A 51211-nucleotide genomic window follows, 5' to 3' on the forward strand; every position below is an offset into this window, starting at 1 on the left:
ATAGGGATAGCGGATCAGGCCGGGATAGCCCTGCAGCATGCCTTCGCGCACGATCGCATCATGGGTGCGCCCGACCGTGTGCAACTGCACACCCAACTCGCGGATGGTGGACGAGCACGCACGCAGCCAAGTGAACAAGGCAGCGTCGGGGGTTTCGTGGTGCAGACGATTGGCGGCCAGGCCAAAACGCAATTGGGCAGCGGGCATCGGTAGACTCGGCTGGAAAGGTCAAACAAACGGATCCCCGATGATACCGTGGCCCACGAGACGACGGCGTGTCAGACGCAGGACCGCGCTCGAGCCTGTCCGCAGCATGGCGGCAGCGCCCAAAAAAAACGCTCCCAACAGGGAGCGCCTTGCGCAGCCGCAATCAGTCGGCTTCTTCGATCCAGGCCATCTGAATGGCCTCCAGGATCTTCTCGCCGCAATGGGCGGGATCGTCGCTGAAGCCCGGCAGAGCCATGACCCAGTCGCGCAGCTGCGTGAAGCGCAGCTCCTTCGGGTCGACGTCAGGATGCGCGTCGTACAGCGCGGCCGCAATCTCGTAGGTGTCGGTCCACTTCATCAATGGCCCTCTTTGGCGTGATTGATCGTGTACTTGGGAATCTCGACTGTCAGGTCAGCGTCGGTCACCAGCGCCTGGCACGACAGGCGCGACGTCGGGGTCAGGCCCCAGGCCTTGTCCAGCAGGTCTTCCTCGTCGTCCGTCGCGTCTTCCAGCGACGAATAACCCTGCTTGACCACCACATGACAGGTCGTGCAGGCACACGACAGTTCGCAGGCGTGCTCGATATCGATGTGGTTGTCCAGCAGCACGCGGCAGATCGACACGCCCTTGGGCGCATCTTCGATCACCGCGCCTTCGGGACAGTAGTCGGGATGAGGCAATACAGTCAGTTTCGGCATAACTTCTTATTAGGCGATTTCGTCTAGTTTGCGGCCGGCCAACGCGGCGCGGATGCTGCGGTCCATGCGGCGCGCGGCAAAGTCGTCGGTGGCGGAGGACAGCGCTTGCACGGCTTGCGTCACCGTGTCCACGTCCTGGGCCTGCTGCGCCGCGATCGCGGCTTCCAGGCACTCGTCCACCCGCTTGCGTTCTTCCGGCTCAAGCAGGTCGCCATCAACGGCCAGCGCCGCCTGCACCGATTCCACCAGCTGGCGCGCGTCGACTTGCTGCTCGCGCAACATGCGCGCCTTGGCGTCGGTATCAGCCTGCGCCACGCTGTCGGCCAGCATCTGCGCGATCTCGTCATCGGACAGACCGTAAGACGGCTTGACCGACACCATCGCCTCTACGCCCTGGCTCTGCTCGCGCGCGGTGACGCTGAGCAAGCCGTCCGCATCCACCTGGAAGGTCACGCGGATACGCGCGGCGCCGGCCACCATGGGCGGAATGCCGCGCAGTTCGAAGCGCGCCAGCGAACGGGAATCCGCCACCAGGTCGCGCTCGCCCTGCACCACGTGAATGCTCATGGCCGTCTGGCCATCCTTGAACGTCGTGAATTCCTGGGCGCGCGCCACTGGAATGGTGCTGTTGCGCGGAATGATGCGTTCGACCAGCCCACCCATCGTTTCCAGGCCCAGCGACAGCGGAATCACGTCCAGCAACAGCCAGTCTTCGCCCGGCGCCCGGTTGCCCGCCAACAGATTGGCCTGCAGCGCGGCGCCCAGCGCCACGACCTGATCCGGATCCAGATCGGTCAGCGGTTCCGTGCCGAACACCTTGGCCACCGCGGCGCGCACGACAGGCATACGCGTCGCGCCACCCACCATCACCACGCCGCGCACGTCGGCCGCCTTCAGCGACGCATCGCGCAGCGCGCGGCGCGCCGTGTCCAGCGTGCGCTCGATCAGCGGCTGGGCCAGCGATTCAAACTCGTCACGGGTAAGCGTCAGCGCGACGTCGCGCCCGCCCGACAGCGCCAGGTTCAGGCTCGTCACGTCGGCGTCCGACAGCGTTTCACGCGCGGTGCGCGCGGCCATCAGCAAGCCGCGGCGCTCGGCGGGCGACAGTTCGCCCAAGCCCAGCTTCGCCACGGCGTGATCCGCGATCAAGACATCGAAATCGTCGCCGCCAAGCGCCGTATCGCCGCCTGTGGAGATCACTTCGAACACCCCCTGCGTCAGGCGCAGGATGGAAATATCAAACGTGCCGCCGCCCAGGTCGTACACCGCGTAGACACCCTCGGCGGCATTATCCAGCCCATAGGCAATGGCGGCCGCGGTCGGTTCATTCAAAAGGCGCAGCACGTTCAGGCCCGCCAAGCGCGCGGCGTCTCGCGTGGCTTGGCGCTGTGCGTCATCAAAATACGCAGGCACGGTGATGACCGCGCCCACTAGGTCGTCGCCCAATACGTCTTCGGCGCGCTGACGCAGCACCGCCAGGATCTGCGCGGACACTTCCACGGGGCTCAGGTCGCCCTGCGCCGTGCGAATCCGCACCATGCCGGGCGCATCGACAAACTCATAAGGCGCGCGCGTTGCCTGCGCCTCTTCCAGCGAGCGACCCATGAAACGCTTCACGGACACAACCGTGTTCAGCGGATCCTCGGCCTGCTGAGCCAGCGGCTCACGGCCCGTCGTGACCTTGCCGCCAGGGAAATATCGCACCGCCGAGGGCAGCAAGGCATGGCCTTGCGCATCGGGCAGCACTTCAGCCACGCTGCTGCGCACGGCAGCGACGAGCGAATTGGTGGTGCCCAGGTCAATCCCGACCGCCAGCTTGCGCTGGTGCGGCGCGGGCGACTCGCCGGGCTCGGATATCTGCAATAAGGCCATGATTCTGTTTTTCTGGTCAGTAGGCCGCGCCGGACAGGCGCCCATGACGGGAACGCCCCAGCGCGCCGTTGGCTATCCTGCGGGCTGCACGTGGGCCAGCTCCTGCGCCAGCTTTTCCACGAACATCCATTCCCGCACCTTGCGCCCGGCCGCCGCGTAATCGCGTTCGTCATCCAGAAGGCGCGTCAGCGTGGCGCGCATCTCTGCACGCGCATCGTCCAGTTCGGCTTGCAACGCTTCCAGGACGCTGGCGTCATCGCGCCCATCATCCAGCATCTCGCGCCAAGTCATCTGCTGCATCAGGAAAGCCGCGTCCATCGACGTGTTGCTTTCGGTCTGCAGGTCCACGCCCGCCTGCTCGCACAGGTAGCGCGCCCGCAACAGCGGATCCTTCAACTCGCGATAAGCCTCGTTGGCACGAGCCGCCCATTGCATCGCCACGCGGCGTTCCGCCGGGCTGGCCGTGGCAAAGCGGTCGGGGTGCACCTTCGCGGCGACGGAGCGCCAGGCGTGTTCAAGCGCCTGGCCGTCCAGGTCGAATCGTGCCGGCAAGCCAAACAGGCTGAAGTGATCGTCACCAGCCAAGACTTACACCGTGAACGACTCGCCGCAGCCGCAGGTCGCCTTCTCGTTGGGGTTGCGGAACTTGAAGCCTTCGTTCAGGCCCTCGCGGGCGTAGTCCAGCTCCGTGCCATCGAGGTACGACAGGCTCTTGGGGTCAATGAAGACCTTCACGCCAAAGCTCTCGAAGACGACATCTTCCGACTCGACCGCGTCGACATATTCCAACTTGTAGGCCATGCCGGAGCAGCCCGTCGTCCTAACGCCGAGCCGCAAGCCGATACCCTTTCCGCGCTTTTGCAAGTAGCGGCCGATATGGGTGGCAGCCTGTTGGGTCAGGGTAACGGACATGATCAGCCCGCCACAGCTTCGGCGGTGACCGAATGCTTTTCTTTGTAGTTCTGCACCGCGGCCTTGATCGCGTCTTCGGCCAGGATGGAACAGTGCACCTTCACCGGCGGCAGGGCCAGTTCTTCGGCGATCTGCGTGTTGCGGATGTTCATCGCTTGATCCAGCGTCTTGCCCTTGACCCATTCGGTCACGAGCGAGCTGGAGGCGATGGCCGAGCCACAGCCGTAGGTCTTGAAGCGCGCGTCTTCAATCACGCCGGCTTCGTTCACCTTGATCTGCAGCTTCATGACGTCGCCACAGGCCGGCGCGCCCACCATGCCGGTGCCCACCGAGTCGTCCGACTTGTCGAATGAACCGACGTTGCGGGGGTTTTCGTAGTGATCCAGAACTTTGGTGCTGTAAGACATGTTAATTCTCCACGTATATCAAGGCGCGGGCGCTTAGTGCGCGGCCCACTGCACGGTGTTCAAGTCGATGCCTTCCTTGGCCATTTCCCAAAGCGGCGACATATCGCGCAGCTTGCCAACCCGGCTCTTGATCAGTTCGACCGCAAAGTCCACTTCCTTCTCGGTCGTGAAACGACCCAGCGTGAAGCGGATCGAGCTGTGCGCCAGTTCATCGTTGCGGCCCAGGGCGCGCAGCACGTACGAAGGCTCCAGGCTGGCCGAGGTGCAAGCCGAACCGCTGGAAACCGCAAGCTCCTTGATCGCCATGATCAGGGACTCGCCTTCGACGTAGTTGAAGCTCACGTTCAGGTTATGCGGCACGCGCTGGTCCATGTCGCCGTTGAGGTAGACCTCTTCGATTTCCGACAGGCCGTTCCAAAGGCGATCACGCAGCATGCGAATGCGCTCGTTTTCGGTGCCCATTTCTTCGCGCGCCAGGCGGAAGGCTTCGCCCATGCCGACGATCTGGTGCGTGGCCAGCGTGCCCGAGCGGAAACCGCGCTCATGACCGCCGCCGTGCATTTGCGCTTCGATGCGGATACGCGGCTTGCGGCGCACATACAGCGCGCCGATGCCCTTGGGGCCGTAAGTCTTGTGCGCCGAGAACGACATCAGGTCGACCTTCAGCTTTTGCAAGTCGATTTCCACCTTGCCGGTCGCCTGAGCGGCGTCGACGTGGAAAATGATGCCCTTTTCGCGGCAGATCTCGCCCAGCGATTCCACGTCCTGGATCACGCCGATTTCGTTGTTCACCATCATCACGGACACCAGCACGGTATCGGGACGCAGCGCAGCCTTGAAGACATCCAGGTCGATCAGGCCGTTGTCCTTGACGTTCAGGTAGGTGACTTCGAAGCCCTGGCGCTCCAACTCACGACAGGTGTCCAGAACCGCCTTGTGTTCCGTCTTGACCGTGATGATGTGCTTGCCGCGCTCGGCATAGAAGTTGGCCGCGCCCTTGATGGCTAGGTTGTTGGATTCGGTGGCGCCGGAGGTCCAGACGATTTCGCGCGGGTCGGCATTGACCAGCTTGGCGACTTCTTCGCGGGCGCGTTCGACGGCTTCTTCGGACTCCCAGCCAAACGCATGGCTGCGCGACGCCGGGTTGCCAAAGTTCTCATAGAGCCAGGGCACCATCGCGTCGACGACGCGGGGGTCAACGGGCGTCGTGGCCGAATAATCCAGATAGATAGGACGGGTGGTCATTTCTACAACTCCTGATACTTCTTATACGGTGGCGTTGGCAGCAACAGTGGTGGTCGGAGCGTTGGCGGCGGTAGCGCCTCCCACCCGGTTCACACGCACTGCGCAGGCCTGCGCTTGATTCGTGGCTTCCTGCAACTGGCGCACGCGCTGCTGATCGACGAGATCCTGCAGGGACACCGAATCCAGGTAATCCACCATCTTGCGATTCAACGTAGCCCAGAGTTCATGCGTCATGCACTTGCCCGGCTTGCCGTCGTTGCCGCTCGTACAGTCCCGCTTGCCGCCACAGCTCGTGGCGTCCAGCGGTTCGTCGACGGCGAAGATGATGTCTGCAACAGTCACATTGCGCGCCAGACGCGCAAGCGAATAACCGCCGCCCGGGCCGCGGACGCTGTCCACGAGCTCGTGACGACGGAGTTTTCCGAAGAGCTGTTCCAGATACGAAAGCGAAATGTTCTGACGCTGGCTGATGGCCGCAAGAGTGACCGGGCCGCTATGCTGCCGCATAGCCAAGTCGATCATGGCAGTCACGGCGAAACGCCCTTTGGTAGTTAGCCGCATGGTGAATTCCCTGTGATTCCGGCAATGGCCGCCAGCGAATCCAGCGGTCAATACCCGAGTAATTGGCTCAAGTATAGCCTATTCCCGACTAATTTGGTATGGCTCCCAGCTACAAAAAACCGCGCATCTGCGCGGTTATTTACTGCCTTGTGCCTTGAGAGCCGCCCTGCGAGCGGCTCTGCAACCGGCCGATCAGGCAGCCTGGTACTGGGTAGCGCGCTTGCGGACCAATTCGAGGACGCCCTGACAGGCATCTTCCAGGTAGTCCAGGACCTTGCCGAAGCCGTCGGCGCCGCCGTAGTACGGGTCGGGCACGGTGGCTTCTTCGAACTCATTGGCAAAGCGCATCAGGAGCATCAGCTTGTGCTGGTACGCCTTGGGGCATTGCTGCTGCATGGCGGACAGATTGTCCCAATCCATGGCGAGGATAAGATCGAAGTCACGGAAGTCTTCCGCGGTGACCTGACGCGCCTCGCAGTGAGTGATCTCGTAGCCGCGCTTACGTGCCGCAGCCTGCGCCCGGGCATCAGGCGCCTCGCCGATATGAAACGCGTGCGTGCCCGCGGAGTCGATGCGAACAACATCGCCCAAACCCGCGTCATTCACCAAATGGCGAAACACGCCCTCTGCGCTCGGCGAGCGACAGATATTGCCCATGCAAACGAAAAGTACCTTGGTCATCATGGGAGCAAGTGTGCGGGAAAACCCGAGATAAGGCAAGCTTTTTTTGCACTCGCGCAATTGATGCAGCGCAAATTCAAGGCCCACATAACAACAACAAAATCATGGACTTGCAAGCTTATATTCAGGTACCCCATGAGACTCAAGCAGCGCAAAATTCCGGAATGGTTACACCATGATGGCAACGCACCACTTTTTGCACAATTTCAGCCTGCAGTAAGCAACGAGACATGACTTGAAACGTACGATCCGACCCTAAACTGCCCCGTCGAGCAACACCCGTTGCTTGAGCGCATTGAGCGAATCTCGCGCGGCCGCGGCCTGTTCAAATTCGAGGTTGCGGGCGTGGTCCATCATCAGTTTCTCCAGGCGCTTGATCTCGCGCGCCAGGGCCTTCTCGTCCTTCAACAATTCCGCAGGCACCGCCGCTTCCAGCGTGTCGTGCTGTGCAGGCGCCACGATACCGTCGATCAGTTCGCGTACTGCCTTATGCACACCGCGCGCCGTGATGCCGTTGTCGACGTTGAATTGCAACTGCTTCGTGCGCCGGCGCGCGGTTTCGTCCATGGCGCGCTTCATGGAATCCGTGATTCGGTCGGCATACAGAATGGCGTGACCGTTCAGGTTGCGCGCCGCGCGCCCAATGGTCTGAATGAGGCTGCGCTCTGAACGCAGGAAACCTTCCTTGTCCGCGTCCAGGATGGCCACCAGCGACACTTCCGGAATGTCCAACCCTTCGCGCAGCAGGTTGATGCCCACCAGCACATCGAAGGTGCCCAAGCGCAAGTCGCGCAGGATTTCGACGCGCTCGACCGTATCGATGTCCGAGTGCAGGTAGCGCACCTTCACGCCATGCTCGCTCAGGAAGTCGGTCAGGTCTTCGGCCATCCGCTTGGTCAGCGTCGTGACCAGCACGCGGTCGCCTTGCGAAACGCGAGTCTTGATCTGGCCCAGCAGATCATCCACCTGCGTGCGGGCAGGCAGCACCTGCACGATCGGGTCGACAAGCCCCGTGGGACGCACCACCTGCTCCACTACGTTGTCCGCGTGCTCCTGCTCGTACGCGGCCGGCGTTGCCGATACGAACACGCATTGGCGCATCCGGGTTTCGAACTCCTCGAGCTTGAGTGGACGGTTGTCCAGCGCCGAGGGCAGCCGGAAGCCGTACTGCACCAGCGTTTCCTTGCGCGAGCGGTCGCCGCGGTACATGGCGCTGAGCTGGCCGATCGTGACGTGGCTTTCGTCAATGAACATCAGCGCGTCGGACGGCAGGTAATCAATCAGGGTCGGTGGCGGGTCGCCCGGCGCGGCGCCCGACAAATGACGCGAGTAGTTCTCGATGCCTTTGCAGAAACCCAGTTCCTGCAGCATTTCCAGGTCGAAGCGGGTTCGCTGTTCAAGACGCTGGGCCTCCACCAGGTGACCATCATCGACGAAGCGCTTGACGCGTTCGCGCAGCTCTTCCTTGATGGTTTCGATGGCGCGCAGCACGGTATCGCGCGGCGTCACGTAGTGCGAGCCAGGATAGACGGTGAATCGCGGCAACTTCTGGCGGATGCGGCCCGTCAGCGGGTCGAACAGTTCCAGGGTTTCGATTTCGTCATCGAACAACGTGACACGCAAGGCGAGCTCGGCACTTTCCGCCGGGAAGATGTCGATGGTCTCGCCGCGCACGCGGAAAACCCCACGCGTGAATTCGGCATCGTTGCGCGTGTACTGCATGGCAACCAGGCGCGCGAGAATCTCGCGCCGGGCGATCTGGTCACCGGCGCGCAGGATCAGCACCATCGCGTGATAGTCGCCGGGGTTACCGATACCGTAGATGCACGACACCGTGCCCACGATGATCGTGTCGCGCCGCTCGAGCAGGCTCTTGGTGGCCGACAGCCGCATCTGCTCGATGTGTTCGTTGATGGACGAGTCCTTCTCAATGAACAGGTCGCGCGTCGGCACGTAGGCCTCGGGCTGGTAATAATCGTAGTAAGAAACGAAATACTCCACCGCGTTCTTCGGGAAGAACTCGCGCATTTCGGCGTAGAGCTGCGCGGCCAATGTCTTATTGGGTGCAAGGACCAGCGCCGGGCGGCCCATGCGCGCGATGACATTGGCCATGGTGTAAGTTTTGCCTGACCCGGTCACGCCCAGAAGCGTCTGGTACATGAGACCGTCTTCGACACCCTGGGTCAGCCCTGCGATGGCCGTGGGCTGGTCCCCCGCCGGCGGATAGGGTTGATAGAGATGAAACGGGCTGTCAGGGAAATCGACGAATCCCGGACCTGCGGCGGGAGCCCCCGCGCTTGGGTCTATTGCGCTCTTAGGCATGCTAGACTGTTCCAGGGTAAACCCCCCATTATCCACAGCACTTCGTACTGCGTCCACCCACCTCATCAGAGTCTCATGAGCACCCTATTCGATTCCGTCGAGCTCGCGCCGCGCGACCCCATTCTTGGCCTGAACGAACAATACAACGCGGACACCCGCCCCGGTAAAGTGAACCTGGGTGTGGGCGTGTATTACGATGATCAGGGACGGATCCCGCTCCTGGGCGCAGTGCGCAAGGCTGAAACCGCCCGCATCGAGGCCGCTGCTGCTCGCGGCTACCTGCCGATCGAAGGCATCGCCGGCTACAACGCCGGTGCGCAAGCGCTGCTGCTGGGCAAGGATTCCGCGCTGGCCGCCGCCGGCCGTGTGCTGACCACGCAGGCACTGGGCGGCACCGGCGCCCTGAAGATTGGCGCCGATTTCCTGCGCCAGTTGCTGCCGGGCTCCAAGGTTCTGATCAGCAACCCCAGCTGGGAAAACCACCGCGCCCTGTTCGAGCGCGCCGGTTTTGAAGTCGGCACCTATGCCTATTACGACGCCACCACCCGCGGGCTGAACTTCGAAGCCATGCTGGCCGACCTCAAGGCCGCGCCCGCCAAGACCGTCGTTGTGCTGCACGCTTGCTGCCACAACCCCACCGGCGCCGATCCCACCCCCGATCAGTGGAAGCAAATTGCCGCTGTCGTAAAGGACAACAACCTGGTCCCGTTCCTGGACATCGCCTACCAAGGGTTTGGCGACGGCTTGACGGAAGACGCCTCGGTCGTGCGCCTGTTCGCCGACCTGGACATGACCATGTTCATCAGCTCGTCGTTCTCGAAGTCGTTCTCGTTGTATGGCGAGCGCGTTGGCGCACTGACTGTCGTGGCCGGCAGCAAGGACGAAGCCACCCGCGTGCTGAGCCAGCTCAAGCGCGTCATCCGCACCAATTACTCCAACCCGCCGACGCACGGCGGCACGGTCGTCTCCACGGTGCTGAACACGCCCGAGCTGTTCGCCCTCTGGGAAGAAGAACTGGCCGGCATGCGCGATCGCATCCGCCTGATGCGCGCGCAACTGGTCGACAAAATCAAAGAGCACGGCGGCAAGCAGGACTTCAGCTTCGTGCTGAAGCAGCGCGGCATGTTCTCGTATTCGGGTCTGTCCGCCGCTCAGGTGGACCGGCTGCGCGAAGAACATGGCGTCTACGCCGTGTCCAGCGGCCGCATCTGCGTGGCCGCGCTGAACAGCGGCAACATCGACAAGGTCGCAGCCGGCATCGCGGCCGTGCTGTAAATCGCCAGGCGGCGCCGCGCCGTCTTCAACCAAAAACGGGACCTGCGGGTCCCGTTTTTGTTGGCCTCGCGACCGGCTTGCTTTTTTGCGCTGCGTCCCCCAGAATGGCGCTGTATATATGTACAGTCCGCTCGCAACGGATCATCGCCATGGCCAGCAAACTCACGGATCGCCAACAACAAATCCTGGACCTCATCAGGCAAACGGTCACGCGCACCGGCTTTCCGCCGACGCGTGCCGAAATCGCCCAGGCCCTGGGTTTCCGCTCCCCCAACGCCGCCGAAGACCATCTCAAGGCGTTGGCTCGCAAGGGCGCCATCGAACTCACGGCCGGCGCCTCGCGCGGCATCCGCTTGAAGGACGCCACCACACCGGTCCAGTCCTCGCTTCCCATCCCCGCCCTCGCCCAGCTCCTATTGCCGCTCGTCGGCCGCGTTGCGGCAGGCAGCCCGATTCTTGCAGCCGAGCACGTTGAACGCGAAGTCGGCGTAGACCCTAGCCTCTTTGCACAGGCGCCCGATTATCTGCTCAAGGTGCGCGGCATGAGCATGCGCGACGCAGGCATCCTCGAAGGCGACCTGCTGGCTGTCAAAAAGGCATCTGAAGCCCGCAATGGCCAGATCGTGGTGGCTCGTATTGGCGACGATGTCACGGTCAAGCGCCTTCAGCGCCAGAACGGCCACATCGAGCTGCTGCCCGAAAATCCCGACTTCGAAACCATCGTGGTCAAGGCCGATCAGGAATTTGCGCTCGAAGGCATTGCAGTGGGCCTCATCCGCACCCAGGCGCTGCACTAGGCCGGGCTCGGCCTATGTAAAGTCGGGCCGCCATCATGCGGCCTGCGCCCCGCCCCTTGCAGGGGGGCCCAAGCTCAAAAAACAAAACCCCGCTCATGTGAGCGGGGTTTTTTGCTTTCGGGGCGTTCGCTACACTTGCGCCACCCCTGGGCTTCGGACGCCCTCTTTCGAGAGCGTCCTGCGTTCAAGACGCCATTAGTGCTTCATGACCGGGTCGGTCGAGCCGGGTTCAGCCGGCTTGGCAACCAGGGCATCCTTGACGGCTTCTTCCTCGGCCAACGGCTCCGGCAGACGTTCCAGGGCCAGTTCAAGCACCTTGTCGATCCAACGCACCGGCACGATCTCAAGGTGGTTCTTGACGTTGTCCGGAATCTCCGCCAAATCCTTGACGTTTTCTTCCGGGATCAGAACCGTCTTGATACCACCGCGGTGAGCCGCGAGCAGCTTTTCCTTCAGGCCGCCGATGGGCAGCACTTCGCCGCGCAGCGTGATCTCGCCCGTCATGGCGACATCTGCGCGCACCGGGATGCGCGACAGCGCCGACACCATGGCCGTGGTGATCGCGATACCCGCGGACGGACCGTCCTTGGGCGTCGCGCCTTCCGGCACGTGCACGTGCATGTCGTGCTTTTCAAACACGCTGTCGGCAAAGCCCAGGCGGCGAGCCCGCGAACGCACGACGGTGCGCGCTGCCTCGACCGATTCCTTCATCACGTCGCCGAGCGAACCCGTGCGCTGGATGACACCCTTGCCGGGCATGTCCGCGACTTCAATCGTCAGCAGGTCGCCGCCGACTTCCGTCCACGCCAGGCCGGTCACCTGACCAGTCTGGTTTTCCTTCTCGGCCATGCCAAAGGCGTAGCGGCGCACACCCAGGAAATCGCTGAGGTTGTCGGCCGTGACGTTGACCGCCTTGACCTCGAGCGTCTTGCCCTCGGCCTTGGCGCGATCGCTTTGGGTCAGCAACTGCTTGATGACCTTGCGGCAGATCTTGCCCACTTCGCGCTCGAGCGCACGGACACCGGCTTCGCGGGTGTAGTAGCGCACGATATCGCGCAGCGCGCTGTCGTCGACCGTCAGCTCGGTCTCCTTCACGCCGTTGTTCTTCATCAGCTTGGGCAGCAGATGGTCGCGGGCGATGTGGATCTTTTCTTCCTCGGTGTAACCCGACAGGCGGATCACTTCCATACGGTCCAGCAGGGCCGGCGGGATGTTCAGCGTGTTGCTGGTGGCCACGAACATGACGTCGGACAGATCGAAGTCGACCTCGATGTAGTGGTCCTGGAACGTGTGGTTCTGTTCCGGATCCAGCACTTCGAGCAGGGCCGACGAGGGATCGCCGCGGAAATCCATGCCCAGCTTGTCGATTTCATCAAGCAGGAACAGCGGATTGCGCACGCCGACCTTCGACATGTTCTGCACGATCTTGCCGGGCATCGAGCCGATGTACGTGCGACGGTGGCCGCGGATCTCGGCTTCGTCACGCACGCCGCCCAGGGCCATGCGCACGAACTTGCGGTTCGTTGCCTTGGCGATCGACTGGCCAAGCGAGGTCTTGCCGACGCCCGGAGGGCCAACCAGGCACAGGATCGGCGCCTTCACCTTGTCCACGCGCTGTTGCACGGCAAGATATTCGAGGATCCGTTCCTTGACCTTTTCCAGACCGTAGTGGTCGTTGTCCAGCACCGTTTCGGCGTTGCTGATCGAGTTGTTGATCTTGCTCTTCTTTCTCCAGGGGAGATTGATGAGCGTGTCGATGTAGTTGCGCACCACGGTGGCTTCGGCCGACATGGGCGACATGAGCTTGAGCTTCTTGAGCTCGGCATCGGCCTTCTTGCGTGCCTCTTTGGGCATGTGGGCAGCGATGATCTTCTTTTCAAGCTCTTCGATGTCCGCACCCTCTTCGCCTTCGCCCAACTCTTTCTGAATGGCCTTGACCTGCTCATTCAGGTAGTAGTCGCGCTGGCTCTTTTCCATCTGCTTCTTCACGCGGCCGCGAATCCGCTTCTCGACCTGGAGGATGTCGATTTCGGTTTCGAGTTGCGTGAGCAGGCCTTCGAGGCGTTCGGAAGTGCCGGTGATCTCGAGCATCTTTTGCTTCTGCTCGAGCTTCAGGGGAAGATGCGCGGCAATCGTGTCAGCCAGGCGACCGGCATCGTCGATGCCAGCCAGCGAGGTCAGGATCTCCGGGGGGATCTTCTTGTTGAGCTTAACGTACTGCTCGAACTGCGCGACGATGGCGCGGCGCAGGGCTTCGGTTTCGGAGCCTTGCATGGCGTCCGGTTCGATGGGCGACACCTGGCAGGTGAAGTGCGAATCGGCGTCTTCAATGGTGTTGATGCGCGCACGCTGCGTGCCTTCAACCAGCACCTTCACGGTGCCGTCAGGCAGCTTGAGCATCTGCAGGATGCCGGCGACGCAGCCAATTTCGTAAACGTCTTCAGGCGTGGGGTCATCTTTGCCGGCGGACTTTTGAGCCACCAGCATGATGCTTTTGCCCGCTTCCATCGCGACCTCGAGCGCGCGGATGGAGCGCGGACGGCCGACGAACAGCGGGATGACCATGTGCGGGAACACTACGACATCGCGCAGCGGCAGCAGGGGAAGGTCGATCGGGTCGGAAGGCAGGGTCTGGCTGGCAGACATATGAGGTTCCTCGGTATGACTCGGCGTATGGGGACGGGACACCCGGGTAATACCCGAGCAAACTCGTCAATTACGTCTGTTATGGGAACAATAGCCGAAAATTCAAGATCTCGGCCGCCTGGATCACCAAAAGGCCCCAAAAAGGCCCTGGAACCGCCTTCAGTATGCGGCCATGGCGGACGGCTGAAAAGCGCGATCGGGGGTGTAGAAGCGCCCTAGGCAAAAAAACCCGTTACGAGAACGGGCTTTTTTGAAATATCAGGCGGCGGCATCGCGGACTTCACCGCGCTCCGGCTTCTCTGGCGCGGCGTTTTCATCCGCGTAGATCAGCAAGGGCTTGCCCTCGCCTTCGATGGCGTTTTCGTCGAGCACCACACGCTTGACGTTGCCCTGCGAGGGCAGGTCGTACATGGTGTCGAGCAGCGCCTGTTCGATGATGGAACGCAGGCCACGAGCGCCCGTCTTGCGGCGCAGCGCCTTGCGGGCGATGGCCTTGAGCGCGGCGGGCCGCACATCGAGCTCGGCGCCTTCCATGGCGAACAGCTTCTGGAATTGCTTGAGCAAGGCGTTCTTGGGCTCGGTCAGAATCTGGACCAGCGCGGCTTCGTCCAGCTCGTCCAGCGTTGCGACAACGGGCAGACGGCCGACCAGTTCGGGGATGAGGCCGAACTTGATGAGGTCTTCGGGCTCGACTTCGGAGAACAGTTCACCGACGCCACGCTCGGACTTGGCGCGCACCGACGCCGAAAAACCGATGCCGGACTTTTCAGTGCGGTCACGGATGACCTTTTCGAGTCCGTCGAAGGCGCCGCCCACGATGAACAGGATGTTAGTCGTATCAACCTGGACAAAGTCCTGGTTGGGGTGCTTGCGGCCGCCCTGCGGGGGCACCGACGCCACCGTGCCTTCGATCAGCTTCAGCAAGGCCTGCTGCACACCCTCACCCGACACGTCGCGGGTGATGGAGGGGTTGTCGGACTTGCGCGAGATCTTGTCGATCTCGTCGATGTAGATGATGGCGCGCTGGGCCTTTTCGACTTCATAGTTGCAGTTCTGCAGCAACTTCTGAATGATGTTTTCGACGTCTTCACCCACGTAACCGGCTTCGGTCAGCGTGGTCGCGTCGGCCATGACGAAGGGCACGTTCAGCATGCGAGCCAGCGTCTGGGCCAGGAGCGTCTTGCCGGAGCCAGTGGGCCCGATCAGCATGATGTTGCTCTTGGAGAGCTCGACTTCGTCGCCCTTGATTTCGCCGTGGCGAATGCGCTTGTAGTGGTTGTAGACGGCCACGGCCAGCATGCGCTTGGGCGACGATTGCCCAATGACGTACTGGTCGAGGAAGGTCTTGATTTCAGCCGGAGTGGGCAGCTCGGAACGAATCGCCGCGCGCGCGGTAGCCTGCGCCTCTTCGCGGATGATGTCGTTGCACAGATCTATACATTCATCGCAGATGAATACCGACGGACCCGCGATCAGCTTGCGGACTTCGTGCTGGCTTTTATTGCAAAACGAGCAATGCAGCACCTTAGCGTCTGCCGATCCCTTTTTTTCAGGCATATTTCTTTCGTATCTCAGGTAAAGATGCGCCAGGCCGGATAAATGGCCTAGCGCATGCGCTTACTCAAACATGATGGCAGCGGGTCTGGATCAACCGGGAAGTCAGCCTTCGGACCGGGAGGCCATGACCTTGTCCACCAGTCCATACGATACCGCATCTTCGGCCGACATGAAGTTGTCACGTTCCGTGTCCAACTCGATGCGCTCCATGCTCTGTCCGGTGTTGGTGGACAGGATGCGGTTCAGGCGCTCGCGCAGATCCAGGATTTCGCGGGCCTGGATCTGGATGTCGGAAGCCTGCCCCTGGGCGCCGCCCGAGGGCTGGTGGATCATGATGCGCGAGTTGGGCAGCGTGAAACGCTTGCCCTTCTTGCCAGCCGCCAGCAGGAACGCGCCCATGCTGGCCGCAAGGCCGGTGCACAGGGTGGACACGTCCGGCTTGACGAACTGCATGGTGTCAAAAATGGCCATTCCCGCGTACACCGACCCGCCGGGCGAGTTGATGTACAGGGAAATGTCCTTGTCAGGATTCTCCGATTCCAGGAACAGCAACTGAGCCACGACCAGGTTGGCCGTGGCGTCGTTCACCGGACCCACCAGGAAAATGAGCCGTTCGCGGAGCAGACGCGAATAGATGTCGTAGGCGCGCTCGCCGCGCCCCGACTGCTCGATCACCATGGGAATGTAGCCCAGGCCGGTGGGGGTCACCGAAGACCCGCCATTCATTGCCGCATAGAAATCGGTGAATCTCTGCATAGTGTTACGCCATCCCCATCAACTGATCGAAAGCCACCTTTTCGTCGGTGACCTTGGCCTTTTCCAGAACATGCGCGACGACGTTGTCTTCGAGCACGATAGCCTCGATTTCAGCACGACGCTGGCGGTCTGCCAGGTAATAGCTGACAACCTGGGCGGGTTGTTCGTAGTTCTGGGCGAATTCTTCGATGCGCGCGCGAACCTGTTCCGGCTTGGCTTGCAGCTGAGCTTGCTTGACCAGTTCGGACACCAGCAGGCCCAGGCGGACACGGCGCTCGGATTCGTTCGAGAAGGCCTCGGCCGGGATCGGCACGGATTCGGCGTTCGGCACGCCGCGCTGCTTCAGTTCTTCGCGGGCAGCGGCGATACGGCCTTGCACGTCGTTGTCGATCAGGGCCTTCGGCACGTCGAACTTACCGGCTTCGACCAGGGCGTCCATGACGCTGGACTTGGTGCGGCCTTGCGAACGAACTTTGACTTCGCGCTCGATGTTGCTGCGGATGTCGGCCTTCAGCTTTTCGACGTCGCCTTCGGCTTGGCCGAGCGACTTGGCGAATTCGCCGTTCAGTTCGGGCAGGACGCCTTCAGCCACTTCCTTGATGGTGATGGTGAATTCGGCAGTCTTGCCGGCGACTTCCACGCCTTGGTAGTCATCCGGGAACTTGAGCTGGAAAACCTTGGTTTCGCCAGCCTTCAGGCCGCGGGCGGCTTCTTCGAATTCCGGCAGCATGCGGCCTTGGCCGAGCACGAACGGGAAGTCTTCGGCCTTGCCGCCTTCGAACGGCACGCCGTCGATGGTGCCGGCGAAGTCGAGGGTGACGCGGTCGCCGTCGGCGCTGGCGCGGCCTTCACGGGCTTCGAACGTGGCGCGTTGCTTGCGCAGCACATCCAGCGTCTGCTGGACTTCTGCGTCGGTGACGGCGGTTTCGTAGCGGGTGACGGCCAGGTCGGACAGGTCCGGCACGGCGACTTCAGGATAGACCTCGAACGTGGCGGTGAACGCCAGCGTGTCGTCGGAAACGCCTTCCGTCTTGGGCTCGAGGTTCGGGGCGCCAGCGACGCGCAGCTTGGCGCCGTCGATGGCTTGTTCAAAGGCACGGCCAACTTGGCTATTGATCACGTCGTAGCGGATGCTGGGACCATGGCTGCGCTCGAGCATGGCGAGCGGCGCCTTGCCCGGACGGAAGCCGGGGACCTTGGCGGTCCGAGCCACGCGCTTCAATTGCGCCTGGACTTCCTTTTCGACGTCGGCCACCGAGACGGCCAGATCAACACGGCGCTCCAGGCCGGAGAGGGTTTCAACCACAGGCTGCATTAAAAGACCTATTTTCCGAGAGATGAGATTACGGGCGGATAAACGCGGCATTTTACCGGAAACTTCCGGAACCCTGACGCAAAGGGGCGCGAGCCCCGGAATTGCCCGGATGCTCGCGCCCCGTTTATCGCCCAAAAAGCGAGGACGGACGCCTGGCCGCGAGGTTACTTGGCCTTGGCGATGCGGTCTTCGATGTGCTGCGCACGCTTGGTCGAGGACGGGTGGGAGCTCATCATATCGCTCTTGCCGCCGTTCAGCTCGGCCAGCTTCTGGAACGCGGTCACGAGACCACGGGTGTTCTGCTTCTTGGACTGCAGCAGATCAAACGAATAATCGTCCGCCGCGCTTTCCTGCGACTGCGAGAACTGCGCATTGATGAACTTCTCGGACAGGTCGCCCAGTTGCGAGGCGCTCAGCTTGGCAACAGTCGCGCCGCCCGCCGCGCCAGCCGCGTCACGCGCCGCCGACACCGTGTAGGCCGTCTGCATCGCCTTCTTGGTGTGACCCAGCGCCACGTGGCCGATTTCGTGACCCACCACGCCCATCACCTCATCGTCGGTCATCAGGTCCATGAGACCGCTATAGACGCGGATGCAGCCGTTGGCCATGGCCCACGCATTGACATCCTTGGTCATGTAGACCTTGTAGCTTGCCTTCTGGCCATTGACCGAGCTGCCCAACGACTTGGCGATCTTTTGCAGCCGGGCGTCATATTTGCTGCCCGGCGCGGCGATCTTTTCTTGCGAGTCGAGTTGCGCGCACGCTTGGTCAGACACGGACTTGATCTCGGCGTCGCTCAGCGTAGCCGCCTGGACAACCTTGCTGCCCGCGCCAACGAGCCCACCGATATCGAACGCATGTGCGGCCGAGTACGGTGCGAGCACAAAGGCCAACGCGGCGACGGTGTAGCGGATCTTCATGGGAACAAACTCCTATTGACTTGTTCTATGCAAACGAGGCGGCAATTCTATATACGCCAATAGCTCTCGAAGCATTCCGGCACAGAGTTTCGCAAATGCGATTTTCACTTACCAAAAAGCCGAGCAATTCGAGGGCTGCCATGCTAAGCACCGCCAGGCCTCTTGAAGCCAGCCAAAAGAGATGTCCGCTGTCCCATGGCGTTGTTAGAATTGCCGCCGCGCTTTTTTTCGCAAACCCCAACGGCTCGCACCCAACATGATCCCGAATCCCCCTCCCCGCCTTGGCCTGCTTCCCAGTCTCATCTTCAGTTCGCGCTGGTTGCAGCTACCGCTGTACCTGGGCCTGATCGTCGCGCAGGGCGTCTATGTCATGCTGTTCCTCAAGGAGCTCTGGCACCTGGTCACGCACGCCACCAGCTTCGGCGAAATGGAGATCATGCTGATCGTGCTGGGACTGATCGACGTGGTCATGATCTCCAACCTGCTGGTGATGGTCATCGTGGGCGGATACGAGACCTTCGTGTCCCGCCTGCGCCTGCAGAACCACCCCGACCAGCCTGAATGGCTCAGCCACGTGAATGCCAGCGTGCTTAAGGTGAAGCTTGCGATGGCCATCATCGGTATCTCGTCGATCCACCTGCTGCGCACCTTCATCGAAGCCGGCACCATCGGCACGCCGAACGCGCGCTTTACCGAAGCCGGCGTGATGTGGCAGACCATCATCCACGCCATCTTCATCCTGTCGGCGCTGGGAATCGCCCTGGTCGACAAGCTGTCGTCCAGCGGCAACGGCAAGCACTGAAGAAAGCCAGGACAAAAAAAGCCCCCACGCAGCAAGCCGTGGGGGCTTTTTTATGGATAGAACGCCGGGCGGACCCGGAACGCTACCCGAGAGATCTCAGGCCGCGACCTTGATGTTCTTGGCGCTGGGACCCTTGGGTCCGGTTCCAACGTCGAAAGTGACCCGCTGGTTTTCTTGTAGCGACTTATAGCCTTCGCTACGGATTTCAGAGTAGTGAGCGAAAAGATCCTTGCTGCCGTCGTCGGGCATGATGAAGCCATAACCCTTCTCGGCGTTGAACCACTTGACGATGCCGGTTGCCATGGGATGTCCTTGACCTAAAAAGCGATTGCTCGCGGGACGCCAGATCTTCAAGGATGGGAGAGGATAGCAACCGCGGCACCACTGACGGCGACCAAGGAGAACGCAGACCGCGTCGCTTGAGAATCTCGCTGAAATCAGTTTATTGGCGAACCCGGAAAAACGTCAAATGTCCGAAAGGGCGGGATTGACCCCGGAAAACGCCTGCTACACCCGCTAAAGAGCGCAAGCCGGCCCCGTGCGGGCGCCCAACATTTTCAACTTGCCACGTACCGATACACGTGGACACCGCGTCGCTTCGCGCCGCCTGCGCGCAGCGGCGCCCTACCCTGCAAAACCGCCCGACTCCAGAAACTCGCGTTCAGCCTGGGTGGTCTGGCGTCCCAGCGCCGCATTCCGATGCGGGAAGCGTCCGAATCGCTTGATGATGTCGCGATGCAGGACGGCCCAGCGCACGGCGTCGGCGCCCAGCGGCTCCATCAACGCGATAGCCCGATTCTGCGCGGCCAGGTTCTCGGCGTGTTCGAACGGCATATAGAAAAACTGGCGCAGCGAGGCATCGACTTGCAGGTCGTGGCCTGCCGCGATGGCGCGTTCGGCAAAATGCAGCGCCAGCGCATCGGTGGCGAACATATGTCCAGTATCGCGGTAGGCATTGCGGGGGAACTGGTCCAACAGAATCATCAGCGCGATCGCGCCCGCGGGTTCGTCCAGCCAGGCATCGAGTTGGCGGGCAGCAGCCGCCATGTGCGCGGCTTCGAAACGCGCGCAAAAGTCGGCATCGAACTGTGCGCTCTTACTGAACCATTGCGCGGGCCCGGCATCGAGCCAGAAATCGACCACTTCGTGGGGTTGCGTGACGAACGGCGTGGCAATCGGCGTGGGCAAGGTAGCGGTCATGGCGGCGATGGATCCGTAGGATTGATAACGCGCAGAAAACAAAAAAGGCCCCACTAGGGGGCCTTCTTGAGAAAACTCAGATCCTTACAGGACTTGAATCTTCGTGGCTTGCGGGCCCTTGGGGCCATTGGCCGTCACAAAGCTGACGCGCTGGTTCTCTTCCAGAGACTTGAAGCCCGAGCCCTGAATTTCGGAGAAGTGAGCGAAGAGGTCCTTGCCGCCCGCTTCCGGGGTGATGAAGCCATAACCCTTTTCCGAATTGAACCACTTAACGACGCCGGTTTCCATACTGTATTTCCTAGAGATAATGGGCAAATGCCCGGAGGTCACGAATCAATCAAGGAGGGGACAGTAGAACAATAACGCTGAGCCGGAAAAGGCACGGCACTGATCGAAAATCGCAACGCTTGTGATCGTGTGCCGACACTATCGTTATGTTCCCCTCACAAGTCAACATAATCCTAAAAAATACGTGCCAATAATGCAACAAAGAGAAACTGCGCAGTTAATTCGCACGTTTTTAAAGGCAAAACGGGTCCCTGCATAGGTGTAAACACCCATACATCATAAAAAAACAAACAAGGCTTATATAAATGCCATCTAAAGTCAGCGCGACCTGCAATACGCCGTTTGGATGACACTATGGTTTGCCGTCAGGCTTACTCGTCGATAGGTAAACCCAACAAGTCGAGCGCCGCGCCGAAAGCATCGGGGCCCGAGCAAAGGAAAACCGCCACGTCGCCGGGATTCATATTTTCCAGCACTTGGTCGATCTGTTCTTGCGCATTATCAACATTGTCGACATTGGCGGCGTGTATGTCCGCTCCTGCTTCGACTTTTTCGCGCGGCACGATGTCTGCGATCGCATTGAGATCATCCACGCCCATGACGGCGTAGACGCTGATGCTTTCGCCATCCAGCGTGGTGTGCAGCTCGACGCCGCCCGCTACGTCGGCAACGTGCCGACTGAGTATTTCCATTTCCATCTTCCTTGATTTGCGGGCCGAGCCCGCCAGGGCGCGCACCGTGCAGGTGCTCACGCACGCCCAGGCGCGACTATAACAGCCTTGGGCTAACGTTTCTTGGTCAGGGGGCCGAGTGACTGGCGAGCGGCCCCGGAAGTGGCGGCCACACTGCGGCTGCGCACCCCGGCTTCGGCCAGCACACGGGCCAGCGGCTTCTGCGCGGCCAGGAACGCGGTCTTCTCGTCACCAGCCAGCTTGCAGAGGAACATCTGAGCTTGGAGCTGGGTGCGGCGGGCCTTGCGGTTGTCGGCCTCTTTGGCGAGCCATTCGCCCACCCAGACGGCGGCGGACTCGGCATCGCCCTGCTGCTTGACGTGGCCGAGCAGGTCGTAGACGGTCACGCCGTCGATACGCTCATCCTCGCCGCGCGAGAGATACAGCTTGGCGGACTGGCCCGTGTAGCCGGGGACGACCGCCAGGCAATCCCGTTCTGCGGGTTTTTTCATGGTGTTTTCGAGTGTGGTTTAGCAAGAACCCCGGACTGTAACGCAGGCGCGCGCGCTGTCCTATTGCTGCAGCCGAAGTCTGCTATCGTCGTCGTGTTCTTTTATCCCTACATGGTGGACATCATGCAACGCGATTTCGATCTGGTCGTCACGATTCTGGGCGCCCTGCGCGACGCCCCCGGCCCCAACCTGAGCACGCACGACATCAAGAACGCCGCGCTGGCGCCCCACCCCGAAGAGCAAGGCCTGCAGGTCATCGCGCATCACCTGGACTTGCTGGAAGACGCCGGCCTGGTCAAGCAGGTCAGCGAGACTGCGGCGAATGCGGGCGCAACGCGCTGGCGCATCACCTGGAAGGGGTACGACGCCCTCGAGCAGGATGAGGACGACGAAGACGATGAGGACGAGGACTACGACGCGGAAGAATGAAGCCGCTGCTGCCGGATGCGACGCGTCAGCAGCGCCGCTGCCGCGCCAATCACCAGGCTGAACATGAAGGCGGCGATCGACAGCATCGCCGCCAGTTCGTCGAATCCCCCCTGGCGCGCAAGCAATAGCACCGCCGTGAAGATCGCCGCCGCCAATCCCAGCAGGCCGATCACCAGATGCTTGATCGACTGCAGCCGGCCGCACAAGGCGCCGCCGGCAAGCGCGGCGGCCACCATGGCAGCCATGGACCAGAACAGATACTCGTAGTGCATGTGGACGGTCTCCGCCAAGGGCATTGAGGCGCAGGCATTATAGGCGGCGCCTGTCCCTCGGCCTTTGGGGCCACACCCTCCCCCCCGGGCAGAATGCGAACCGCGTTCAGGTCACCGCTACCACACTGATTTCCACCAATGCGCCGTAGTGGAGTTCACGCGTGGGCACGATGGCGCGCGCCGGGCGATGGCTGCCAAAGCAGGCTTCGTAGACCGCGTTGACCTCATCCCACAGGCTGACGTCCGGGATGTACACAGTGACGTTGACCACCGACGACAGCGACGAGCCCGCGGCCTCCAGAATGGCCCGCACGCTGCGTAGCGCCTCACGTGTCTGGCCGGCCGCGTCCGCCGCCAGAACGGGACGCGCGCCAGGTTCGGCCGGCGGCAAAAAGCCCAGTTGGCCCGAGACGAAGACGAAGCCGTTGGCGCGAACCGCCTGGGAGTAATGCCCGGCGGGCGGCGTGGCCTCGGACGTTTGAATGAAGTCCATGGCGGATTCCTTGTTGCGGTGCGGCCTACCAGCCACGGAAGCGTTCCCAACGTGCAACGACGCCCGGCTCGCCGGGACGCACGACCTCGTAGGCATCGTGCTGCGCGCAGGTCGCGCAAGCGTGATTCGGGACGATGCGCAACTTGGCGCCGATGGGCAGGTCGGGCAGGACCGCGTTGCTGCCGGGGCGCACCTTGATGATGCCCTGCTCCTGGTTGGTTTCGGCCAGCAGCACGTCCGGGTAGACCTTGCCCTGCGCATCGCACACCAGGCCGTATAGCTGGTCTACCGGCTGCTTTGCCGTGCCGCGGTCCCGCGACATGGCCATCCATCCCGCGTCGACCAGAATCCAGCCCTTCTCGGGCTGATGGCCGATGACGGTGGTGAGCACCGTGGCGGCGATGTCGTCCACGCTGCACACGCCCAGCCCGGCCATGACCAGATCAAAAAAGACATACACCCCGGCGCGGACTTCCGTCACGCCATCCAGCTTGCGCGCAAAGTGCGCGGTGGGCGTTGAACCGACGCTGACCACCGGGCACGGCAGGCCTGCGCCGCGAATCGCTTCTGCGCAACTGACGGCGGCCCAGCGCTCCTGTTCGGCCATGTCTGCAATCGCCTCGACGCTGCGGCACCCATAGGATTCGCCCGCGTGCGTCATGACGCCGCGCAGGCAGGCGCCGTCTTCGTGCAGCACGCGTGCGATCGCCAGCAGTCGATCCGTGTCCTTGGGCTGCACGCCGGCGCGGTGGCCATCGCAATCGATCTCGATGAGCGCCGGAATGGGGTCGCCAGCGGCCTTCGCACGCGCCGACACCGCACGCGCGGCTTCCAGGCTGTCGACCACCACTGTCAGGTCCACGCCGCGCTGACGCAAGGCCAGCACGCGGTCGAGTTTCGACGGCGACACGCCGACTGCATACAGCAGATCCGTGACGCCAGCGGCGGCAAACTGTTCGGCCTCCTGCAGGGTCGAGACGGCGGCCGGTCCTTGCGGCGTTGCCATGAGACGACGGGCTACCTCGATGGATTTGGGGGTTTTCAGATGGGGACGCAACCGGACGCCGTGACCGGCCATCAAGCCGTTCAGCCGTTCGATATTGCCCGTCATGCGCGCTTCGTCGAGCAGCAGGCAGGGCGTTTCCAGAGCATCCAGCGTGGACGCGGCGGTTTGCAGGGTCATGGCAATCTCTTCGGCGAGGGAGCGCGGGCACGACGGCCCCGCGGGAATCAGCGTGCAGTATGGCGCGGATGCCGCTTCCCAGGTTTAATAGAAACTTAATATCCCATTAAGTCTTGACTGAATGATCGCGACCGATGATCTGCGTTTTTTTCTAAGCCTGTCCTCTGCCGGCTCGCTTGCGCAGGCGGCCCGCGCGCTGGATGTGACGCCGCCCGCGGTGACGCAGCGTCTGAATGCGCTGGAGAAGCGGCTGGGCGTCAGATTGGTCAACCGGTCGGCCCGCGGCATTGCGCTGACCGAAGAAGGCCATCTCCTGACCATGCGCGCCGCACAGATCTGCAATGACCTGACCGAGCTGGCGGACGAGCTGGCGGGCCGGCGCGGCGTCGTGGCGGGGCATCTTCGTGTGGTGGCGCCGCTGGGATTCGGCCAACGCTACATCGCCGGCTTGGTGGCGGATTTCCGATCGCGCAGTGAAGACGTGACGGCCAGCCTGACGTTGTCGGACGGCCCTCCCCGCCTGGCGTCGGACAACTGGGACGTGATGGTCCACATCGGTGAGCTGCGCGATTCAACGCTGGTTGCCTACCCGCTGGCGCCCAACCGCCGCATTCTGTGCGCGTCGCGCGATTACCTGGCGCGCCGCGGTGCGCCCGCGACGCCGGAAGACCTGCGCAACCACGACTGCATCGCCTTACGCGAGAACGACGAGGACGTGACGCTGTGGCGGTTCCGGCGTCTCCGCGGCACGGCTGTCGGCGTGCGCATCGCGCCCGTCATGTCCTGCAATGCGGGCGCGACAGCGCTGGACTGGGCGCGTGCTGGACACGGCATCATTGCGCGATCGGAATGGGACGTGGCCGAGCACGTGCGCACGGGCGAGCTCGTGCCGCTGCTGTCGGGCTGGAACTTGCCCGACGCGAATGTGGTGGCGCTGGTGAAATCGCGGCAGGAACTGTCCGCGCGCACGGCGGGATTTCTGGCGTCCCTGCGCGCCGCCTTCGCCGTGCCGCCGTGGCGCGAGGCGCCGGCATGACGGGCCCGCAGGCATCGCGCCCGCCGGCCTGCAATCTACTCAATCCAGCATCGCTTCCGCTTCAATCTCGATCAGCCATTCCGGCAGCGACAGCCCGCTGACGATGATCCATGAAGACGGCGGCGGATCCACCTTGAAGCGGTCCCGCAGCGCCTGCGCCACGACTTCCTGTTCGGTACTTACCGAGTCGCAGATGTAGATGCGAAGCATGATGACCTGCGACAGATTGCCGCCGCCCGCCGCCAGTACCCGTTCGATATTGTCCAGCGCGGCCTCGGTCTGCACCTGCAGCCCCGGGCCGACTGTCTTTTCGTTGGCGTCCACGCCAACCTGGCCGGACAGCAGCATGCGGCGCTGGCCGGTCACGATGACCGCCTGGCTGAAACCGTACTGCACAGAATTGAATACCGTATCGGGATTGACGACGATTCGGGACATGAACTTCTCCTGTGCAAGCCGGCGCTGAGGGGCCGGCCATTCTAGCAATACGGGCGGCACGCGCCAGAAAACGGGCGCTGCGCAGGATCGACCAAACGCGGTATGGATGGGCGGCACGGCGTTTGCTACGCTGGTTCATCTGTTCAGCCAGGGTGATGGCCATGAGCGACAAGATCCGAGTCCTGTGCATTCAGCCCGCCTCCACGTCCGCGCGTTTCGCGTTTTTGCTGATCGCCTTGAAGTGGTCGCTGGGCGCCACGCCCCGGCCGTCGCGGCTACAGATAGGGCCCCATGATCTGGCGCCCGAAGGTTCGGAAGCCGCGTTCTGGCAGTTTGCGCTGCGCCACGCCTTTTCCAGTCAATCCATTCTTGTGACGCGCGGCGACCATTGGGATGTGTCGGCGTCGGTGGACGGCGACGAGGTCCGCGCGTTTGGCCGGACCTTCGCGCTGAGGCAATGCCTGTTTTGATCCGCAGCGTGGTTGGGTCCGCAATGTGACGCGCCTCAGGCGTCGGCGGGGGCCTTGCGGTGAAAGGCAGCTAATTCCTCGGCGGTCCAGCGCTGACGCGCCTCATCCTGACAGCAGGTGCGGTACACCAGCGCGCCCACATCCAGGAAGCGCTTCACATCGGTTTCCGTGAGCTTTCCCTGTACCTGCATGAGACAGTCCGCAAGGGTGGACAGTACGCCATCCCACCCGTCGAACCTGCCCGGCGACACTGGCAATGTGATCATGCGAGCCATCATTTCACTATGGTCCATGCTGAATCTCCGCTAAGACTCGGCGCCGCTCGGTCCGCATAGGCGAGGCGCCCCTGGATTCCTGCAGCAAGTGGCGTTCCTGATGGGAACCGGTGTCTGACACCTGCGTATCCGCACGGAAGGGTCGCTCATCGGGCGGGCGCTCGCCCTGTCACCGGATCCGGCGCGCGGCCCCGCAGCAACGATCCCGGATGGGTTTGCAGGTAGTCGGCCAGTTCCCGCAAGGACCGCGCCGTGCGCGCCAGTTCTTGCAGCAGCGCGCTCGTGTTGACGGGCAAACCGGAATCGGGACTGAGCAGCCCACCGACGGCGGCCAGTGACCGGCTTGCCTGACGCAACGTCGCGGTCGCCTCGGGCGCAAGCTGCGTGTCCAGGCGCTTTATCAGCTTGGACGTCCCCTGCAGCAGGTTGTTGAGTTCGCTGCCCAGGCCTTCAAAGGGGATCCTGTCGAGCTTGGTCAGGATGCTGTTCAGTTGAAGCTGCAACTGGTCCAGATTGTTCGGCACCGTTGGGATGAAAGGCGCTTCTTCCATCTTGAACGTCACGGGCTCGGCGTCGGGAAACACCGCCATGGCGACATACAACTGGCCCGTCAGCAAATTGCCGATGCGCAACTGCGCCCGCAATCCCTGGTCGATCATGGCGGCCATCAGCTTGCCGCTGGGATGCGTGTCGGTCGAGCCGGAAAACTCCTTGATTTCCTCGAACGTCTTCGCGCCCAGCCGCTCGGGATAGAGGGTGGCGTCCACCAGCGCATAGAACTGCTGCGTGGTGCGATCCAGTTCCAGTCCGATGGCATCCACCTGCCCGACCGACGCGCCGAACGCGTCGATCGGCGCGCCGACGGACAGTCCTCGCACCGACTGATCGAACCGCATACGGATGCGCAGCGGCGCGCCGTCCGGCTGCGCGCGCGCCGCGGTTTCGGAAGGGAAGATGACGAACGCGGCGTCCGGCTTGGCCGCAGTGTGCAGCCGGGTCTCGACGGAGTCGAAAGCGACGCCGCCAACGATCACCGAGACCAGCGACGGAGACCGCACTTGCAGCCCGCCCGCGTCCACCGAGAAATCCACCCCGCTGGCGTTCCAGAAACGCGTGCCTTCGTTGACGAAGGCGTCGTTGGGGGCATCGACGAACACCTGGATGTCGACGCCCTTGCCGGCGGCATCCAGGCGATAGCTCACCACCTGTCCCACCGCGATGCGCTTGTAATAGACAGGCGACCCGATGTCCAGCGAACCGAGGTCGTGGCCCTTTAGGGTGAAGCGCTTGCCCGGCCTGTCCTGCGTCACCTCGGGCGGTACCTCCAGGCCGGCGAAAGCGAATTTGGTCGCCTTGTCAGGATCGCTGCCGCCCTTCAGGCCGGCGGGATCCAGCCCGATGTAGGCGCCGGACAGCAACGTGCTCAGACCGGAAACGCCGCTGAGTGTCAGGCGGGGCCGCACCACCCAGAACACGGTGCCTTCTTGCAGGAGCCCTGCCGCGTCCTTGTTCAGCCGCACCGTCGCGATCACGCCGGTCCGGTCCGCGTTGAGCGCCACGCGTTGGACCGTGCCGACGTTCACTTCCTTGTAGCGGACCTGTGTCTTGCCGGCCTCCAGCCCTTCGGCCGTCTGGAAGCTGATCGTGGCCTCGGGCCCGGCGTCCATCCACACCTTCAACACAAGCAGCAGGCCACCCAGCGCCGCGACGATCGGCACCAGCCAGATCCAGGAAAACCGCCGGCCACGGCCAGCAGGCGGCGGCTTGTGGGCCGCGGCAGTCGAAGTCTCGGGCATTGAGGGCATCCTTCGTGAGCACGCGTCCGGACTCTGGGTGCAATCCCGATCAAGCGTCGCGCCGGGCGGTCCGCCGCGCAACAAGGGTATTCCCGACGTCGCCACCTGCCCCCTGCGCCAATAGCGAGTAGGATAGCCATCCCAATAAACAGGAAAACTCCGTGAACATCGAAATCCGTCCCGCCGCGCCGTCGGACGCGGCCCAGATCCATGCCTTCATCACCGAACTGGCCGTCTATGAGCGCGCCGCCCATGAGGTGATCGCCAGCGCCGCCGACGTCGAGCGCACCTTGTTCGCCGAAGGCGCCCCCGCCCGTGCATTGATGTGCCTGCTGGACGGCAAGGCCATCGGCTACGCCGTCTATTTCTACAGCTATTCCACTTGGCTCGGAAAGAACGGCATTTACCTGGAAGACCTATACGTCACACCCGAGCACCGTGGCATCGGCGCCGGCCGCGACCTGCTGCGCCATCTGGCGCGCGAGGCCGTGGCCAACGGCTGCGGACGGCTGGAATGGAGCGTGCTGGACTGGAACCAGCCCGCCATCGACTTCTATCAATCCATCGGCGCCCTGCCCCAGGACGAATGGGTGCGCTATCGGATGGCGGGCGACGCATTGGTCAACTTCGCCGAGGGCCGCCGCTAGGGCAGCCCGGGCCTGTCAGAACTCCGGCAGGTCGAACAGCGTGTGCAAGGTCGAACTGGGTACCGGCACGGATGCGAGGTGTTCTCGCCCGCCGGCATCCACCAGCACGCGCACCGCGCGCGATGCGACGGTCAGGCCGTCGACGCTGATCGCGGTTTCGACGTCGGCGCCGTCCTTGATGAGTTCGATCACTTCGGAGGCTGCGGCCGTCGTGGGCTCCGAGATCCACCCGGGAACGCCGCGCACGGCCTGCCCCCAGCGCACGTAGGCGATATGGCCGCTCCCGGCCTCTTTGCGCACGGCGACGATCACATACAAAGACATCCAGGCCTCCCTAAAGTGTGGCCTGGATCGTATAACAGCTTGGCGGCCGTGTGATGACCGCGCGCGCGTCAGGGTTCGATGTTGATCGGCGCAAAGGACTTCACCAGGTCGTCCAGCTGCTTGAGCTGCGTCAGGAACGGTTCAAGCTTGTCCAGCGGCAAGGCGCTGGGGCCGTCGCATTTCGCGTTCTTGGGATCGGGGTGGGCTTCCAGAAAGAGGCCCGCCAGCCCGACCGCCATGCCGGCGCGCGCCAGGTCCGCCACCTGTTCACGACGGCCACCGGATGCCGCGTCCAGCGACGAACGCTGCTGCAGCGCGTGGGTCACGTCGAAGATCAGCGGGCGGTTGCCGGACACCTTTTTCATGACGCCGAAGCCCAGCATGTCGACGACCAGGTTGTCGTAGCCAAAGCTTGTGCCGCGATCGCAGAGAATCAGCTTGTCGTTGCCGGCTTCGGTGAACTTCTCGACGATGTTCAGCATCTGCGCGGGGCTGAGAAACTGCGGCTTCTTGATGTTGACCACCCGCTGCGTCTTGGCCAGGGCGACCACCAGATCGGTCTGGCGCGCCAAAAAGGCCGGCAGTTGCAGGATGTCTGCGACTTCGGCCACCGGCGCCGCCTGCCAGGGCTCGTGCACGTCGGTAATGACCGGAACGCCGAACTCCATTTTTACGGCTTCGAAGATCTTCATGCCTTCTTCGAGGCCCGGTCCGCGATACGAGTGGATCGACGAGCGGTTGGCTTTGTCGAACGAGGCCTTGAACACGTAGGGGATGCCCAGCTTGGCGGTGACGCGCTGGTATTCCTCGCAGGCGCGCAGCGCCAGATCCTTGGATTCCAGCACATTGATGCCGCCGAACAGCACGAAGGGCCGGTCGTTCGCGCAGGCGATCGAGGGGGAAATTACGACTTCTGGGGCGGTCATGATGGGCGATCCTGTAAAGGTGAAGCAGGTGATAGTGCGTAATGTACAACCTGCCTCGTTGCCCCTCGCCCTGACCGCCCCCGTTTTCCCGCTGGCGGCGCCAAAAAAATTGATCCGCGACGCCGCGCTTCGGGCTTATCAGGCGCGCTCGATCGCCGGGTCGCTGACCAACCGGTAGGCCACCGCCCCGATGATCGCGCCAACGATCGGCGCCACCCAGAACAGCCACAACTGTTCCAGCGCCCAGCCGCCCACGAACAGCGCCGGTCCGGTCGATCGCGCCGGGTTCACCGACGTGTTGGTGACCGGAATGCTGATGAGGTGGATGAGGGTCAGCGCAAAGCCGATGGGGATGGCCGCAAACCCGGCCGGCGCCCGCCTGCTGGTGGCGCCGAGAATCACGAAGATGAACCCGGCCGTCAGCACCACTTCGGTCACCAGCGCTGACAGCAGCGTGTATTTGCCCGGGGAATAGGCGCCATAGCCATTGGCGGCAAAGTGGCTAGCCTTCAGGTCGAAACCCAGTTTGCCGTTTGCAATGCACGCGAGAACCGCCGCAGCCGCGATGGCGCCCAGGACCTGGACGATGACGTACGGCACGATTTCGCGGGCGGGGAATCGGCCGCCAGCCACCAGCCCCACCGTGACGGCCGGGTTGAAGTGCCCGCCGGATATGTGGCCAACGGCAAAGACCATCGTCAGGACAGTCAGGCCGAATGCCAGCGCAACGCCCGCGAATCCGATGCCCAATTGGGGAAATCCGGCGGCCAGCACCGCCGCGCCGCAACCGCCCAGCACCAGCCAGAAAGTGCCGAAAAACTCCGCGCCACAACGCTTGGGTAGTGAGTACATGTCCAATCCTTAAAAACGAAAGCCCTAAGGTATCGGCAAGCGCACGAGGCAATATTCAAGAATCGACAATCTTGACGATTCTTGAATGCCCGGCGTGCCGGGCGCACAGGTGCTGGACAAAATAGCCGGAGCGCCGGCCGCGTGAAATCGTGCGGATGGGCGATGGCGCCGCCGTGTTCGGGCGCGATCAAGGGACGAATTTCGTTGGCGAAAACAAACGGCGAGTGCTAATTTCAGCGGCACGCCTTCGCCGAAGGAACATCCGTGAAACTACTGCTCGCCTTTGTTCCCTTCATCACCTTTGCGCTACTGGAGCACCGAGTCGGCACCCACGCCGCGCTCGTGGCGGCCACGGCCGTTTCTGCCCTTCTGGTAATCCGGGACCGGTTCATCCTTCATGCTTCGCCCAAGACACTGGAAGTGGGATCGCTGATCCTCTTTGGGGCGCTGGCCTTCGCGACGCGCTTCGCGGAATTCAGCCCGTCGCTCTTGAGCGTTCGGCTGCTGGTGGACGCGGGCCTGCTGGCCATCGTGCTGGGTTCGATCTTTGCCGGCCGGCCTTTCACGCTTCAGTACGCGATAGAACGCGTGAGCCCCGAAGTGGCCGCCCGTCCCGCGTTCCGGCGCACTGCGGAACGGATCGCGTGGGCGTGGGCTGGCGCTTTCATGGTCATCGTGCTCGCGGATCTGGCGATGATGTACGTGCCGGCTTTCACGCCCACCGTCGGCACGGCGGTCATCCTGGCGGCGCTGGCAGCGGCGGCCTGGTTTACCGCGTGGTTGCCGAAGGCGGCAAGGCGGTAAATTCGCGCGGTGACGGCCGTGGCGGATCAGTCCCGCCGGACGCGCTCCGGCCACCGCACGGCAGGCACCCCATTGAGCGCTGGTCTGGCAAACAGATAGCCTTGGAACCGTTCGAATCCGGCGGCTTGCAGCCAGCACCATTCCTCGACCCGCTCCACGCCTTCGGCGACGGGCGTGATGCCCATGGCGCTGCACGCGCGGGCAATGGCGCAGACGATCGCCTGGCGGGGTCCATCCAGATGAATGTTCTGAATGATTTGACGGTCAATCTTGAGCTTGTCCGGCTGAAATTCGGCCAGCAGCGACAAGCCCGCAAACCCCGCGCCGAAATCGTCGATCGCGACGCCAATGCCTGCCCGGCGCAGGCGCTCGATCGCGTCCCTGAAGGCATGCGGCCGTTCGATGGCTTCCTGTTCGGTGATTTCAACGATTACGTTCTGCGGCAATAGCTCGCACGCAGCGACCTGATCCACTAGGCGGTCGACGGCGGACGAGTCCTCGATCAGCGACATGGGCAACAGATTGACCGACAGCTTCACGTCGGTCAGGCCCAGCCGTTGCGCCAGCGCGAATGCCGAGGCTTTGGACTCAAGGTCCACGCGGTAACGATCCGCGGGATCGAGGCTGGCGAACAACTGTTCCGGCGAGCCGCCGGATTGCCCGCGGATCAGGAATTCAAAGGAGGTTATCTCGCGCCGCAGGGGATCGACGATGGGTTGCAGCGCAAAAGGATACGGCCGCGCAGGCGCCGCGGGGTCTTCATGGGCCAAGGGGGCATTGCTGGTCTCAAACCGCCAGTTGACCGCGTCCTCGCCTTCGACGATATGGTCCGTGCCATGCGCATCGGCATACCAGCCAAGGATCTTCACCACCCGGTCATCACTGCCCGCCCACCGCGCCGGCTTTTTCATCTTTGCGAGGATGCGCGCGGAAACCTGTTGCGGGTCGAGCGCTCGCAGGTCAAGCAGGGCCATCGCGTCCCCGCCAAACCGGCGGGCGGGACCATGATCCCGCATGAGAAGCACAACGTTCTTGTGGGTCTCGTCGCGCTGGATGGCATCGAATATCCGGCTGACCGCCGCATCAGGGCCTTCCAGCAGTTGCACGAAATGAACGCCGTCAAAGAGCAAAAGGCCGGTGACCTGCATCGCAGCGTTGCGTGCGCGGGCGGGCGTCAGGAGGTCGTCCAGAGCCTGCGCGTTCATCGGTTCGACAGCTCGGCTGCGGTATATCAGTGTCGAAAGCATGTCGTGCTCTTTGCAAACGGGTCTGAAGGGTAATGGCTCGCGGCCAGACAGTTCAACCAGGCAGGCGACCGCTGCGGGCAATCTGTGCGCATGCGCCGTAACTGCGGCTACGTTGATTGATCGGCCAGTGGGCGCCAAGCATGCGGCGCTGCAGATGAACCGTGTGGACGGTGCAACGGCTGATTGGCGCGAAATGGCGGCCGATGCCGTCTGGAGACTTCTAGACCGCAGGCATGCGGCCTGAAAGGATCGCTCTGGCGGGTTCGGGCTGGATGATTCGGAAAAACCGGAGGTAAACCGGAAACCTTCCAAGAACCGAAGCCGTCGCGGCCTGATCGGTCCCAATTATTCCGAAAATGACAGGTTCAGGACCTAAATCATTGAAATCATGGGGGGTTTGGTGGTGCGAAGGAGGGGACTCGAACCCCTACACCTGTTACGGCGTCAGGACCTAAACCTGGTGCGTCTACCAATTTCGCCACCTTCGCAATAGGCCAAGCCCGCTATTGTAGCTTGCTTGTTAAAATCTTGCGTCATGAATCCGCGCCTCGATGCCCTACACCCCTACCCGTTCGAAAAACTGCGGGCTTTGCTGGCCTCTGCCAGTTCGCAGCCGGACGGCATTGCGCCCATCAACCTGTCGATCGGCGAGCCCAAGCACGCCGCGCCGGAGCGCGTGGCGCAAGCCATCCGCGATAGCATGGCCGGGCTGTCCGTCTACCCGTCCACGAAGGGCGATCCTGCGTTGCGCCGGGCGATTTCGGAGTGGCTGGCGCGCCGGTACAGCATTCCCGCGCCCGACGCCGACACGCAGGTGCTGCCGGCGCTGGGATCGCGCGAGGCGCTGTTTGCGTTCACCCAAACCGTGATCGATCCCTCGGCCGGCTCGGTGGTGATCTGCCCCAATCCGTTCTATCAGATCTACGAAGGCGCCACACTGCTGGCGGGCGCGACGCCCTACTTCGTCAACGCCGATCCGGTGCGCAATTTTGGCAGCGACTGGAACCAGGTGCCGGACGACATCTGGAAGAAGACGCGCCTGGTGTTCGTGTGCTCGCCGGGCAATCCCGCCGGCAACGTCATGTCGCTGGAAGAATGGGAAACCCTGTTCAAGCTGTCCGACCGTCATGGCTTCGTGATCGCGTCGGACGAGTGTTATTCCGAGATCTACCTGGACGAAGGCGATCCCCCGCTGGGCGGTTTGCAGGCGGCGCGCCGTCTGGGCCGGGACGACTACCGCAATCTGGTGGCGTTCTCCAGCCTGTCCAAGCGGTCCAACGTGCCGGGCCTGCGGTCTGGCTTCGTGGCGGGCGACGCGGCGCTGGTCTCCCGGTTTCTGCTGTATCGCACGTATCATGGCAGTGCGATGAGCCCGATCGTGTCCGCGGCCAGCGTTGCCGCGTGGACGGACGAGTCGCACGTGAAGGAAAACCGGCGCCAGTACCGCGAGAAATTCGATGCGGTCGTGCCCATCCTGCAAAAAGTGCTGGATGTGTCACGGCCGCAAGCCTCGTTTTATCTGTGGGCGGCAACGCCCGGTTCGGATACCGCGTTCGTGCGCGACCTCTATGGCCGCACCGGTGTTACCGTGCTGCCGGGCAGTTTCCTGGCGCGCGAAGCGCATGGCTTCAATCCCGGCCAGGGACGCATCCGCATCGCCCTGGTGGCGCCTTTGGCCGACTGCGTGCAGGCGGCCGAACGCATCGCCCATTTTGTACATACCTCTGTTTGACCAACCTTTAAAAGCTGAGCCGATATGACTCTCGACCTGCAGACCACCATTGAACAAGCCTGGGAAAACCGGACCAACCTGTCGCCCACCGACGCCAGCGCGGAAGTGCGCGAAGCCGTTGAGCACACCATCGACGGGCTGGATCTGGGCCGCCTGCGTGTGGCCGAGAAGATCAATGACGACTGGGTCGTGCACCAGTGGATCAAGAAGGCCGTGCTGCTGTCGTTCCGTCTGAACGAGAACGCCATCATGGGCCAGGCGCCCCTGCAGTTCTACGACAAGGTGCCGCTCAAGTTTTCGGAGTTCGGCGACAACGCGTTCAAGCAAGGCGGCTACCGCGTGGTGCCGCCGGCCGTGGCCCGCCGCGGCTCGTTCATCGCCCGCAACGTCGTGTTGATGCCGTCGTACGTGAACATCGGCGCCTACGTCGATGAAGGCACCATGGTCGACACGTGGGCCACCGTCGGTTCGTGCGCCCAGATCGGCAAGAACGTCCACCTGTCGGGTGGCGTCGGCATCGGCGGCGTGCTCGAGCCCTTGCAGGCCAACCCCACCATCATCGAAGACAACTGCTTCATCGGCGCGCGCTCCGAAGTCGTGGAAGGCGTGGTGGTCGAAGAAAACTCGGTGCTGGCAATGGGCGTGTTCCTGTCGCAAAGCACCAAGATCTATGACCGCGCCACGGGCAAGGTCACCTACGGCCGCGTGCCCTCGGGTTCGGTCGTGGTCCCCGGTTCGCTGCCGTCGGCCGACGGCTCGCACAGCCTGGCCTGCGCCGTGATCGTCAAGCGTGTCGACGCGCAGACCCGCGCCAAGACCAGCATCAACGACCTGCTGAGGGCTTGATGAGCAATTCGGCCGTACTGGATCTGGTCAAGGACCTGATCGCGCGTCCCTCCGTGACGCCCGCGGACGAAGACTGCCAGGCGGCGCTTGCCGCCCGGCTCGAACGCATCGGCTTTACCTGCGAGACCATCGCGCAGGGCGGCGTGACCAATCTGTGGGCCCGGCGCGGCAGCGCCGCCCCGCTGACGGTCTTTGCCGGCCACACCGACGTGGTGCCCCCGGGTCCGCGCGAAAAGTGGAACAGCGATCCCTTCGTTCCCACCGAACGCGAAGGCTGGCTGTATGGCCGCGGCGCGGCCGACATGAAAAGCTCGATCGCCGCCTTCGTGGTGGCGGCCGAGGAATTCGTGGCGGCCCATCCGCAGCATGGCGGTTCGATCGCCCTCCTGATCACGTCCGATGAGGAAGGCCCGTCCATCGATGGCACCGCCATCGTCTGCGACGCGCTCAAGGCGCGCGGCGAGCAGCTGGATTACTGCATCGTCGGCGAGCCCACGTCGGGCGACGTGCTGGGCGACACCTGCAAGAACGGCCGCCGCGGCTCGTTGTCGGGCAAGCTCACGGTCAAGGGCATCCAGGGCCACGTGGCCTACCCGCATCTGGCGCGCAACCCCGTGCACCAGCTTGCGCCGGCGCTGGCCGACATCGTGAACATCGAGTGGGACAAGGGTAATGAGTACTTCCCGCCCACGACGTTCCAGGTGTCGAACCTGAACTCCGGTACGGGCGCCACGAATGTGGTGCCGGGCGAGGCTGTGGCGTTGTTCAACTTCCGCTTCTCGACTGCCAGCACGCCCGAAAGCCTGAAGCAGCGGGTTCATGCCGTGCTGGACAAGCACGGCCTGGAATATGACCTGGAGTGGGAACTGGGTGGCGAGCCCTTCCTGACCCCGCGCGGTTCGCTCACCGATGCTTTGGTGCAGGCGATCCACGCAGAGACGGGCGTGACCGCCGAGCTGTCGACCACGGGCGGCACGTCCGACGGCCGCTTCATCGCCAAGATCTGCCCGCAGGTCATCGAGTTCGGCCCCGGCAACGCCACGATCCACAAGGTCAATGAGCGAATCGAGGTCGCCTCGCTGGAACCGCTTAAAAACATCTATCGGCGCACGCTGGAAAACCTGCTGTTGCCCGCATGATGCACGCGCCGGCGGGACTCTCGTCCCGCCGCGCACACTTTCCAGCCCCCTTCCAGGGGGCGTTTTTCCGTTTTCCCCCTGGGGCGGTGAATTGAATGCCTGATACGAACGCTACCTCCCGCGAAGAACTGCAGACCGTGCGCGACCTGATCCGCTACGGCGTGTCGCGCCTGAATGGCGCCCAGGTGTCGCTGGGACACGGCAGCGACAATGCCTGGGACGAGGCGGTCTACCTGACCTTGCACGCGCTGCATCTGCCGCTGGATACGCTGGATCCTTTCCTGGATGCCCGCGTGGTGCGCGAAGAGCGCGAGCGCGTGCTCGACCTGCTGGACCGCCGCGTGACCGAACGCGTGCCCGCCGCCTACCTGACCAACGAAGCGTGGCTTCGCGGCCACCGGTTCTACGTCGACAAACGGGTCATCGTGCCGCGCTCGCCGATCGCCGAGCTGCTGGACCAGGGGCTGTCGCCGTGGGTGCAGGATGCGCTGGCGGTAGAGAACGTGCTGGACATGTGCACCGGATCAGGTTGCCTGGCGATCCTGTCGGCGCTGGCCTTCCCCTACGCGCACGTGGACGCGGTGGATGTGTCCGCCGACGCGCTGGAAGTCGCCCGTCGCAACGTCGACGACTACGGTCTTTCGGACCGCCTGGACCTGCACGCCAGCAATCTCTTCGACAACCTGCCCGCGCGTGAATACGACGTGATTGTCTGCAATCCGCCCTACGTGAACAGCGGTTCGATGCGCGTCCTGCCCCAGGAATACCTGCACGAACCGCAACTGGCGCTGGCCGGCGGCGACGACGGCATGGACCTCGTGCGCCGCATCCTGGACGCGGCGCCCCAATACCTGTCGGAGAACGGCGTCCTGGTGCTGGAGATCGGCCATGAGCGCGATTTCTTCGAGGCCGCCTTCCCGCAGCTTTCGCCCGTCTGGCTGGACACTGAAGAAGCTTCGGACCAGCTTCTGCTGCTTACCCGCGAGCAACTGAGCCTGTGATACGCGCCAATGGATTGACCCTGCGCCGCGGTACGAAAGTGCTGCTGGACGGCGCCGAATTCGTCGTAAACCCAGGGGAACGGGTCGGCATCGTGGGCAAGAACGGCGCGGGCAAGTCCTCGCTGTTCGCGCTGCTGACCGGCTCGCTGGATCTGGACGCCGGCACCTTGTCGTTGCCTGCTGGCTGGCGCATCGCCAGCGTCGAGCAGGAGCTTCACGCAGACGACCGCCCTGCCCGCGAGTTCGTCATCGACGGCGACACGCACCTTCGCGCGCTGCAGGCGCAGCGCGCGGCGCTGTCCGATGATCAAGGCACGCAGATCGCGGAAGTGGAAGCCGCATTGGTGGAAGCCGGCGCCTGGAGCGCCGCGTCGCGCGCCGAACAACTGCTGGCCGGCCTGGGCTTCAAGCCGGCCGAATGGACGCAGCCCGTCGAGAGCTTCTCAGGCGGCTGGCGCATGCGCCTGGCCCTGGCCCGTGCGCTGATGGCCCCGTCCGAATTGCTGCTGCTGGACGAGCCCACCAACCACTTGGACCTGGACGCCATGCTGTGGCTGGAGAAATGGCTGGTCGCCTATGAAGGCACCGTCATGCTCATCTCCCATGACACCGAATTCCTGGATGCGGTCGCACGGTCCATCCTGCACTTCGACCATGCGAAGCTGACGCGCTACCGCGGCGGCTATGGCGACTTCCTGACGCAGCGCGCAGAGCGCCTGCGCCAATCCAACATTGCCTACGAGCGCCAAACGCGCGAGACGGCCCGGCTGCAAGGCTTCATCGACCGCTTCAAGGCCAAGGCATCCAAGGCCAAACAGGCGCAGAGCCGCGTGAAGGCGCTGGCGCGCATGCAGGTGCTGGCGCCGCTGCAGGCCGAAGCGGGCATCGACATCCGCATTCCGTCGCCCGAACAGGTGCCCGATCCGCTGCTGACGCTGGAACACCTGTCGGCCGGCTACACGGACGCCGACGGCAACGCCGTGCCCATCCTGCGCGACGTGACCCTGATGGTGCGCGCCGGCAGCCGCGTGGGCGTATTGGGAGCCAACGGGGCTGGCAAGAGCACGCTGATCAAGACCTTGGCCGAGGAGATCCCCGTGCAGGCTGGCGAACGCCGCGCTTCACGCGGCTTGGCCATCGGGTACTTCCACCAGCACCAGCTAGACATGCTCGATGTGGACAGCACGCCGATCGCGCACCTGGCCCGCCTCGCGCCGGAAGCGCGCGAGCAGGAGCTGCGCAATTACCTGGGCGGTTTCGGTTTTTCGGGCGATACGGTGACAAGCAAGGTCGGCCCGATGTCGGGCGGCGAAAAGGCGCGGCTCGCGCTGTCGCTCATCGTGTGGCAAAAGCCCAACCTGCTGCTGCTGGACGAACCCAGCAACCACTTGGACGTGGAAACGCGCGAGGCCCTGGCCACCGCGCTGGCGGACTTCGGCGGCAGCATGCTGCTGGTCTCCCACGACCGGCACCTCTTGCGCACCACCGTGGACAGCTTCTGGATCGTGGCGGACGGCGCGGTGCGCGAGTTCGACGGCGATCTGGAGGACTACCGCGACTGGCTGGCCGCCCGCAATGCGGACGAGCGGGCCGAGGCGCGCGAGAACGCCGAGAACGGCGGCGAAGCGGTCGTGGATCGCAAGGCCCAACGCCGTGCCGAGGCCGAACAGCGGCAACGCCTGTCCGCCCTGCGCAAGCCGCTGGAGTCCAGGCTGGCCAAGGTGGAAACCGAGATGGAAAAGCTGAAGGTGAAACTGGCGGCTCTGGACGCGGTGATCGCCGATCCGGACCTGTATTCCGACGCGCGCCGTGCCGAACGCCAGAAGGTCATGGCGGAACACGGCGAACACGGCAAGCGGATGGGGGAACTGGAAGAGCAGTGGCTTGAGCTGCAGGGCTCGCTGGAAGAGATAGACCAGAGCGAAGCCTGATCCAAATGAAATCGGCCCCAATTTGGGGCCGATTTCTTTGGGCTTGCTTGTACCCGCACGCTTGCCTGGGCAAGCCTGGGTCACGCGACTGCGGTTACGAGTACGGACGCTCGCGCAGGCGGGTGTGGTTGTCGATGACCGTGTCGATCACTTCGCGCAGGATGGTTTCAGCCAGATCCGGCGGCACGCCCGCTTCCAACGCCAGCCGGCGGATGCGCTCGACCTGCTGGGCCTCGCGCTTGGGATCGACCAGATCCATGCCGTGGTTGGTCTTTAGTTCGCCGATCATGTCGGTGCACCGGAATCGCACACCCAGCAGCAGCATGATCTGCTGATCGATCTCGTCGACTTCGGCGCGTAGGGACGCCAGCTCGGCTTTGGGGGAATCGTTGGTGGCCATATGTAGTCAACCCTGAACAATGTCGAGCTTGGCGATGCCCAGCGCCAACGTCTTGGCGCCTACGTCGCGGAAGTGGATTTCCGCCTGTGCGTCCTGACCCGCGCCGCTCAGACCGATGATGGTGCCGTCGCCGAAACGCGCATGACGGACGCCCTGACCCACACGATACTGCTTGTCGCCCACCGTGACGCCGGTGGCGACGCCGCGGGGTTGACGCGGCGCAATGGTGTTGGTCGGCTTGCGGCCGAAGGCATCGCCCCGGTTGCCGCCGCCCCAGCCCGCGCCCGTGGCGCTGAGCGGCGCCAGTCCGGCTTTGGGCGTCAGCCACTTCAGGTGCTGTTCGGGAATTTCGTCCAGGAAGCGCGAACGCATGGCATAGCGCGTCTGGCCATGCAGCATCCGGCTTTGCGCCAGGCTGATGTACAGGCGCTGGCGCGCGCGGGTGATCGCCACATACATCAGGCGGCGCTCTTCTTCCAGACCCGCCGGCTCGAGGATGCTGTTCTCGTGCGGGAAGAGCCCTTCCTCCAGGCCTGTGATGAACACGGCGTCGAACTCCAGCCCCTTGGCGGCATGCACCGTCATGAGCTGGACGGCGTCCTGCCCTTGCTGGGCCTGGTTGTCGCCGGCTTCAAGCGCCGCATGCGACAGGAACGCGGCAACCGGCGTCAGGTTGTCGCCCGCAACCGGCGGCGCGTCCACCACGCCCGGCATGAGCGTGGACGACATGTCTTGGTCGGGCACCACGCCGGCGGGCATGCCGTCGTAGTTTTCCTCGGACGCGAACACCGCCGCAGCGGTGATCAGTTCGTTCAGGTTTTCCAGCCGCTCGGCGCCTTCGCGTTCGGCCTTGTAATGGGCGTTCAGGCCGCTGGTCTCGAGCATGTGCTCGACCATTTCAGGCAGAGGCAGCTCGCGCGTTTCTTCGATCAGGCGATGGATCAGTTGTGCAAACTGGGCGAGATTCGAGCCGCCCTTGCCACCGACCAGCGCCACCGCGCCATACAGGCTGGTGTCGTGCTGGCGCGCGGCGTCAGCCAGTTGCTCGAGCGTGCGTGCCCCGATGCCGCGCGTCGGAAAGTTGACCACCCGCATCCACGAGGTGTCGTCGTGCGGATTGGCCATCAGACGCAGGTAGGCAAGCGCGTGCTTGATTTCCTGGCGTTCGAAGAAGCGCAGGCCACCGTAAACCTTGTACGGAATGCCGGCGGAAAAGATGGCGTGCTCGATGACGCGCGACTGCGCGTTGCTGCGATACAGGACGGCGATTTCGCGGCGGTCGCTGCCTTCGTGGATGAGCGAACGGATTTCGTCCACGATCCATTGGGCTTCCATGCCGTCGGATGGCTGCTCGATGACGCGCACCGGCTCGCCTTCGCCTTGGTCCGTCCAGAGATTCTTGCCCAGGCGGCCCGAGTTGTGGCCGATGAGGGCGTTGGCCGAATCCAGGATGTGACCGAAGGAGCGGTAGTTCTGCTCCAGGCGGATGACGGTGCCGTGCGCGTAGTCGCGCTCGAAGTCGGCCATGTTGCCGACGTTGGCGCCGCGGAACGCATAGATCGACTGGTCGTCGTCGCCCACGGCAAAGATCGCCGCGCCACCGCCGGCCAACAGGCGCAGCCACTTGTACTGTAGGGTGTTGGTGTCCTGGAACTCGTCGACCAGGATATGCCGGAAGCGGCGTTGATAGTGTTCGCGCACGGGCGCGTTGCGCGACAGCAGTTCGTAGGCGCGCAGCAGCAGCTCGGCGAAGTCGACCACGCCTTCGCGCTGGCACTGGGCTTCGTAGAGCTGGTAGATCTCGATCAGGCGGCGGCGATGGGCGTCGTAGGCTTCGACGTCAGGGGGGCGCAGGCCCTCTTCCTTGGCGCCGTTGATGAAGCGCTGCACATCGCGGGGCGGGTATTTTTCGTCGTCGACGCCGTTGGCCTTCATGAGGCGCTTGATGGCCGCAAGCTGGTCCGTGACGTCGAGGATCTGAAAGCTCTGCGGCAGACCGGCGTCGCGGTGATGCGCGCGCAGCATGCGGTTGCACAGGCCGTGGAACGTGCCGATCCAGAGGCCGCGCGTATCAATCGGCAGGATCGCCGACATGCGCGCCAGCATTTCGCGGGCGGCCTTGTTGGTGAACGTGACCGCCAGCAGCCCAAAAGGCGAAGCCTGGCCGGTTTGAATCAGCCAGGCCATGCGGGTGGTGAGCACCCGGGTCTTACCGCTGCCCGCCCCGGCCAGGACCAGGGCGTGCTGCGGTTCTAACGTTACTGCTGCGCGTTGTTCAGGGTTTAGCTTCTCTAGCATCATGCCGCGTAGCGGCGCAGATGTTGAGCGAACTGCTCAAGCCCAGCGATGCCGCTTTGCTGGGCCCGCTGGCACCAGGCCTGCAGGTCGTGAAGAAGCTGTTCGCTGCTGGCGCTGGAGCTTTCCCAGATGCGGCCGAGTTCGCGGCGCATCTGCACCAGCGTCGACAGCGACTGGTTCTGGGCGATGGCCTTGTCCACGGCAGCCAGTTGCTCGGGCTGCAGGATTTCTTCGTTGCGATGGATGGCGCGGCGCACGCTATGCAGCTTGGTGTAGCCGCATTCGGCGTTGCCTTCCTGACGCGAGGCCTTGAGCTTGGCCAGTTCTTCGCGGGCGGCGCCCTTGATCACGTCCGCATAGCGGGCCATGACTTCGTAGCGGTGCGTGATCACGCCTTGCAGCGTGCGCAGGTCGATGCCCGTGCGGGAGTCGTCTAGCTTGAGCTTGGGCGCAACCTTCTTGATCTTGGCCAGGCCAAAGAACTTCAGGATGTTGATATAGCACCAGCCGATGTCGAACTCGTACCACTTGGCCGAAAACTTGGCCGACGTGCCGTGGGCGTGGTGGTTGTTGTGCAGCTCTTCGCCGCCAATCACGATGCCCCACGGGAACACGTTGGTGCTGGTGTCCGGGCTGTTGTAGTTGCGATAGCCCCAGAAGTGGCCGATGCCGTTGACGACGCCGGCGGCCCAGAAGGGAATCCAGGCCATCTGGACAGCCCAGACCGTGACGCCGGCGGCGCCGAACAGGGCGACGTCGATGGCGAGCATGGTCAGCACGCCCCAGAGGCTGTGCTTGCTGTACACGTTGCGTTCGAGCCAGTCGTCGGGCGTGCCGTGGCCGAACTTGGCCATGGTTTCCTTGTTGTTCGATTCTTCGCGGTACAGCTCGGCGCCGCGGAACAGAACCTTCCAGATGCCGAACAGCATGGGCGAGTGCGGGTCACCTTCCTTTTCGCATTTGGCGTGATGCTTACGGTGAATAGCCACCCATTCCTTGGTGACCATGCCGGTCGTCATCCAGAGCCAGAAGCGGAAGAAGTGCATGACAGCCGGATGCAAATCCAGACCGCGGTGCGCTTGGCTGCGATGGAGAAAAACCGTGACCGCAACAATCGTGATGTGCGTCACGACCAAAGTGAAAACGACGATCTGCCACCAAGTCGCTTGGGTCAGGCCGCCGGCAATAAAGGAGAGGATGTAATCCATAAAGCTGTTATGAGCCTCGCATGAGAAGGTGGCTGAAAGTTTAGCGTACCTTAGCCGTCTGATGACAATCTAGTTTCAAAATAGTTATTGAGAGAAATCAAGGACTAAGCGGCGGTTTTGAGCCAAAAAGCCGCGCCCGACGCGCTTTGGGCGCGCGCAGAGCCTTTACTTGTGCTGCTGCGGCGGCTTTACCCAGAGGGGGACAGCATGAATTTCGCAGTCGCACCGGGTTTTGGCACCATTTGGCGTTTAAAGTTCCGGTAAGGCAAACCCGCGGTCTTGAAGGCGCCACGATACCGGGGCACACTGCACCCCGTTCCGCCCGCCAACTGTCTCATTTCTCCCACGAATGCCGCCCAACACAATGCGTCACCGTTTTCTAGCTGCCCTGACCGTACTCGGCATGGGGATCTCGGCCCCAACTTTTGCGCAAACCCTGAAGTCCGGGGACGTCGCCGTGCTGGCTTCCTACTATGAGATCCGTGGTTCGGATTGCCTGGCGCTACGGGCGCCGCGCGTGTCGATTACGCAGATGCCGACGCTAGGCAAGGCCAGCATCCTGCAGACGCGCGGGCAGTCCAACAATTCCGGGCGATGCGCGTACAAGGCGGTGCCCGTGGCGCAGGTGGTCTACCAGGCCGACCAGCCGGGTTCCGACACGCTGTCCTGGGAAGTGAAGTACCAGAACAAGACCATCGGAACCCGCCGTTACAGCGCGACGGTGAGGGTCACGCCGGGTCCTTGACCTCGGATTCCTTGACGTCAGAAGCTTTCACTTCGGCTTCCTCGACGACGGCCTCCTCAGCCGTCACGGTCTGAGCGTCGGCTTGAGACTCGGCCTCTGCGCCATCGGCCGCGTCGACCCGGTCGTCCTCTTCTGCGAGGTCGGCTTCAGCAGCCTCAGCGGCATCCGTGCCGGCCCCCTTCTTCTTGCGCTCGAATACGGCGGCGAAGAAGCCATCGGTGCCGTGCAGGTCCGGACGCAACTGCACGTACGGGCCTTCCAGCTTCAGTGCCTCGCAGCGGGCACCCAGGATTTCGGCGGCGTCCACCCGTTCGAAATCGGGGTGGCTGGCCAAAAAGCGCTCTGCCTGGACTTCGTTTTCTTCGGCCAGCAGGCTGCACGTGGCGTAAACCAGTCGGCCGCCGGGTGCGACGCAGCGTGCGGCGCTGTTCAGGATGCGTTCCTGGAGCTGACCCAGTTCCGCCAACGCCTCGGGGTGCTGGCGCCATTTCAGGTCCGGATTGCGGCGCAGGGTGCCGATGCCGCTGCAGGGCGCGTCAACCAGCACGCGCTGCGCCTTACCGGCCAGACGCTTCACGCGGGCGTCGTTTTCATTGTCGATCACCACGGGCACCACGTTCGAGAGGCCGCTGCGCGCAAAACGGGGCTTGGCGCGCGCCAGGCGAGCCGCCGAGACGTCAAACGCGTACAGCCGGCCGGTCGAACGCATCAACGCGCCCAGAAGCAGCGTCTTGCCGCCCGCGCCCGCGCAGAAATCGATGATCATTTCGCCGCGGCGCGGGGCGACCAGAAGCGCGAGCAACTGGCTGCCTTCGTCCTGGACCTCGATGCTGCCGTTTTCGAATTGGGGCCACCGGTTGATGGCGGGCCGGCCTTCCATGCGAATGCCCCAGGGCGAATAGGGCATCGCCGTGGGCTCATAACGGCCCGCGCCTTGCTGCAGCTCCGCCAGCATGGCGTCGCGCTCGGCCTTGAGCGGGTTTACGCGCAGGTCCAGGCTGGCCTGGCGGTTCAGGGCCTCGACCAGTGTTTCCGGGCTTTCCATGGCGCTCAGGCGCTCGTCCAGCCAATCAGGAATGCTGCCGCGCACGGCGCGGGGCAAGGTGGCGACATCGATACGCGTGACGCGTTGCAGCCACTCGGCCTCGGCGGCGTCCATGCCTTCCTGAAGGAACTCGGCGCCCAGGGTCGCGTTCAAGCCCAGGATGGCAAGACGGCGCGATGCGGGGCCAACGCCGCTTTCGCCGTACTGCCGGTAGCGGCGCAGGTGGCGCAGCACGTCATAAACGGCCTCGGCGACTTCGGAACGGTCGCGCGCGCCCAGATTCGGGTGATGGCGCAGCCAGTGCGAGAGCGCAGCGTCTGCCGGATAGGTCCACTGCAGGATTTCACCCAGCACGCGCTGCACCTGGTCGATGCGGATGGCCGCGTGCGACAGACGGGGACGATTGGACTGGGGCTTTTGCGGCGCGTGATCACGTTCGCCACGATATTCGCCGCGCTGGCCACCGAAGGACGAGCGGGAGTCCGGGCGTCCTTGCCCTTCGCTGCGATCCTGGCCGTACGAATTGCGTTCACCGCCTCGGCTTTCGCCGCGATCCTGCCCAAAGGAGCCGCGACCTTCGCGGCGGTCCTGGCTGTACGAACCGCGTTCACCGCCGCGGCCCTCGCCACGCTGGCCGCCGAACGACGAGCGGGAATCCGGGCGTCCCTGGCCTTCACGGCGATCCTGGCCGTACGAGCCGCGTTCGCCGCCACGGGCTTCGCCGCGATCTTGTCCATAGGAACCGCGACCCTCGCCGCGCTGGCCGCCGAACGACGAGCGGGAGTCCGGGCGTCCTTGGCCTTCGCGACGATCCTGTCCGTACGAACCGCGTTCGCCGCCTCGGGCACCGCCGCGATCTTGTCCTTGGGAACCGCGCCCCTCGCCGCGCTGGCCGCCAAACGACGAGCGGGAGTCCGGGCGCCCCTGCCCTTCGCGACGTTCCTGGCCGTACGAAGCGCGTTCGCCGCCACGGGCACCACCGCGGTCTTGTCCATAGGAACCGCGACCCTCGCCGCGCTGGCCGCCAGACGGCGAGCGGGAATCCGAGCGTCCCTGCCCTTCGCGGCGATCCTGGCCGTAAGAAGCGCGTTCGCCGCCACGGCGTTCGCCGCCACGGCTTTCGCCGCGATCCTGGCCAAAGGAGCCGCGGCCTTCGCCACGCTGACCCCCGAACGACGGGCGGGAGTCGGGGCGGCCTCGGCTTTCGCCGCGCTCTTGGCCGTAGCCGCCGCGATCGCCCGCACGTTCGTCGCGCGCGCGGTCGCCGGATTCCGCCCGGTCACGCGGCGCCGGTTTGCGGGCGTCGCCCTTGGGACGCGAGAAGAAAGACCGGCCGTCGCGGCCTTCCGAGCCGCCGCCGAAGGAGCCGGCCGGACGGGAACGCGGGGATTGGGGTTTAGTCATGGTGTATTCCAATGGGGCGGAGGCGTTCCGCCCGAAAAATGCTTTTCAGGGCCGTTCAAGCGGCCGGCGACCAGGAGAAAAGGCGCACAGGGTCGCCCTGGACGGCCACGCGGTGATCGTTTGTCAGGGTAACCCGGCCTTCGGCGAGCCAGCGAACGGCAGCCGGAAAGGCCTGATGTTCGACGGCCAGCACGCGCTCGGCCAGCAACTCCGGGGTGTCCCCCGCCAGGACCGGCACGCAGCCCTGGGCGATGATGGGACCGTGGTCCAGTACCGGGGTGACGAAATGCACCGTGCAGCCATGCACGCGCACACCGGTTGCCAGCGCCTGCGCATGCGTGTGCAGGCCGGGAAATGCGGGCAGCAGCGACGGATGGATGTTGACCAGGCGGCCGGCGTAATGGTTGACGAAGCCGGGTGTCAGCACGCGCATGAATCCGGCCAAGATGACATAGTCGGGCGCATAGCGGTCGATTTCGGCAGCCAGCGCGGTATCGAAGGCTTCGCGGCTGGCGTAGTCCTTGTGATACAGGGCGGCGGTGGGGATGCCCTGGGCGGCAGCCCACTCTAGCCCGCCGGCATCAGGACGGCTGGCGATGACGGCGGCGATTTCCGCCGGCCAGCGTTCGTCGCGGCAGGCCTCGGCCAGCGCCTGCATGTTGCTGCCCCGCCCCGAGATCAGGATGACGAGGCGGCGCTTGATAGAAGAAGTTTCCGGCAAGATGAACAATTCCAAGGGGAAACGGACGGTTCCAACCCCCAAGACCCGGCGCGCGGGCGGGATAAGAACAAACCCGTAATCCAAAATTGTAAACTCTCGCTCGTGAAACCATCGCTGCGCATCTACCGATCCCTGCCCCCGCCCGACCGGCGCGCCCCTTGCGCGCTCACGATCGGCAATTTCGACGGCGTCCATCGCGGGCACCAGGCCATGCTTGCCCGCGTCTGCCACGTGGCCCGCGAGCGCGGGCTGACGCCGGCCGTAATGACGTTCGAGCCGCACCCGCGGGAGTATTTCGCCACCCTCAACCAGCGCCCGGAACTGGCGCCGACCCGAATTTCGGGGCTGCGCGACAAGCTGGCCGCGCTGGCGCGCTATGGCATTTCGCAGGTCGTGGTCGAGCGGTTCAATGCCCGGCTGGCTGAAATGTCGGCCAATGCCTTCATCGAACACCTGCTGGTACAAGGTCTGCAGACGAAATGGCTGCTCGTGGGCGAGGACTTCCGTTTCGGGCACAAGCGCAGCGGCGATATCGACCTGCTGCGCGAAGCCGGCATGATGCATGGCTTCGAGGTCCAGACGCTGGCGGACGTGACGGACCGCCAGGGCCATCGCATTTCCAGCTCCGAGGTGCGCACCGCGCTGGCGGTGGGCGACCTGGAGCGTGCGCGCCATCTGCTGGGCCACCCCTTCCATATCAGCGGCCACGTCATCCACGGCCAGAAACTTGGCCGCACACTGGGTTTTCCGACCATGAACCTGCGCGTGGCCGAACGATGCGCCGCGCGTTCGGGCATCTACGTGGTGCAGGTTCATGGGTTGGCCGACCGCGCGTTGCCGGCGGTCGCGAGCCTGGGCGTGCGCCCGACGGTCGAGGACCGCGGCAGAGTGCTACTTGAGTCACACCTCCTCGACGAGTCCGTCAACGCTTACGGTAAACTCGTACGCGTTGAATTCCTGCAAAAGCTGCGGGACGAAGAAAAATTTCCTGACCTCCCTTCCCTGACTGCCGCCATCGCCGAAGACGCGCGAAACGCGCGCGCCTATTTTGCCGTTCATGGACTATAAAAAGACCCTCAACCTGCCCGATACCCCCTTCCCCATGCGGGGCGACCTCGCCAAGCGCGAGCCCGCCTGGATTGCGCAATGGGAGGAAAACCACGTCTACCAGGCGATCCGTGCGGCCAGCCGCGGCCGGCCCCGCTTCGTGCTGCATGACGGCCCGCCCTATGCGAACGGCGACATCCACATCGGCCACGCGGTCAACAAGATCCTGAAGGACATCATCGTCAAGAGCCGCAACATGGCTGGCTATGACGCGCACTATGTGCCCGGCTGGGACTGCCACGGCATGCCCATCGAGATCCAGATCGAAAAGAAGTACGGCAAGCACCTGCCCGTGGCGGAAGTGCAGTCCAAGGCCCGCGCCTACGCCCTCGAACAGATCGATCGCCAGCGCAAGGATTTCAAGCGCCTGGGCGTCCTGGGCGAGTGGGATCGTCCGTACATGACGATGAACTACAGCAACGAGGCCGACGAGATCCGAGCGCTGGGCCGCATCCTGGACAAGGGTTACGTGTTCCGTGGCCTGAAGCCGGTGAACTGGTGTTTCGACTGTGGCTCGGCGCTGGCCGAAGCTGAAGTCGAATACGCGGATCGCGTGGATCCGGCCGTCGACGTGGCCTTCCCGTTTGCCGAGCCTGCCAAACTGGCCAAGGCCTTCGGCCTGGATTCGGTTGACGACGGCGCCATCGTGATCTGGACGACCACGCCCTGGACCATCCCGTCCAACCAGGCGCTGAACGTCCATCCCGAAATCGAATACGCGCTGGTGCGAGTTACGCCCACGCCCAAGTTCGGCCCCCTGCTGCTCATCGCCAAGGAACGCGTCGAGGCCTGCCTGAAATCCTGGGAGCTCGAAGGCGAAATCATCGCCACGGTGCCCGGCGAGGCCCTGTCCGGCATCGAGTTCCGCCATCCGCTGGCGCAGTTCAACGCCGCCTACGATCGCAAGTCGCCCGTGTACCTCGGCGACTACGTGACGGCCGACTCCGGCACCGGCGTGGTGCACTCGGCGCCGGCCTACGGTATCGAAGACTTTGTGTCGTGCAAGGAGCACGGCATGAAGGACACGGACTTCATCAGCCCGGTCATGGGCGATGGCAAATACGTGGACAGCCTGGCGCTCTTTGGCGGCCTGTCGATCTGGGACGCGAATCCCAAGATCGTCGAGGCGCTCAAGGAAGCCGGCGCGCTGATGCACGTCGAAAAGCACAAGCACAGCTACATGCATTGCTGGCGCCACAAGACACCGATCATCTATCGCGCGACCAGCCAATGGTTCGCGGGCATGGATGTCTCCCCCAAGGACGGCAACCCGACCCTGCGCGAATCGGCGCTGGCCGGCATCGAAGCCACGGCGTTCTACCCCGCCTGGGGCCGCGCCCGTCTGCACGCCATGATCGCCAACCGTCCGGACTGGACCCTGTCACGCCAACGCCAATGGGGCGTGCCGATGGCGTTCTTCGTGCACAAGGAAACCGGCGAGCTGCATCCGCGCACCGCTGAATTGCTTGAGCAGGTGGCGCAGCGCGTTGAACAAAACGGCATCGAGGCCTGGCAGGCGCTTGATCCCCGCGAACTCCTCGGCGACGAAGCCGACCTGTACGAAAAGAACCGCGACACGCTCGACGTGTGGTTCGATTCGGGCAGCACGCACGCCACGGTGCTGGGTGGCAAGGACGGCGAATTTGCCGGCTCGCATGGCGCCGAACTCGGCTGGCCCGCCGACCTGTATCTGGAAGGCTCGGATCAGCATCGCGGCTGGTTCCATTCGTCGCTCCTGACCGGCTGCATGCTGTACGGCCAGCCGCCCTACAAGGCCCTGCTGACGCATGGCTTCGTGGTGGACGGCCAGGGCCGCAAGATGAGCAAGTCGGTCGGCAACGTCATCGCCCCGCAGAAGGTGTCGGATTCCCTAGGTGCCGAAATCCTGCGCCTGTGGGTGGCTTCCACCGACTATTCGGGTGAGCTGTCGATTTCGGACGAAATCTTGAAGCGTGTGGTCGAAGGCTATCGCCGCATCCGCAACACGCTGCGCTTCCTCCTGGCCAACCTGGCCGACTTTGACGCGGTGTCGCAATCGGTGCCTTACGGCGACCTCTTCGAGATCGATCGCTACGCGCTTGCCATGACGGCGCAGATGCAGTCCGAGGTGCAGGCCAACTACGAACGCTACGACTTCCATCCGGCCGTCTCGCGCCTGCAGACGTTCTGCTCGGAAGACCTGGGTGCGTTCTACCTGGACATCCTGAAGGACCGCCTGTACACGTCGGCCCCTGGCAGCCGCGCCCGCCGCTCGGCGCAGACGGCGCTGCTCGACATCACGCAGACGCTGCTCAAGCTGATGGCGCCCATCTTGTCGTTCACGGCGGAAGAGGCCTGGAAGGAACTGGTTGCCTCCGCCCTGAAGAACCAGGCCGACGCGGCCCGCGCCACGATCTTCACCGAGGTCTATCACGTGCTGCCGCCGTTTGCGGACGCCGATGCCCTGACCGCCAAATGGACGCGCCTGCGCGCCATCCGCGCCGAGGTCCAGCGCAAGCTGGAAGAAGTGCGCACGGCGGGCGACATCGGTTCGTCGCTGCAGGCCGAAGTCGAGCTGTACGCCAACGGCGAAGACCAGCAATTGCTGGCCAGCCTGGGCGACGACCTGCGCTTTGTCCTGATCGTCTCGCGCGCCGCCGTTCACGCGGGCGAAGGCGACACCCGCATCGAGGTCACGCCGTCGGCCCACAAGAAGTGCGAACGCTGCTGGCACTGGCGTCTTGACGTCGGCCAGGACGCCGATCATCCCGAGATCTGCGGCCGCTGCGTGTCCAACCTGTTCGGCTCGGGCGAAGCC

53 protein-coding genes and 1 tRNA gene (1 of these 54 running past the window's edge) are annotated in these 51211 nt (G+C 63.7%); 17 read left to right on the forward strand and 37 right to left on the reverse strand.

Going from position 1 to position 51211, the window contains the following annotated elements:
- From AC6LJW_RS03150 to uvrB, 11 genes are all read right to left on the reverse strand, one after another.
- Positions 1 to 207 carry the 5' end (the start) of a methylglyoxal synthase gene (locus AC6LJW_RS03150; protein WP_056562398.1) on the reverse strand. It extends 678 nt beyond the left edge of the window, so the window shows 207 of its 885 coding nt (coding positions 1–207); it begins with the start codon at positions 205 to 207; its stop codon lies off the left edge, out of view.
- A gap of 163 nt (positions 208 to 370) precedes the next feature.
- Positions 371 to 565, reverse strand: a complete 195-nt coding sequence (gene iscX, locus AC6LJW_RS03155; RefSeq protein ID WP_056562403.1) for a Fe-S cluster assembly protein IscX — start codon at positions 563 to 565, stop codon at positions 371 to 373.
- Positions 565 to 906, reverse strand: coding sequence for an ISC system 2Fe-2S type ferredoxin (gene fdx / locus AC6LJW_RS03160; RefSeq protein ID WP_013394592.1), 342 nt, complete (start codon positions 904 to 906; stop codon positions 565 to 567). The genes iscX and fdx overlap by 1 nt, the downstream gene beginning before the upstream one ends.
- A 9-nt stretch (positions 907 to 915) precedes the next feature.
- The gene (gene hscA / locus AC6LJW_RS03165; protein WP_498086494.1) at positions 916 to 2778 is read right to left on the reverse strand and encodes a Fe-S protein assembly chaperone HscA; all 1863 of its coding nucleotides are present in this window, start codon (positions 2776 to 2778) and stop codon (positions 916 to 918) included.
- 72 nt (positions 2779 to 2850) lie between these two features.
- Positions 2851 to 3363, reverse strand: coding sequence for a Fe-S protein assembly co-chaperone HscB (gene hscB, locus AC6LJW_RS03170; protein ID WP_498086495.1), 513 nt, complete (start codon positions 3361 to 3363; stop codon positions 2851 to 2853).
- A 3-nt stretch (positions 3364 to 3366) separates the two neighbouring features.
- Positions 3367 to 3690, reverse strand: coding sequence for an iron-sulfur cluster assembly protein IscA (iscA, locus tag AC6LJW_RS03175; protein ID WP_056562412.1), 324 nt, complete (start codon positions 3688 to 3690; stop codon positions 3367 to 3369).
- Positions 3691 to 3692: 2 nt separating this feature from the next.
- On the reverse strand, positions 3693 to 4097 hold the full coding sequence (gene iscU, locus AC6LJW_RS03180; protein ID WP_056562415.1) for a Fe-S cluster assembly scaffold IscU: 405 nt from the start codon (positions 4095 to 4097) through the stop codon (positions 3693 to 3695).
- A 33-nt stretch (positions 4098 to 4130) separates the two neighbouring features.
- On the reverse strand, positions 4131 to 5342 hold the full coding sequence (locus AC6LJW_RS03185; protein WP_056562418.1) for an IscS subfamily cysteine desulfurase: 1212 nt from the start codon (positions 5340 to 5342) through the stop codon (positions 4131 to 4133).
- Between the two features lie 21 nt (positions 5343 to 5363).
- The gene (gene iscR / locus AC6LJW_RS03190) at positions 5364 to 5903 is read right to left on the reverse strand and encodes a Fe-S cluster assembly transcriptional regulator IscR (RefSeq protein ID WP_056318865.1); all 540 of its coding nucleotides are present in this window, start codon (positions 5901 to 5903) and stop codon (positions 5364 to 5366) included.
- 192 nt (positions 5904 to 6095) lie between these two features.
- Positions 6096 to 6587, reverse strand: a complete 492-nt coding sequence (locus AC6LJW_RS03195; RefSeq protein ID WP_006386176.1) for a low molecular weight protein-tyrosine-phosphatase — start codon at positions 6585 to 6587, stop codon at positions 6096 to 6098.
- Between the two features lie 252 nt (positions 6588 to 6839).
- Complete coding sequence (gene uvrB, locus AC6LJW_RS03200) at positions 6840 to 8906, reverse strand: excinuclease ABC subunit UvrB (protein WP_056562421.1); 2067 nt, start codon at positions 8904 to 8906, stop codon at positions 6840 to 6842.
- 75 nt (positions 8907 to 8981) lie between these two features.
- Here uvrB and AC6LJW_RS03205 point away from each other — a divergent pair, with 75 nt between their 5' ends.
- The gene (locus AC6LJW_RS03205; protein WP_498086496.1) at positions 8982 to 10181 is read left to right on the forward strand and encodes an amino acid aminotransferase; all 1200 of its coding nucleotides are present in this window, start codon (positions 8982 to 8984) and stop codon (positions 10179 to 10181) included.
- Positions 10182 to 10330: 149 nt separating this feature from the next.
- Complete coding sequence (gene lexA / locus AC6LJW_RS03210) at positions 10331 to 10978, forward strand: transcriptional repressor LexA (RefSeq protein ID WP_056562429.1); 648 nt, start codon at positions 10331 to 10333, stop codon at positions 10976 to 10978.
- 195 nt (positions 10979 to 11173) lie between these two features.
- Here the strand turns inward: lexA and lon are convergent, their stop codons facing one another.
- The 5 genes from lon to loiP form a co-directional block, all read right to left on the reverse strand.
- Complete coding sequence (lon, locus tag AC6LJW_RS03215; protein ID WP_498086497.1) at positions 11174 to 13624, reverse strand: endopeptidase La; 2451 nt, start codon at positions 13622 to 13624, stop codon at positions 11174 to 11176.
- A 258-nt stretch (positions 13625 to 13882) separates the two neighbouring features.
- A complete protein-coding gene (gene clpX / locus AC6LJW_RS03220; protein ID WP_056562435.1) occupies positions 13883 to 15181 on the reverse strand; it encodes an ATP-dependent Clp protease ATP-binding subunit ClpX in 1299 nt (432 codons plus the stop codon).
- Between the two features lie 102 nt (positions 15182 to 15283).
- Positions 15284 to 15937 carry an ATP-dependent Clp endopeptidase proteolytic subunit ClpP gene (clpP, locus tag AC6LJW_RS03225; protein WP_056562440.1) on the reverse strand — a complete coding sequence of 218 codons (654 nt, stop codon included), beginning with the start codon at positions 15935 to 15937 and terminating at the stop codon, positions 15284 to 15286.
- Between the two features lie 4 nt (positions 15938 to 15941).
- Positions 15942 to 17252, reverse strand: a complete 1311-nt coding sequence (gene tig, locus AC6LJW_RS03230; protein WP_498086498.1) for a trigger factor — start codon at positions 17250 to 17252, stop codon at positions 15942 to 15944.
- A gap of 164 nt (positions 17253 to 17416) precedes the next feature.
- Positions 17417 to 18172 (reverse strand): metalloprotease LoiP, encoded by a 756-nt coding sequence (gene loiP, locus AC6LJW_RS03235; RefSeq protein WP_056562445.1) that lies wholly within the window; start codon positions 18170 to 18172, stop codon positions 17417 to 17419.
- Positions 18173 to 18428: 256 nt separating this feature from the next.
- Between loiP and AC6LJW_RS03240 the strand changes: the two genes are divergently transcribed.
- Positions 18429 to 18974 carry a TIGR00645 family protein gene (locus AC6LJW_RS03240; RefSeq protein ID WP_056562448.1) on the forward strand — a complete coding sequence of 182 codons (546 nt, stop codon included), beginning with the start codon at positions 18429 to 18431 and terminating at the stop codon, positions 18972 to 18974.
- Positions 18975 to 19070: 96 nt separating this feature from the next.
- Here the strand turns inward: AC6LJW_RS03240 and AC6LJW_RS03245 are convergent, their stop codons facing one another.
- The 5 genes from AC6LJW_RS03245 to AC6LJW_RS03265 all read right to left on the reverse strand — a co-directional run bounded on the left by AC6LJW_RS03245 (position 19071) and on the right by AC6LJW_RS03265 (position 21645).
- Positions 19071 to 19277, reverse strand: coding sequence for a cold-shock protein (locus AC6LJW_RS03245; protein WP_042794090.1), 207 nt, complete (start codon positions 19275 to 19277; stop codon positions 19071 to 19073).
- Between the two features lie 321 nt (positions 19278 to 19598).
- Positions 19599 to 20174: a DUF924 family protein gene (locus tag AC6LJW_RS03250; protein WP_498086499.1), complete on the reverse strand. Its 576-nt coding sequence runs from the start codon at positions 20172 to 20174 to the stop codon at positions 19599 to 19601.
- A gap of 84 nt (positions 20175 to 20258) precedes the next feature.
- A complete protein-coding gene (locus AC6LJW_RS03255; protein ID WP_006220190.1) occupies positions 20259 to 20462 on the reverse strand; it encodes a cold-shock protein in 204 nt (67 codons plus the stop codon).
- A gap of 371 nt (positions 20463 to 20833) precedes the next feature.
- Positions 20834 to 21154 carry a hypothetical protein gene (locus AC6LJW_RS03260; protein WP_056562450.1) on the reverse strand — a complete coding sequence of 107 codons (321 nt, stop codon included), beginning with the start codon at positions 21152 to 21154 and terminating at the stop codon, positions 20834 to 20836.
- A gap of 92 nt (positions 21155 to 21246) precedes the next feature.
- Positions 21247 to 21645, reverse strand: a complete 399-nt coding sequence (locus AC6LJW_RS03265; protein WP_056562453.1) for a hypothetical protein — start codon at positions 21643 to 21645, stop codon at positions 21247 to 21249.
- 123 nt (positions 21646 to 21768) lie between these two features.
- Here AC6LJW_RS03265 and AC6LJW_RS03270 point away from each other — a divergent pair, with 123 nt between their 5' ends.
- Positions 21769 to 22074 (forward strand): DUF2513 domain-containing protein, encoded by a 306-nt coding sequence (locus AC6LJW_RS03270; RefSeq protein WP_105241577.1) that lies wholly within the window; start codon positions 21769 to 21771, stop codon positions 22072 to 22074.
- Here AC6LJW_RS03270 and AC6LJW_RS03275 read toward each other — a convergent pair.
- From AC6LJW_RS03275 to AC6LJW_RS03285, 3 genes are all read right to left on the reverse strand, one after another.
- Positions 22056 to 22346, reverse strand: coding sequence for a hypothetical protein (locus tag AC6LJW_RS03275; protein WP_056562456.1), 291 nt, complete (start codon positions 22344 to 22346; stop codon positions 22056 to 22058). The genes AC6LJW_RS03270 and AC6LJW_RS03275 overlap by 19 nt on opposite strands.
- Positions 22347 to 22452: 106 nt before the next feature.
- Positions 22453 to 22839 carry a RidA family protein gene (locus AC6LJW_RS03280; RefSeq protein WP_056562457.1) on the reverse strand — a complete coding sequence of 129 codons (387 nt, stop codon included), beginning with the start codon at positions 22837 to 22839 and terminating at the stop codon, positions 22453 to 22455.
- A gap of 25 nt (positions 22840 to 22864) precedes the next feature.
- Positions 22865 to 24022, reverse strand: coding sequence for a DSD1 family PLP-dependent enzyme (locus tag AC6LJW_RS03285; protein ID WP_498086500.1), 1158 nt, complete (start codon positions 24020 to 24022; stop codon positions 22865 to 22867).
- 121 nt (positions 24023 to 24143) lie between these two features.
- Here AC6LJW_RS03285 and AC6LJW_RS03290 point away from each other — a divergent pair, with 121 nt between their 5' ends.
- Positions 24144 to 25058, forward strand: coding sequence for a LysR family transcriptional regulator (locus tag AC6LJW_RS03290; protein WP_498086501.1), 915 nt, complete (start codon positions 24144 to 24146; stop codon positions 25056 to 25058).
- A gap of 39 nt (positions 25059 to 25097) precedes the next feature.
- Here the strand turns inward: AC6LJW_RS03290 and AC6LJW_RS03295 are convergent, their stop codons facing one another.
- Complete coding sequence (locus AC6LJW_RS03295) at positions 25098 to 25496, reverse strand: RidA family protein (RefSeq protein ID WP_056562466.1); 399 nt, start codon at positions 25494 to 25496, stop codon at positions 25098 to 25100.
- A 161-nt stretch (positions 25497 to 25657) separates the two neighbouring features.
- Between AC6LJW_RS03295 and AC6LJW_RS03300 the strand changes: the two genes are divergently transcribed.
- Positions 25658 to 25966 (forward strand): hypothetical protein, encoded by a 309-nt coding sequence (locus AC6LJW_RS03300; protein ID WP_056566687.1) that lies wholly within the window; start codon positions 25658 to 25660, stop codon positions 25964 to 25966.
- 35 nt (positions 25967 to 26001) lie between these two features.
- On the opposite strand, the gene AC6LJW_RS03305 is transcribed toward AC6LJW_RS03300, so the two are convergent.
- Positions 26002 to 26259: a hypothetical protein gene (locus AC6LJW_RS03305; RefSeq protein WP_056562469.1), complete on the reverse strand. Its 258-nt coding sequence runs from the start codon at positions 26257 to 26259 to the stop codon at positions 26002 to 26004.
- A gap of 128 nt (positions 26260 to 26387) precedes the next feature.
- Positions 26388 to 28037, reverse strand: a complete 1650-nt coding sequence (locus tag AC6LJW_RS03310; protein ID WP_056562472.1) for a PqiB family protein — start codon at positions 28035 to 28037, stop codon at positions 26388 to 26390.
- Positions 28038 to 28198: 161 nt separating this feature from the next.
- On the opposite strand from AC6LJW_RS03310, the gene AC6LJW_RS03315 reads away from it, so the two are divergent.
- A complete protein-coding gene (locus tag AC6LJW_RS03315) occupies positions 28199 to 28684 on the forward strand; it encodes a GNAT family N-acetyltransferase (protein ID WP_056562474.1) in 486 nt (161 codons plus the stop codon).
- Positions 28685 to 28699: 15 nt separating this feature from the next.
- Here AC6LJW_RS03315 and AC6LJW_RS03320 read toward each other — a convergent pair whose 3' ends face one another.
- From AC6LJW_RS03320 to aqpZ, 3 genes are all read right to left on the reverse strand, one after another.
- Positions 28700 to 29008 carry a DUF3892 domain-containing protein gene (locus AC6LJW_RS03320; protein ID WP_056562476.1) on the reverse strand — a complete coding sequence of 103 codons (309 nt, stop codon included), beginning with the start codon at positions 29006 to 29008 and terminating at the stop codon, positions 28700 to 28702.
- 68 nt (positions 29009 to 29076) lie between these two features.
- Positions 29077 to 29934, reverse strand: a complete 858-nt coding sequence (gene kdsA, locus AC6LJW_RS03325; protein WP_498086502.1) for a 3-deoxy-8-phosphooctulonate synthase — start codon at positions 29932 to 29934, stop codon at positions 29077 to 29079.
- A 138-nt stretch (positions 29935 to 30072) separates the two neighbouring features.
- On the reverse strand, positions 30073 to 30786 hold the full coding sequence (gene aqpZ / locus AC6LJW_RS03330) for an aquaporin Z (RefSeq protein ID WP_056562482.1): 714 nt from the start codon (positions 30784 to 30786) through the stop codon (positions 30073 to 30075).
- A gap of 264 nt (positions 30787 to 31050) precedes the next feature.
- Here aqpZ and AC6LJW_RS03335 point away from each other — a divergent pair, with 264 nt between their 5' ends.
- The gene (locus AC6LJW_RS03335) at positions 31051 to 31590 is read left to right on the forward strand and encodes a hypothetical protein (RefSeq protein WP_498086503.1); all 540 of its coding nucleotides are present in this window, start codon (positions 31051 to 31053) and stop codon (positions 31588 to 31590) included.
- Between the two features lie 26 nt (positions 31591 to 31616).
- Here the strand turns inward: AC6LJW_RS03335 and AC6LJW_RS03340 are convergent, their stop codons facing one another.
- Together AC6LJW_RS03340 and AC6LJW_RS03345 are read right to left on the reverse strand one after the other, a co-directional pair.
- Positions 31617 to 32918: a diguanylate phosphodiesterase gene (locus tag AC6LJW_RS03340; RefSeq protein WP_498086504.1), complete on the reverse strand. Its 1302-nt coding sequence runs from the start codon at positions 32916 to 32918 to the stop codon at positions 31617 to 31619.
- Between the two features lie 320 nt (positions 32919 to 33238).
- Positions 33239 to 33325, reverse strand: a tRNA-Leu gene (locus tag AC6LJW_RS03345).
- A gap of 47 nt (positions 33326 to 33372) precedes the next feature.
- Here AC6LJW_RS03345 and dapC point away from each other — a divergent pair.
- The 5 genes from dapC to AC6LJW_RS03370 all read left to right on the forward strand — a co-directional run bounded on the left by dapC (position 33373) and on the right by AC6LJW_RS03370 (position 39486).
- Positions 33373 to 34569 (forward strand): succinyldiaminopimelate transaminase, encoded by a 1197-nt coding sequence (gene dapC, locus AC6LJW_RS03350; protein ID WP_427986240.1) that lies wholly within the window; start codon positions 33373 to 33375, stop codon positions 34567 to 34569.
- Positions 34570 to 34593: 24 nt separating this feature from the next.
- Entirely contained in the window at positions 34594 to 35415 is an 822-nt protein-coding gene (dapD, locus tag AC6LJW_RS03355; protein WP_056562496.1) for a 2,3,4,5-tetrahydropyridine-2,6-dicarboxylate N-succinyltransferase, read from the forward strand.
- Entirely contained in the window at positions 35415 to 36554 is a 1140-nt protein-coding gene (gene dapE / locus AC6LJW_RS03360) for a succinyl-diaminopimelate desuccinylase (RefSeq protein WP_498086505.1), read from the forward strand. Before dapD ends, dapE begins: the two co-directional genes overlap by 1 nt.
- Positions 36555 to 36649: 95 nt before the next feature.
- A complete protein-coding gene (gene prmB, locus AC6LJW_RS03365; protein WP_427986238.1) occupies positions 36650 to 37555 on the forward strand; it encodes a 50S ribosomal protein L3 N(5)-glutamine methyltransferase in 906 nt (301 codons plus the stop codon).
- On the forward strand, positions 37552 to 39486 hold the full coding sequence (locus AC6LJW_RS03370) for an ABC-F family ATP-binding cassette domain-containing protein (RefSeq protein ID WP_498086506.1): 1935 nt from the start codon (positions 37552 to 37554) through the stop codon (positions 39484 to 39486). Before prmB ends, AC6LJW_RS03370 begins: the two co-directional genes overlap by 4 nt.
- Positions 39487 to 39580: 94 nt before the next feature.
- Here the strand turns inward: AC6LJW_RS03370 and AC6LJW_RS03375 are convergent, their stop codons facing one another.
- Genes AC6LJW_RS03375 through AC6LJW_RS03385 form a run of 3 tightly spaced genes read right to left on the reverse strand, consistent with a single transcriptional unit; the run spans position 39581 to position 43320 of the window.
- Positions 39581 to 39886, reverse strand: coding sequence for a chorismate mutase (locus AC6LJW_RS03375; RefSeq protein WP_056562507.1), 306 nt, complete (start codon positions 39884 to 39886; stop codon positions 39581 to 39583).
- Between the two features lie 6 nt (positions 39887 to 39892).
- Positions 39893 to 42187: a UvrD-helicase domain-containing protein gene (locus AC6LJW_RS03380; RefSeq protein ID WP_056562510.1), complete on the reverse strand. Its 2295-nt coding sequence runs from the start codon at positions 42185 to 42187 to the stop codon at positions 39893 to 39895.
- Complete coding sequence (locus tag AC6LJW_RS03385) at positions 42184 to 43320, reverse strand: DesA family fatty acid desaturase (protein WP_369818963.1); 1137 nt, start codon at positions 43318 to 43320, stop codon at positions 42184 to 42186. Before AC6LJW_RS03385 ends, AC6LJW_RS03380 begins: the two co-directional genes overlap by 4 nt.
- Here AC6LJW_RS03385 and AC6LJW_RS03390 point away from each other — a divergent pair.
- Both AC6LJW_RS03390 and AC6LJW_RS03395 read left to right on the forward strand, forming a co-directional pair.
- Positions 43240 to 43416, forward strand: coding sequence for a hypothetical protein (locus AC6LJW_RS03390; RefSeq protein WP_369818969.1), 177 nt, complete (start codon positions 43240 to 43242; stop codon positions 43414 to 43416). The two genes, AC6LJW_RS03385 and AC6LJW_RS03390, sit on opposite strands and share 81 nt — an antisense overlap.
- Positions 43417 to 43849: 433 nt before the next feature.
- Positions 43850 to 44137 carry a hypothetical protein gene (locus AC6LJW_RS03395; RefSeq protein ID WP_498086507.1) on the forward strand — a complete coding sequence of 96 codons (288 nt, stop codon included), beginning with the start codon at positions 43850 to 43852 and terminating at the stop codon, positions 44135 to 44137.
- Here AC6LJW_RS03395 and AC6LJW_RS03400 read toward each other — a convergent pair.
- Together AC6LJW_RS03400 and purN are read right to left on the reverse strand one after the other, a co-directional pair.
- Positions 44121 to 45536, reverse strand: coding sequence for an RsmB/NOP family class I SAM-dependent RNA methyltransferase (locus tag AC6LJW_RS03400; RefSeq protein ID WP_427986241.1), 1416 nt, complete (start codon positions 45534 to 45536; stop codon positions 44121 to 44123). The two genes, AC6LJW_RS03395 and AC6LJW_RS03400, sit on opposite strands and share 17 nt — an antisense overlap.
- Before the next feature lie 1105 nt (positions 45537 to 46641).
- Entirely contained in the window at positions 46642 to 47307 is a 666-nt protein-coding gene (purN, locus tag AC6LJW_RS03405) for a phosphoribosylglycinamide formyltransferase (protein WP_056566693.1), read from the reverse strand.
- A gap of 102 nt (positions 47308 to 47409) precedes the next feature.
- On the opposite strand from purN, the gene AC6LJW_RS03410 reads away from it, so the two are divergent.
- Both AC6LJW_RS03410 and ileS read left to right on the forward strand, forming a co-directional pair.
- A complete protein-coding gene (locus AC6LJW_RS03410; protein WP_056562519.1) occupies positions 47410 to 48375 on the forward strand; it encodes a bifunctional riboflavin kinase/FAD synthetase in 966 nt (321 codons plus the stop codon).
- On the forward strand, positions 48365 to 51211 hold a 2847-nt coding region (gene ileS, locus AC6LJW_RS03415), incomplete at its 3' end, for an isoleucine--tRNA ligase (protein WP_498086508.1). The genes AC6LJW_RS03410 and ileS, both read left to right, overlap by 11 nt.

The organism is Achromobacter sp. 1012554356 (assembly GCF_059760815.1).

Excerpts from the sequence above, each read along its gene's own strand:
- uvrB (WP_056562421.1), bottom strand. The coding sequence starts at position 8,906 with ATGCCTAAGAGCGCAATAGACCCAAGCGCGGGGGCTCCCGCCGCAGGT.
- AC6LJW_RS03310 (WP_056562472.1), bottom strand. The coding sequence starts at position 28,037 with ATGCCCGAGACTTCGACTGCCGCGGCCCACAAGCCGCCGCCTGCTGGC.
- AC6LJW_RS03260 (WP_056562450.1), bottom strand. The coding sequence starts at position 21,154 with ATGGAAATACTCAGTCGGCACGTTGCCGACGTAGCGGGCGGCGTCGAG.
- AC6LJW_RS03205 (WP_498086496.1), top strand. The coding sequence starts at position 8,982 with ATGAGCACCCTATTCGATTCCGTCGAGCTCGCGCCGCGCGACCCCATT.
- AC6LJW_RS03245 (WP_042794090.1), bottom strand. The coding sequence starts at position 19,277 with ATGGCAACCGGCATCGTCAAGTGGTTCAACGCCGAGAAGGGTTATGGC.
- iscU (WP_056562415.1), bottom strand. The coding sequence starts at position 4,097 with ATGTCTTACAGCACCAAAGTTCTGGATCACTACGAAAACCCCCGCAAC.
- lon (WP_498086497.1), bottom strand. The coding sequence starts at position 13,624 with ATGTCTGCCAGCCAGACCCTGCCTTCCGACCCGATCGACCTTCCCCTG.
- iscR (WP_056318865.1), bottom strand. The coding sequence starts at position 5,903 with ATGCGGCTAACTACCAAAGGGCGTTTCGCCGTGACTGCCATGATCGAC.
- aqpZ (WP_056562482.1), bottom strand. The coding sequence starts at position 30,786 with ATGTACTCACTACCCAAGCGTTGTGGCGCGGAGTTTTTCGGCACTTTC.
- prmB (WP_427986238.1), top strand. The coding sequence starts at position 36,650 with ATGCCTGATACGAACGCTACCTCCCGCGAAGAACTGCAGACCGTGCGC.
- AC6LJW_RS03300 (WP_056566687.1), top strand. The coding sequence starts at position 25,658 with ATGAGCGACAAGATCCGAGTCCTGTGCATTCAGCCCGCCTCCACGTCC.
- AC6LJW_RS03265 (WP_056562453.1), bottom strand. The coding sequence starts at position 21,645 with ATGAAAAAACCCGCAGAACGGGATTGCCTGGCGGTCGTCCCCGGCTAC.
- AC6LJW_RS03195 (WP_006386176.1), bottom strand. The coding sequence starts at position 6,587 with ATGATGACCAAGGTACTTTTCGTTTGCATGGGCAATATCTGTCGCTCG.
- iscX (WP_056562403.1), bottom strand. The coding sequence starts at position 565 with ATGAAGTGGACCGACACCTACGAGATTGCGGCCGCGCTGTACGACGCG.
- clpP (WP_056562440.1), bottom strand. The coding sequence starts at position 15,937 with ATGCAGAGATTCACCGATTTCTATGCGGCAATGAATGGCGGGTCTTCG.
- loiP (WP_056562445.1), bottom strand. The coding sequence starts at position 18,172 with ATGAAGATCCGCTACACCGTCGCCGCGTTGGCCTTTGTGCTCGCACCG.
- AC6LJW_RS03295 (WP_056562466.1), bottom strand. The coding sequence starts at position 25,496 with ATGTCCCGAATCGTCGTCAATCCCGATACGGTATTCAATTCTGTGCAG.
- AC6LJW_RS03270 (WP_105241577.1), top strand. The coding sequence starts at position 21,769 with ATGCAACGCGATTTCGATCTGGTCGTCACGATTCTGGGCGCCCTGCGC.
- AC6LJW_RS03320 (WP_056562476.1), bottom strand. The coding sequence starts at position 29,008 with ATGTCTTTGTATGTGATCGTCGCCGTGCGCAAAGAGGCCGGGAGCGGC.
- AC6LJW_RS03185 (WP_056562418.1), bottom strand. The coding sequence starts at position 5,342 with ATGACCACCCGTCCTATCTATCTGGATTATTCGGCCACGACGCCCGTT.
- kdsA (WP_498086502.1), bottom strand. The coding sequence starts at position 29,934 with ATGACCGCCCCAGAAGTCGTAATTTCCCCCTCGATCGCCTGCGCGAAC.
- dapC (WP_427986240.1), top strand. The coding sequence starts at position 33,373 with ATGAATCCGCGCCTCGATGCCCTACACCCCTACCCGTTCGAAAAACTG.
- AC6LJW_RS03305 (WP_056562469.1), bottom strand. The coding sequence starts at position 26,259 with ATGGACCATAGTGAAATGATGGCTCGCATGATCACATTGCCAGTGTCG.
- lexA (WP_056562429.1), top strand. The coding sequence starts at position 10,331 with ATGGCCAGCAAACTCACGGATCGCCAACAACAAATCCTGGACCTCATC.
- AC6LJW_RS03380 (WP_056562510.1), bottom strand. The coding sequence starts at position 42,187 with ATGATGCTAGAGAAGCTAAACCCTGAACAACGCGCAGCAGTAACGTTA.
- AC6LJW_RS03255 (WP_006220190.1), bottom strand. The coding sequence starts at position 20,462 with ATGGAAACCGGCGTCGTTAAGTGGTTCAATTCGGAAAAGGGTTATGGC.
- AC6LJW_RS03285 (WP_498086500.1), bottom strand. The coding sequence starts at position 24,022 with ATGACCCTGCAAACCGCCGCGTCCACGCTGGATGCTCTGGAAACGCCC.
- AC6LJW_RS03250 (WP_498086499.1), bottom strand. The coding sequence starts at position 20,174 with ATGACCGCTACCTTGCCCACGCCGATTGCCACGCCGTTCGTCACGCAA.
- AC6LJW_RS03290 (WP_498086501.1), top strand. The coding sequence starts at position 24,144 with ATGATCGCGACCGATGATCTGCGTTTTTTTCTAAGCCTGTCCTCTGCC.
- AC6LJW_RS03375 (WP_056562507.1), bottom strand. The coding sequence starts at position 39,886 with ATGGCCACCAACGATTCCCCCAAAGCCGAGCTGGCGTCCCTACGCGCC.
- clpX (WP_056562435.1), bottom strand. The coding sequence starts at position 15,181 with ATGCCTGAAAAAAAGGGATCGGCAGACGCTAAGGTGCTGCATTGCTCG.
- AC6LJW_RS03280 (WP_056562457.1), bottom strand. The coding sequence starts at position 22,839 with ATGGACTTCATTCAAACGTCCGAGGCCACGCCGCCCGCCGGGCATTAC.
- dapD (WP_056562496.1), top strand. The coding sequence starts at position 34,594 with ATGACTCTCGACCTGCAGACCACCATTGAACAAGCCTGGGAAAACCGG.
- AC6LJW_RS03275 (WP_056562456.1), bottom strand. The coding sequence starts at position 22,346 with ATGCACTACGAGTATCTGTTCTGGTCCATGGCTGCCATGGTGGCCGCC.
- AC6LJW_RS03390 (WP_369818969.1), top strand. The coding sequence starts at position 43,240 with ATGCAAATCCAGACCGCGGTGCGCTTGGCTGCGATGGAGAAAAACCGT.
- hscA (WP_498086494.1), bottom strand. The coding sequence starts at position 2,778 with ATGGCCTTATTGCAGATATCCGAGCCCGGCGAGTCGCCCGCGCCGCAC.
- dapE (WP_498086505.1), top strand. The coding sequence starts at position 35,415 with ATGAGCAATTCGGCCGTACTGGATCTGGTCAAGGACCTGATCGCGCGT.
- fdx (WP_013394592.1), bottom strand. The coding sequence starts at position 906 with ATGCCGAAACTGACTGTATTGCCTCATCCCGACTACTGTCCCGAAGGC.
- tig (WP_498086498.1), bottom strand. The coding sequence starts at position 17,252 with ATGCAGCCTGTGGTTGAAACCCTCTCCGGCCTGGAGCGCCGTGTTGAT.
- iscA (WP_056562412.1), bottom strand. The coding sequence starts at position 3,690 with ATGTCCGTTACCCTGACCCAACAGGCTGCCACCCATATCGGCCGCTAC.
- AC6LJW_RS03240 (WP_056562448.1), top strand. The coding sequence starts at position 18,429 with ATGATCCCGAATCCCCCTCCCCGCCTTGGCCTGCTTCCCAGTCTCATC.